This window comes from Paenibacillus sp. FSL H8-0282 (assembly GCF_037963825.1).
GTDB lineage: Bacteria > Bacillota > Bacilli > Paenibacillales > Paenibacillaceae > Paenibacillus_AQ > Paenibacillus_AQ odorifer.
In genome coordinates this window covers 4,440,698-4,498,368 of record NZ_CP150146.1, presented here as the reverse complement: position 1 = coordinate 4,498,368, position 57,671 = coordinate 4,440,698, and the positions used below count along the sequence as shown (strand labels likewise).

Here is a 57,671-nt window from a genome sequence, read left to right as displayed (position 1 = left end):
AGTGTAGGAGAAAGTGTGGATTCGGCACAAGCAAGTGCTGTTCCACAAGCTCCAGCAGCAACTAGTCTGACGTTGCAGTATCGGGCGGGAGATACTAATGCGACAGACAATCAGATCAAACCTTATTTTAATATTAAAAATAACGGCACAACCGCAGTGAACTTAAGCGAACTTAAAATCCGTTATTATTTCACTAAAGATAGTAATCAGACGTTAAATGGCACAATTGATTGGGCACAGATCGGCAATAATAATGTTCAAGTCGCCTTTGCAGACAACACAGGCACGAATGCAGACACTTACGTTGAACTTTCGTTTACTTCTTCGGCTGGTTCCATTCCAGCTGGAGGCCAGTCCGGAGATATTCAACTCAGAATATATAAATCAGATTGGACTAATTTTAACGAAGCCAATGACTACTCCTTTGATGCTACTAAAACTGCTTATACTAACTGGGATAAAGTGACGCTTTATCAAAGTGATGCTCTCGTATGGGGGATTGCTCCGTAACGGAAAGCAGGGGATAATTAAAAGAGCCGCTGGAGTGATCCAGGCGGCTTTTTCTGTATTATTTAATTCGTTTACCGAGTAGCACAAGCAGCCAGATGATTCCAGCCCCAACAATGGCGTGACCAAGTCCCGCAATATGGGGCAGGAAGCTAATATCACTGCCGTTAATTTGCAGCATTCCACGTGTAGCCATTGCACCAATCGTGATTAGAAGACCAATGTTATAGACAATGTACCATGCACCAAAAGATTTAGCCTCATGGATATTAAATAACTTGTCTAAGATCATAGCAATAATAAAGAAAAAGAATCCTAAGACTAGAATGTGAGTGTGAAGCGCAACTAATATAGTATCTCCTGTGAAATCATTCATTTTAGTAATTTCGCGATAGGCCACTCCGGCTATCAAACCAAGAATTGCATAGAAAAAAGACGTGTAATACAATTTTTTCATAAGAATATCTCCTTTGTAGTTATCGTTATGATTGAAGTGTATCAAGCAATTAAGAACGCAATATGAACAAATGATTACAAGGTGAAAAAAATCACTAGTTTATAAAATACATTATATCCTAAAGGAAGTTTCACTTTCCACGACGAACTGTACTACTAGAGAAATGAGAGGAGACTTAAGGAAAATATGAACGATAACGTTGAAGGATTTCCTGTGCTCGAAACAAACCGCTTTATTTTGAGAAGAATTACACTGGATGATGCTAAAGAAATATATAATTATTTTTCAAAAGATGAAGTGACCCAGTATTATGATCTGGATAGCTTTACCGATATACAGCAAGCGATCAACCTTATCGAAAGATGGGATGAACGTTTCAAAGACAAACAAAGTATTCGCTGGGGAATAGCCAGGCGTGAGGATAATATAATGATGGGTTCATGCGGATATCATAACTGGGCGCACAGAAATTTCAAAGCAGAGATTGGGTATGAATTATCTCCACTTTATTGGCGGCAGGGTGTGATGACGGAAGTCCTGACAGCTATTATTGCGTATGGCTTTGAGCATATGAAGCTCCATCGAATTGAGGCGTTTTATGATCCGGCTAATATTGCCTCCAAGAAGTCTCTTTTGAAAGCGGGCTTTAAGTATGAGGGATTGTTGCGCGAATCTTTTTTTGAAAAAGGTAGATTTGTAGATGCGGAGATTTGCTCTTTGTTAGCTTCCGATACGAACTAAGAAGTATAAAATTATAAAAAAGCGAGTTAACCATAATGCGAGAGGACGTATTATGGTTTTTTGTTTGTGATACAATAAATAGATTATCGACTTTATCCTACGTGGTACTAATCCAACATACATATCATGATGAAAGAAGGTGAAGGTATGGAGTTTGAGTATTTGCTTCGTGTAATTGGTGCGGGAATTTGTGGCGTATTAGTTGGATATGAACGCAAAAGCCGGATGAAAGAAGCTGGAGTTAGAACACATTTTGTTGTGGCCTTAGGTGCTGCACTCATGATGGTCATCTCCAAATATGGGTTTCAGGATCAAGCGGATTGGCCTAATCTTTCTCTTGATCCCGCTCGGATAGCTGCTCAGGTAGTAAGCGGAGTAGGTTTTTTGGGCGCAGGAATGATTTTTATGCAAAGACACACAGTCAAAGGGCTCACTACTGCTGCAGGGATTTGGGCAACAGCCGGAGTGGGCATGGCTATAGGGTCTGGTCTTTATATTCTTGGCGTAGGAGCAACGATAATCATTTTACTTGGGCAAAAGATCTTACACAGTCGTAATAGCTGGCTGGCCGCACCAAAAACCCAACAGCTCGTTATAAGTCTAGCTAACACAGAAGGCGCTATGGGCCGAATTCAAGAGTTGCTTAAAGAACACAAAATCGCTGTTCTAAGTTTTCATGCTGAAAATAACAGTGTAGAATCCGAATTAAACGTAGAAATCGTTGTAAGATTGCCTGAATCATTTAATCCAGTACAATTGTTATCGATGATCCAAGAGGACGCAGCGGTTAAGACCGTTGAGTTTCAATGATTTTTTAGCACCTTCGATGTAACTAACTCACTTCGCATCAAAAGCTACCTCCTTTTTGAGAGTTTCCTTTTGATGCGAGTGTTACCTTCAATTTACCATCGATTCACACACCCTCACATTAATCCAAGCAAAATACCACTTTCAGTCTTTCTATTCCAATTAATAGGTTCAAGATTCAAATTAAATGCTAATTCATGGGCTTGTATGTTATGTCTGTGTTATATATTGAGTGGTTTTTGTGTTGGTTATCTTTCGTTAACCGCTTACATTTATTTTTAAATAAAAAATATGTCATTTATATTGACACATAAACCATGACCCTTTATTATTAATCCCATCACTGGAGAAACTAAATTAAAATTTAAATCAAAGAATACATTATCAGCGCTTTATTTGCAAATAATTTCTTGTTTTTGTGGTTTATTAATCCAATTAATGCACTGGAGAAAATAATTAGGAGAATGCCCGTGAAAAAGCACGATCAGGATTTTATGAAGCGACAAAATCGTTTAACGGTTTTCGAAATTATAAAAAATCAACAACCGATTTCTCGCGCTTCTATTGCTAAACAGACTGGTATGAGTCCTACGACTGTAAGTCGAATTGTCGGAGAGTTGACGGAGGAAGGATATTTACTCGATTCAGAGCAGGTATCATCAGGATTAGGTCGGAAATCAACGTTAATAGGTATGATGGACGCTTCTGTATTATCGGTTGGCGTTGAACTGGATCGCAGTCTTATGTCTATTGGAATTGTGGACTTACAAGGACAGCTTATCTGCAGTAGTCAATTTCCCCGTACACCAGACGAAAGCCCGGATCGAACGCTGGAACGGATTCATGAAGCCATTGAGCAATTGTTCCAGCAGCATGTGATTGACAGAACACGTATCGTGGGTATTGGCGTTGGACTTCCCGGCATTGTGAATAACGAAGAAGGAATTGTTGTCTTCTCTGTTCAGCTAGGATGGAAAAATGTGCCGTTAGCCAAACGCTTGAAAGAGCTGACAGGTTTTGAAATCGCTGTGGACAATGAGCTGAAAGTAAGGGCTCTTGCTGAACATCTTAAAGGAGCTGCAGTCGGCTCCAGCCGTACGGCATTATTGGGTTTCGGTCAAGGCGTGGGCTCTGCGATGATTCTCGAGGGAGAGATCTATCGAGGTGTGATGAACAGTGCGGGTGAAATTGGGCATACGACAGTGGATCCTAACGGAATGATGTGTGAGTGCGGCAAAGCGGGCTGTTTACAGACCTATATAAATATCAGTTCTTTATTATCTGAAGCTAATCGGATTCGCCCGATCCGTACGATTGAGGAGTTATTCGCAGCAAAACATGCAGGAGAACAATGGGCGATTCACTTGATCGACCGTGCACTCATGTATATGGCCATCACCATTAATAATGTCGTATGCATGTATAACCCCGACAGCGTGATTTTAAGTGGAGAACTCGTGGACAAATTCCCGGATATATACGAAGAAGTTGAGCAGCTGTACCTCTCGCGCTTTACCTGGGAGCCGCTTCGTGGTTCCTTTACGATTCATCGCTCGTTGCTGAATGAGAAGGGTGTAATTATAGGATCGGGACTTTTATCGCAGAATCGATTTTTTGCCTTAGATTAAATTAACTACTGCTGGGGAGGTTGTACAGATGGGATTTACAACATTGGTAGAAGAATATCGTGGTGGCCTGCTGGAGAATGTGCATTATGGTGCAGTTAGTGTAGTTGATGAGAAGGGCAACATTTTGTACAAAGCAGGCGATCCGGAGCATATGACTTATCTTCGCTCTGCTGCTAAGCCATTCCAAGCTTTGCCGGTAATGAAACGCCGGATCGATGAAGTATATGGTTTGACAAGTAAAGAAGCTTCGCTGTTTACCGCTTCACACCGGGGAGAAGCCTTCCATATTGAAGCGCTTGAAGCTCTTTTTCAGAATATGGGATTAAAAGAAGAGTCACTTCATTGCTGCTCTACATACCCGCTGAATGAAGAAGCCAAAGCAGAACGTCACCGGGCAAATGAGCCTACTCGTAAAATCTTTCATAACTGCTCAGGCAAACATGCAGGCTTAATGGGCCTTAGCAAATATATGGGTTGGGATATAAACACTTATTACGATCCTAACCATCCTGTACAACAGGAGATTCTTGAGATGATGGCTTATATCGCTGAAGTTCCCAAAGCGTCCATTCCGCAAGGTATTGATGGCTGTGGACTTCCTATCTTCGCACTTCCGCTTCATAAAATCGCTTATTCCTATCTAAAGCTAGCGTGTCCCGATTTGATTGAGGATACGGATATACGTAACGCAGCCGCTGTCATTGCAAAACTTATGAACGATAACCCGGTTATGATTGCTGACACGAAATTTGTATGCTCAGAGCTCCTGAAGGATGACAATCTGACGGCTAAAGGTGGAGCGAAAGGGGTATACGGTATCGGACTCCGTAAGGAACGAGTGGGTATATCACTGAAAGTATCCGACGGATCAGAACAAGTCTGGCCATGTATTATCGCATCGATTCTAGAACGTATTGGTTACAGCAATCAAGACACAATTGATCGCCTATATGCACTCGTGCCTAACACGATTGTTAATGATGGCGGTACTGTAGTCGGCGAACGCCGTGCTGTATTTCAATGGGAGATCTAGAGCATAAGGTCAAGAATAATCTTCAAGTTTGGTGATTAATCGGACTAGAAGCTTTTCTAATACATCGTTTGAATAGGGGAGTGTAAAAAATGAAAGCAAAAGGAAAAGTATGGTCAATGTTCATGCTGCTGCTTATTACAGTAGTAGTGACTGCAGGGTGCGGCAACAAAGCGAGCAACGAGGGACAAAACGGCAATACTGCTGGTGGAACTGAAACTAGCACCCCAACTACAAAGAATGATAAAGACATTGTAATTGCCATCAATTCTAACTTTATTACGCTGGACCCTCATAACGCAAGCGATACGCATTCAATCAGCGCTGCCAGAACGATGTACGAAGGTCTGATGGGTTTTGACGAGAATATGAACGTGGTTCCTGTTCTTGCCGCAAGCCATTCCATAAGTGAAGACGGGTTGGTCTACACGTTCACGCTGCAAGAGAATGTTAAATTCCAAGACGGTACTGACTTTAATGCTGAAGCGGTTAAAGTAAACATCGCCCGTATTCAAGATGAGAAGAACAATCTGAGACTGCGCAAAAGCTTCGCAAAGGTAGCGAAAGTGGAGACTCCTGATGCTAAAACCGTGGTTATTACACTCAGTGAGCCGTACAACGCATTTTTAAATAAAGTAGCTATGGCACCTATTATTAGTCCGAAAGCTTTAGAAGAAAATGGCACCGATATTTCGAAAAATCCTGTAGGGACGGGACCATTTAAGTTCAAAGAATGGGTGCAAGGCGACCGCTTGGTTGTCGTTAAGAACCCTGATTACTGGCAAGCGGGCTTGCCAAAAGTGGATAGTGTGACCTTTAGACCTGTACCAGAGAATGGATCACGGATAGCCATGCTAAAAACCGGCGAGGCGGATTTCATTTATCCAATGCCAACGGAGCAAGTATCTGAGGTTGAAGGTCTTGAAGGAATTACTGTAGATACCATCGATTCGACAATCGTCCGTTATGTAACGTTGAATACGATGAAAAAACCTTTCGATGATGTGAAAGTTCGTCAAGCCATTAACTATGCTATCAATAAAGAAGCTTATATCAAAGTTGTGAAATCAGGTCTTGGTGCTAAGCTTGATTCCACGATGTCTTCCAAAACACAATATTATTCCCCGCAAACAGGTTATGACTATGACATTGAAAAAGCTAAACAATTGCTTGCTGAAGCAGGATATCCTGATGGATTCGAAACCGAAATTTGGGGTGAAAATGAATCCGAAACTATGAAGGGTATGCAATTTATTCAGCAACAGCTAGCACTTGTAGGGATTAAGGTAGACGTGAAATCCATGGAAGGCGGCACATTGTCCGACCAAATTAACTCTGCTAAGACACCAGAAGAAGCAAAAATTCAAATGTGGTATGTCAGCTGGTCTCCGTCTTCAGGTGATGCAGATGGTGCAACCAGAGGGTTGTTCAGTAGTGAAATGTTCCCGCCTGCTGGCTCAAATACAGCCTATTACAAAAATGAAAATGTAGACAAATGGATCGCTGAGGCGAATAAATCTGTTGATCCAGAAGCGGCTAAATCCATCTATGGCAATATTCAAAAAACAATTTGGGAAGATGCTCCATGGGCATTCATGGGCGTCGACCAAATCATCTCAGGCAAAAGATCGTATCTGGAAGGAGTTAAGGTCTTCCCGGATGGTTCCATTAATGTCCTGAATGCAGAAGTGAAATAATGCTAAACAAACGTTAGGTTTAATATCCCAAGAAATGAACGAGGCCGCTTCTGTAGTATGGTGGGAAGCGGCCTCACTAAATCATTTGTCGATACTGAAGGGGGCTTATGAGTTGGGTAGATATGCTTTACAAAGACTCCTCGGGGTTATTCCGCTGTTGTTCATTGTATCGGTGCTTGTCTTTTTGTTTATTCACTTAATCCCAGGCGATCCAGCCCGACTTATTGCCGGTAAAGATGCCACGCTTGAAGAGATTCGTGGAATTCAGGAGCAGCTGGGTCTCAATCTGCCTTTGTGGAAGCAATACATAAACTACATGGGTGATCTGCTAAGTGGGAATCTGGGCAATTCGATCCGTTCAGGGATCCCGGTTACTGACATGCTGGAAAGCAGAGTAATGCCTACGTTGTGGCTGACTTTTCTTAGTATGGCCTGGGCTCTAATTATTGGTCTTCTAATTGGCGTGGTTTCAGCCGTTTATCGCAATCGGTGGCCGGATCATTTAGGGACGTTGACAGCCATTTCAGGGATGTCTATTCCTGGATTTTGGTTAGGCTTGGTACTCATTCAAATTTTCTCGGTAGAGCTTGGTTGGTTTCCAACGGGTGGTGTTGATTCCTGGAAGTCCTATATTCTTCCTTCCATTACACTCGGGATGGGAATTATGTCTATGTTGGCCCGTTATTCTAGGTCATCTATGCTGGAGACCCTTCGGGAGGATTATATCCGTACAGGACGTGCAAAAGGCTTACGCGAGTATATTGTTATCGGCAGGCATGCGCTGCGCAACTCTTTGATTCAGGTGGTTACCGTAGCTGGACTTCAGTTTGGGTTCCTGCTTGGCGGCTCTGTAATGGTTGAGACGGTATTCAGTATTCCGGGTCTTGGCAGGCTGCTAGTAGACTCCATTTTGTTCCGGGATTATACAGTCATTCAAGCCTTACTGCTTCTGTTTGCTACACAATTTATTCTTATCAATCTATTAGTAGATTTATTGTATGGCGTACTTAATCCGAAAATAAGGTTTTCTCAGTAGCTAATGCGACTAAGAAGCAGAATTTCAATAGATTTATAGGGTGAATTTAGGATCAGGAGGGATATCATGAGTGACAATTCGGCGGTGATGGGAGCAAAATCTCCATTACCCGGAGAGGTACTGGCCCCGGAGAAAACAAAAGGCCGTATGGGTGTTTTTTTACGTAAGTTCAGTAAACAAAAGATGCCCCTTGTGGCCGCATTTTTTATTATATTGCTATTCTTAATTGCAATTTTCGGGCCATTTCTGACCCCGTATAATCCTGATGAACCAAACTACGATGCTCTTATGGCAGGTCCTTCTGCTGCACATTGGGCCGGGACAGACGAATATGGCCGTGATATTCTAAGCCGTTTGATTGATGGTACTCGCTTAACCTTAGCGGTCAGTCTCAGTTCCGTCTTAATCGCAGGTGTACTTGGAACTATCCTAGGTCTGTTAAGCGGATATTATGGCGGTTGGCTAGATCGGATTATTATGCGTGGCAGTGATGTACTATTTTCTTTTCCTGACTTGCTGCTTGCCATTGGGATCGTCGCCATTCTCGGTCCGGGTCTATCCAACGTTGTTATCGCAGTTGCAGTTTTTGGTACTCCATCGTTCGCCCGAATTATTCGGAGCGTAACGCTGTCTGCGAAAGAAACATTGTTTGTGGAAGCGGCTCGTTCCATGGGAGCGAAGCATCGCCGGATTATTTGGCGTCATATTTTTCCTGAGACCGTGCCCAGCATTATTGTTAATCTATCCATGAAGATTGGCGGAGCGATCTTGGCCGCTGCATCATTGAGCTTTCTCGGAATGGGTGCAAAAACAACGGAGCCCGATTGGGGCGCCATGTTAAGTATGGGACGTGATTATTTAAGTATTGCTCCACATATCGTTTATTTTCCGGGGATAGCCATCTTTTTAACAGTACTTGCATTTAACCTGGTCGGGGACGGACTGCGTGATGCTCTTGATCCCAAAATGAAAAACTAAGGAGGGACAAGACATGACTCAACATTTGTTGGATGTACAAGGGCTGAAAACGGAGTTCAAACGCGGCGATGGAAGTATAACTGCGGTTGCGGGGGTAGACTTTGCTATTAAAAAAGGTGAAGTGCTAGGCCTGGTTGGTGAATCTGGTTGTGGCAAAAGTGTAACCTCATTATCGATCATGCGGTTGCTTAAAGATACGCCGGGCAGAATTTCTGAAGGTTCTGTGCGTTTTGAAGGAAAGGATTTGACGAAGATTTCTGAGAAGGAGATGCGCCAAATCCGGGGAAATGATCTGGCAATGATTTTTCAGGAGCCGATGACCTCTCTTAATCCAGTGCTGCGGATTGGGCTGCAATTAACAGAGCCGATTAGGCTGCATTTGGGTTATGGACGCAAGAAGGCTCGTGAGCATGCGATTCATATGTTGCGGCTTGTAGGTATCCCTCGCGCAGAGGAATTAATCGATGAATATCCGCATCAACTATCCGGCGGGATGAGACAGCGGGTTATGATTGCAATGGCCATGTCTTGTCATCCAAAGCTGTTGATTGCCGATGAACCCACGACCGCACTCGATGTAACGATTCAAGCGCAAATTCTTGATCTGATGAAGCAGTTGAAAGATGAACAGGATATGGGAATGCTGCTCATTACCCATGATCTTGGAGTAGTTGCCGAATTATGTGACCGGGTAGTTGTTATGTATGCAGGTCGTGTGGTGGAAGAAGCCTCTGTTCAGGAGCTGTTCGCCAGACCGCAACATCCGTATACCAAGGGATTGATTCAATCGGTACCTAAGCTGCGCCAGAATGTACATCGCTTGGAGTCTATAAAAGGGAATGTGCCAGACCTTTCACAAATGCCTGCCGGCTGTAAGTTTGCGCCACGCTGCGAATTTGCCATGGAGCGTTGTCTGTCGCAAGAACCTGAGCTACTTCCGATTGAGGGGCTAGAGCGCAAAAGCCGTTGTTGGCTTACACAGCAGGAGGACACGGAAGGAGCGGGATGTTTATGAAAGAGACTCCATTAATTGAGGTTAAGGGTTTGAAGAAGTTGTTTTCTGTGAAGAAGGGCTTCTTCGGAACGACTAAATATTTACACGCCGTTGATGGGATTTCATTCGCCATTCGTAAGGGAGAAACGTTCAGCCTTGTAGGTGAAAGTGGCTGTGGGAAATCGACTACGGGCAGGCTGGTGACCCGCTTACTGGAACCCAATCATGGAGAAGTATGGTTTAAGGGACAAAATATTAGCCATATCTCAGACAACCAGATGCGGCCTCTGCGCAAAGATATGCAGATGGTGTTTCAAGACCCTTATGCTTCACTTAATCCCCGCATGAAGGTGAAGGATCTTGTCGCCGAACCCCTGCTTATTCATACAAAGCTGTCCTCTAAAGAACGGGATAAACTAGCTTGCGAACTGCTAGAGACCGTTGGATTGAACAGTTTCCACGCCGAGCGATTCGCGTTTGAGTTCAGCGGTGGACAGCGGCAACGGATTGGGATTGCCCGGGCTCTGTCCGTTCGCCCAAGTCTAATTGTGGCGGATGAACCCGTGTCAGCGCTGGATGTATCGATTCAGTCCCAAGTGTTGAATCTGTTACAGGACTTGCAGGAGGAATATGGCCTGACGTATTTATTCATCTCTCATGATCTCAGTGTGGTCGAGCATATTAGTGATCGAATTGGGGTCATGTATCTGGGTTCCCTTGTGGAGACGGCTGATAAGGATACATTGTATGACCGTCCCTTGCATCCTTACACCCAAGCGCTGCTATCTTCAGTTCCCGTGCCCGATCCAAGCTTGAAGAAGGAACGCATTATTCTAAAAGGGGATCTTCCAAGTCCCGTTGATCCGCCGTCGGGCTGTCGTTTTCATACAAGATGCCCTTCCTGTATGGAAATTTGTAAGCAACATGTGCCTGTATTCCGGGAAGTTGAACCAGGTCATGAGCTCGCTTGTCATCTGTTTGATGAAGAAATGTTGAAACTAGAACGATAATTTAAAATGTGAGTACACTTTACGGAAAAGAAGGGACAGCTATGAATATCTTGTTCGATTCCGCTAATGGGGCGGATACGCTTATCTACTTAGCCTATGAAGAGGAGCCATTTCCTCTTCGGCTGGGAGAAGCTCACAAACAGAGTGGCAGTGTGACATGGTTATATGCTCGCTCTGAGGAAGAGTCCGATGTGATAGCTATTGGAATGGGAAAACGCCGGGCTCTTACGCTTGAGAAAGTTCGCCGAGCAGCGGGATCTGCCGCCCGTACAGCCCTAAGAGAAGGACGAAATTCAGCTTCATTTGTTCGTAGGACAGCAGAAAGTGATATTTCCGCTGCGGATGAGCTGCAAGCATGGATTGAAGGCTGGCTTCTTGGATTATATCGTTTTCAAACCTATCGTGGCGTTACTAAAATAGACATTTCAGTTGATTTGCTGCTCCAGACAGCCGATTGGCCTGAACTGACTAAACCTGAACTGGAAGTTGTACTAAGTACTGGCCGCATGCGCGCTGAAGGAGCAGTGGTTGCTCGCGATCTGGTGAATGAGGTGCCCGGGACTCTAAATCCGGATCGGTTCGCAGAATGGATGGTCGAATATTTCGAGCGTGATAACGCAGTAGTGAAAGTTCATGTCTACCGGGGGCAGGAGCTGGTTGACCTACAGATGAATGGGTTGCTGGCGGTTGGAGCAGGCAGTAAACACTCCCCAGCCCTCGTTGAAATTCGCTATGAGAGTAACCATGAATTGCCAATGCTGGCATTGGTGGGTAAAGGTGTTACCTTCGATTTGGGTGGGATGAATGTTAAGACCGCAAGTGATATTAGCGATGCACGTATGGATATGGGTGGCGCAGCAGCTGTTATTGGCGCGCTGGATATTTTAGTACGGAATCAAGCTCATGTAAATGTGACCGCATTGATCCCAGTTGTTGATAACGTACCTGATGCTGAAGCAATGCTGCCATCGTCTGTTATACGCTATCCTAATGGGCTGACGGTTCAGGTTGCAAATACGGATGGCGAGGGGCGGCTTATTATCGCGGATGCTCTTATTCATGCAGCAAATATCGGGGCAACTAAGGTCATTGATATTGCAACACTTACTGGAAATGTTGGCGCAGCGTTAGGATTAGGTATCGCCGGCATATGGGGTGATGGAGAGATGACGCAGAGCCTCGTCGAAATCGGTGAGCGCAATGGAGAACGACTGTGGCCCATGCCGCTTATGGATGAATACGAAGTCGATCTTCGAAGCAATTACGCTGATCTGCGCAACGTTAGTACTTCACCTTTTGCAGGTGCGATTACAGCAGCGCTTTTTATACGGCGCTTTGTAGCGGAATCGCTGAGCTGGGTCCATATTGATATGGCTGGGACGGTTCAGTACAAACAGGATGTGGGGTATTCAGAAGCTGGAGCAACGGGCTATGGTGCTCGACTGCTCGCTGATTATGTTATGAAACAGGCACAACAATAACAACCGGAAGAGTGGAGGAAAGTTATGAGATTGGAAGTCATCGCTACCTGTATGGACGATGCCCTTACAGCAGAAGCGAACGGGGCTGACCGCCTGGAGCTCATTACTGCGATTACGGAAGGCGGATTAACACCAGGGATAGGATTGGTGCAACAAGTTGCCAAATCGGTTAACATTCCTGCGTTTGTTATGGTTCGCCCGCACAGCCGTTCTTTTTGCTATTCAAAGTATGACATTTTGACCATGGCAGCAGAGATAAAGCAAATTGCAGCCAGCGGTGCGGCGGGGATTGTGCTTGGTGCGTTAACCCCGGAAGGGACTATCGACGAGCGAGCGCTTGAAACATTATTGCCGTTGACCGAGGGATTGCAAGTTACCTTCCACCGTGCTTTTGATGAGTTGAAGGATCAAATAGAAGGTTATCGAACGCTTTGTAAGTATCCGCAAATTACGCGTGTACTCACTTCTGCCGGGCCAGGTCCGGCTCCTGAAGCTATTCCTGCTATGCGGAAGCTAGTCGAGGAATCAAGAGGTAAATCGGTAAGTATACTGGCTGGAAGCGGTCTGAAGCCGGAAGGTATTACTTCATTTATACGTCAGACTGGAGTAACAGAAGTGCATTTTGGGTCGGCTGTTCGTTATGATCAAGACGCTTTGTCGCCAATCGATCCAGCAGCCTTACGGGCGTTAGCGGAGAGTATTCATTCTAACGGCTAATAATAGATAGTGAAAAGGTGAATGGGTTATGCAGAAGGTTGAGAGCTACGTAGTTGGAATCGATTTAGGAGGCACAAAAATTGCCGCAGCATTGTTCGATTCAAAGGGGACCGTGTTGAAACGGGAATTGATGGAAACGGCTGGGGCACGTACCGCTAAAGAAGTGGTGCAGCGAATGATCGATATGATCCGCTCCGTATCCGAAGGGCGACCACTCAGAGGAGTGGGTCTGGCTTCTCCCGGAGCTGTAAATAGCCAGGACGGGATCGTTATTCACGGCACCAATCTTCCGGAGTGGGATAATGTTCCACTGAAGCACTGGATGGAGTTGGAGCTAGGCGTTGAAGTAAAGGTAGTGAATGATGCGAACGCTGCGGCTTGGGGCGAGTATGTCCGAGGTGCTGGCAAAGGTGCAGACAACATGGTTTATGTTACCTTTAGCACAGGGATTGGAGCAGGTATCGTCATTGACGGCAAGCTGCTTCTTGGCAAAAATTCATTTGCTGGTGAACTAGGTCATAATATTATTGACCCGAACGGAACGGAATGCAGCTGTGGAAGATTCGGCTGCTGGGAAGTTTTCGCTTCGGGCACAGCGATTCGGGATATGGCGCTGCGAAGTATGGAGAGCAGCCCGTCGATGATTACGGAACTGGCTAATATAAATGGAGAAAAAATCACTTCGCGGCACGTATTTGAAGCCATGGCACTTAACGATCCCGTGGCCGTCGAGGTTATTGACCGGAGTATTCATTATATGGCACTAGGTCTAGCCAATGCAGTACATACGTTCAATCCTGATCGGATCGTGATCGGTGGAGGCGTGAGTAAGGCTGGAGATTTGTTATTCCCTGCACTGGTGGAGAAGACGGAGCTATTTGTCATGGATCCTTATAAAGGTACTTTTACAATTGAACCTGCCGCGCTCAAAGACGATGTAGGCCTAATTGGAGCAGCTGCATTATTTCATACCGCTTAGGTGGAGTGAATGATTGATCACAGCTTTCATTAACGGAGGAGTTGGAGAGATGGGTACAAGAGAAGAAAGAACGAAATGGTTCTTACAGGATAGGTTCGGGATGTTTATCCATTGGGGATTATATTCAATTCCTGCTAGAGGGGAATGGATACGCGGCAACGAGCGGATGAGTAGAGAGCATTACATGAGGTATTTCGATGAATTTGACGCCTCTCGATATGACCCGAAGAAATGGGCAAGTGCAGCCAAAGCTGCGGGTCAGAAATATGCTGTGCTTACGACCAAACATCATGACGGGTTCTGTCTGTTCGATAGTAAGCTGACTGATTTCAAAGCGACTAATACGCCCGCTGGGCGTGATCTAGTGCGGGAATATGTAGACGCTTTCCGTGCTGAAGGTATTGCAGTTGGTCTATATTACTCTATCATAGACTGGCACCATGAGGATTATCCCGGTTATGGAGATAAGGCACATCCTGATCGGGATAACGAAGCGGTCAAAGATAAGCCGATTGATTTCGATAGATACTTGGAGTATATGCATGGGCAAGTAAAGGAACTGCTCACCAATTACGGTAAAATCGACATTATGTGGTTTGACTTCTCCTACGATAATATGACAGGGGAGAAGTGGAAGGCTACGGAGCTTATCCGGATGATTCGTTCCATACAACCTGATATTATTATCGACAATCGATTAGGTGGCAATATTCGTGCGGCAGAACCTGAGGAGTATGCTGGAGATTTCTTCTCCCCCGAGCAGATCATTCCGCCTGGCGGCATTGTTGACGTAAACGGCCAATCCATCCCTTGGGAAGCCTGCATTACCCTGAATGACAACTGGGGTTATCATTCCGAGGATAAGAATTATAAATCGACCAAGCAAGTCATCCGTACGATGGTCGAATGTATCAGTAAGAATGGTAACCTGCTCCTCAATGTTGGACCAGATGCCAAAGGTGAAATGACGCGGGAATCACTGGTTATCCTTGACGAAGTTGGGGAGTGGATGCGCCTTAATGGAGATAGTATTTATGGATGCGGGAAGTCTTTGCTACCTAAGCCAGAGTGGGGACGTTATACGCAAAAGGGCAATAAATTGTATGCGCATGTCTACGACCGTGGAATTGGCCCGATCTATTTCCAAGGTCTGAAAGGGAAGATTAAAAAGGCAAGATTACTACGTGATGGTACCGAGCTAAAGGTGGAGGTGCCGTGGATGGCTGAGGAATATTCGGATGTTGACGGTGGAGCTTTTATTACATTAAAAGGCGCGATGTTACCTGATGAGATGGATACGGTTATCGAGCTTGAACTATTTAATTAAATCAGAAGGAGTTGTCCCATATGCCCTGAATGGCTGCTGAGACAACTCCTTTTTTTTACATATACTTTGCTAACATTTGCACATACGAAACACCTATCGGACACAGATGACTCTAAACCCAGAAATATCGCACTTTTGGGATGCCAACGGACTGCATAGCCGCTATTGCCTTGAAACACCCCCGATATGGAGCTGATTCTAGGGAATAGCGTCATTGGAGTCCGAAGCCCTGTTCCAAAGGCAGAAAATGTGCAAATAACGTCATCTGGGTCCGCAACTCTCAGAGGGGGGTGACAATGTTGAAGTTGTTGAAGCATTTGAAGCAGGCATTCAACGAATCAGAATACAAAGCGGCGATTCTCCAAATAACAGGAGAATCGCCGTTCTGTGAATACTAAAGGCGAGCCTTGCGGAAGCCCTCATATATATTGAGGACCGCGACTAAAATCAAGATTGCTATTCCTCCACCTACTAGTCCCGTTTCAAATTGGTTAGCTGTAGTGTTTAATAAATTAGACATGTAATTAATAAATTCTTGGTTGAATACACTCGGATTTATAAGGATAACAGCGAATACAATAAGTACAATGAGCTCAAGGACCGTATTACATAATGCTAATTCTCTAGTCCATTGTCTCTTGATTAATTTATATATAGTTAACGCGACTTCTAATCCGATCACAATAAGAATAATTGGCCAATAATCAAGTAATACATGCTGATTAAAAGCTGGGGCTACGAAGTTAAGTGCGCCTTCACCGCCTCTATAGACTCTGATCAGGTGTTCAGCATTAAAATAAACAGTAGCCCAAATGGCAGTCCACAGTAAACTTCCGAACACTTCGAAGCTTGTAATTGCTTTTTTCTTATGGACAAGCGCGATATCCTTCAAATCATCAGGAGTCCATTTCCTTAATTTTGTAGTAAGAGGATGACCTTCCTTTCCTTTATCCGCCCGTTCGATAATAGCGAACACAACAGTTATCCAGAAAAAGACTTGGATGCCTACTTCAAGAAAGGTTCCAATTCCTGTACTTATAACTGCAGTAACAATATCCGCAACTGTTTTATCGCCGCTGTAGCCAATCAAGTAATCAGCAACCAGAGCGATTAAAGAAACAACTACAGCGATGGGTATAATCATTTTTAATAACGTAACATATAAATCAAAATAGCGTGGGCCGATGAGATACATGGGCTGATCGCGGTACTCACTAGCTAAAATAGCTGGATTGCCCAATTTTGCAAGGACGGCTTTTACCTCTTTTTCGTCATAATCATCCGGTAACATATCCTCGATGGTTGATCGTAATTCTAATGCGATGTCTTCCCGATTTTGTTCTGGTAACCTCCGAGTAACTTCATGAATGTAAATCTCAATCAGCTTCATGGTCATCCTCCCCTTGTAATAGGCCGTAGAGTTCTTTCGAATTCTTAAGCCATTCTTCCTTTAGCTGTAAAAAAATCTCTACGCCATAGTCACTTAGAACATAATACTTACGGGGTCTGCTCTCGGATGTGTCCCAGCTGCTCGTCACTAATTCCTGTTTCTCTAATCGGCGAAGTAATGGATATAGGGTGCTTTGATCGATGATGATGCTGGATTCCTCCAACAATTGAACGAGCGAATATCCATACTGGGGCGTTCGTAATTGACTTAAAACGGCTAGCGTTAACGTACCTCTTCTAAGCTCTGTGATTAAAGTATTTAATAAAGTACTCATTCACCCACCTCATTATTTAAAATATAAGAATTTATAATCTCTTATAAATTGTTCTTATATTTTTTGTTTAAACGCTTGCTGTCCTTAAGAGGACGTCGAAGTCGTTTATACTTACTATGTGTCATACAGTATTCGATCTATACTATGCATCATACACTATTGTTGTTCCAACATCAATTGAATAAAATAATCTTCTGAGAAATAAATAAGAAAATTTTTCTATTTTGTGAAGCAGTTTGATTAAAAGGAGGTCGTGAAATGATTCCATTTTTTAGTGACATCCCGAATGCTTCTACATGGGAGGGAGTTGAACCGGTTCATAAGGGCTGGTCAAAGGACAAGAAATATTACATTAGGACCTGCGACGGCAGAGAGTTATTGTTGAGAACGGCGGAATTCCCATTATGATCAGAAAAAACGGGAGTATGATCATTACGAAGTCGAGGAACTTGGAATTATTGATTTTAATAGATTTGATTATGGTGATCCATGGGTATTTTAATCATGATGTTCCAGATGTATTCTTTAGGCTTTATATACCGAAGTGGTATTGGCAAGTTATACTGAGTGAAAAGACTCAGCTATTTGAGAATAGTTAGGGGAATTAAGCGATGAATATACTGATTGCTGAAGATGAAACTGATATAAGAAAACTAGTGAAAATACATTTAGAAGATCGATCCTATCGAGTATTCGAAGCCAAGGATGGCATTGAGGCTTTAGAGGTTGTTAATCAACATGAAATAAATCTTGCCATTCTGGATATTGTAATGCCCAGGCTTGATGGGCTTAATCTGCTGCGACGGATAAGAGAGAAAAGCCATATTCCAGTTATCTTGTTAACTGCCCGCGGTGAAGAAATTGATAAGATAGTGGGCTTAGGCCTTGGAGCAGACGATTATATGGTGAAGCCATTTAGTGCTTCAGAGCTTGTGGCTAGGGTTGAGGCGCAGCTGAGACGAAGAAATGTATACGATCTTAGCCAATCGATAACTGAAGAAACAATCCAACATAGAGAATTGAAGCTGAATTTAAAGGAATGTATGTTGTACATAAATGAAAGTCCAGTTCTTCTAAATGCCAAGGAATATAAGGTGTTACAATGTCTGATGCAGAGTCCTAATCAAATTTTTACGCCCAAAAAGTTATATGCAGCGGCGTGGGAAGAAGATTTCTATAGTGATAATAATACGATTATGGTTACCATCAGCCGTCTAAGGAATAAGATCGAACGGGACCCACACCATCCCGAATATATCGTTACCGTGCGTGGACTAGGTTACAAATTCTACAACCCAGGTAAATAAGATGAGAAAACAAAATATATCCTATCAATTGTTAAAAAACTATATCGCGATCTTTCTTATAACAACGGTTATAACGATATTGGTGATTGTTGCTTTGTTTTGCATGAACAGGCTGGGATCTAAGGACATTATTTATAATCAGTTAACGGCTGCTAAGCTTATGCAAAATGACTATCAAAGAATTGACACTAGTGTTGTTAATGATGTCGGGGGCAGTTTACAGGTTGTGAATTCCAATTACGAAGTCATACACTCCATTGGCAACAATCCATTTACGTCCAAGCAGATTAGTGTCAAAGAATTTACGGATTTTCTAATGAATACTGGCGCTAACAAAGATATGATCACTGTTGAATATAATGAGCAGGAACAATTTTGGCTGATCGTCTCTTTACCTATACAAGTGAAAATGACAGGCAGTTTCCATTGGAATTCAGATTCACCTATGCAGGATCATACCCTTCAAATGCTTGGATTTATTGGGTTAGGTTATTTGTTGATTCTGATTCTAAGCACGATGATTTATGCGAGAATTACGGCGGTTAGTTTCATTAAACCCTTAGACCAGTTGTCCGCTGCTGTTGAAAAAATTAAGAATGGGGATTATTCAGCAAGAGTGCAGGTAGGCGGGAATCGGGAGTTTAGTCAACTGGAGCAGGCTTTTAATCATATGGCAGAAGTGATTCAGATCCAGACCTCGTTAAAAGAACAGAGTGAAAACAATCGAAAAAATCTAATATTGGATATATCCCATGATTTAAAAAATCCATTAACAAGTATTATGGGTTACGCAGAGCTTGAACTAAAAGAACAGGTGAGCGGTCGGATAGAACATTTGGAATTTGCCAAAATAATATACGAAAATAGTATCCGTGCCAATGTATTGATTCAGGATTTGTTTGAATTATCGAGAATGGAAAGTCCCGAATTCCGCTTGGATGTTACAACAGATGATTTCTCAGAATATTTGAGAGAAGAAATGATACATATGTTGCCCGAGCTTGAGGCTGCGGGTATGATCCCTGATTTTGTAATCGAGCCAGAAGAAATAATTCTACAGTTTGATAAAAAAAGAATGAATCGAGTATTCTCAAACCTGCTTTATAATGCCATCGCTTATCAGGAGCAAGGTTCTACGTTTCAAGCTGTGCTGGAAAAGGTGAATGATGGAGCCAAGCTTACTTTTATTAATTACGGCCAACCATCAGCCTTGAACCCGGCAGGTTCTGGATTAGGGTTACTCATTGTTCAAAAAATAATAGCTGCTCATGGAGGGACTGTTCAGCTGAATACGCAAGATAACCAGTTTGAAATTATAATTGAGCTGAACCGGCAAATTTAAGGTCTATGTAAGATTACATTAAGTCATATGAAATTTCCCAATGCTAAAATGGTTGATATTCAGTCTATTAACAATTTTACTTGGGGGAATAGATTATAATGATTGATGAAAAATTAAGTAAAAGGCAATTGATCTTAGGCGTTATATTAGCAGTAATGTACTTTTTAGGGTTGTTCTCTATTCTCTTGATCAGGCCGGTTATGGGGATTCTCAACCATGTTTTTATTTGGCAGCCAGAACAACAAAATCGAATGGCCTTAATGTTGAATAGTCTGATCTACATAGGAGTGATTATAGGTTTTAGGGGATTCTATAAACAAGCTATTCATGATTTCAGACAATACTGGGTCCGTAATATGTTATGGATGGTTTGGGGACTTTGTTTGATTATTATCATCGGAAGTATGTTGATCCCCACACTAATTTCCATTTTTCATCCTATTACAAAGTCTGTTAATGAGGTGGATTTACGGGCAATGTTGTCCTCGTATCCATTTATTTTTACAGTGAACGTGGTATGGATTGGCCCCTTGATTGAAGAATTAGTATATCGGGTTACCATTTATAGAACGATCCGCAGGAAGAGTCGTCTTCTGGCTTATCTGATATCCTCCTTTTTATTTGGCTTTCAACATGTCTATAGAGCCGTGGTGTTCCAGAGTAACTATAACGAAATGTGGAATATCTTCTCCTATATGGCTGCTGGATTAATCTTTGCCTACCTATATGAGAAAAGAAAAAATATATTAGTGCCTATAGGCGCGCACATGTTTAGTAATGGTTTATCTGTGCTTCTCTATTTCTTAAGTTAATACGAAACTTGACTTCATATCAGATTACTAGTAAACTGATAATCAAATAGATCCAATTCCAAAGTAATGGATGTGGCATAATGCGAGACAATGGATTCACTGAAGACAACAAACTAAGCTTATTGATCTGGCTGCGGCTGGTAAGAGTTTATGACAATAGTAACGATCTTTCCAATGAGTTCTTGAAGCAGTTTGATTTAACGGTCAGCCAGTTTGATGCGTTAGTACAAATACTATTACATCAGCCTGTGACACAAATGGATATTGCCGAGCATTTAACCATTACTAAAGGTGGAGTATCACATATGCTTGGCAGATTAGAAAAAGAAGGATGGATTGAACGCAAGCAGGATTGGAAGGTGAAGTATATTTCTTTAACTGAAAAGGGCCAGGCGCTTATCGAGAAGGTGCTTCCTTTGCAATCGGATTTCCAAGCTTCGTTATTCGATCCACTGACGGACGACGAGAAGAAAGTATTTTACAGCATGCTTAAGAAGATTCACCGCCATAGCCTGAATGAGAATCGGATTCCACGAGGAGTTCAGTAGTATTGTAAAAGCTTTATTCTGAATAAAGCTTCCTTTTTTCAGCATCAGTTTACTAGTAAACCATAATTATATTAGGAGGAAATTAAAATGAGCCAACCACAAATAACCGGACAACATCATGTATCAATGATTACTAAAGACGCTAAACAAAACCTATGGTTTTATACAGAAGTACTGGGACTAAGACTTGTCAAAAAAACCGTAAATCAGGACGATCCAACCATGTACCATTTATTCTATGGCAACTCTAATGGCGCTCCAGGCACCGAGGTATCCTTTTTTGAAATGCCAAATGCAGGCCAGACCCGGAAAGGAACGAACAGTATTTCTGCAATCTCTCTTCTCGTTCCTAGCGATGAGGCTTTAGTATATTGGGCTAGCAGATTAGATACATTTGAAGTCGCTCATGAAGCTATCGTAAGTATAGAGGAGCGCAATTCGCTTACTTTTCAGGATAGTGATGAATTAACGGTTCATCTGGTGTCCGCAGAAAAAGATAATGTGACTCAGCTGGTAGAACCTTGGATTACTGATGATATTCCACCACAATATGCCATTGTTGGATTGGGTCCCGTTGAATTGACTGTTCGTGAGGCTAGCCGTACAAAGGCTGTTTTGGAGGATATTTTAGGCTATACACAAGTTCGTAGAGTGCCATCCATGGGTGACCCGAAGGTAATGGTGGATATTTATGAAACAGCTAAAGGCGGCTTGTACACTGAACTTCAGCTCAAAGAAGTTAATGATCAAGACCGGGAAAGACCGGGAAGAGGGAGTATCCATCATGTGGCTATAAGAGTGAAGGATCTGGAAGAATTAACCGCATGGGCTGCTAAAATCACAGCTGCAGGGTTCAAGAACACAGGGGTCATTGATCGTTATTACTTCCATTCCTTGTATTTCCGTGATCCGAACCATATTCTTTTCGAGCTTGCTACAGATGGTCCAGGGTTTGAGATTGATGAATCTTTTGACACATTGGGCGAGAATTTGACCTTGCCTTCTTTTCTGGAAGAACGCCGGGAAGAGATTGCATCGAAGCTTCATCCTATCCAATAATACAGCGAAGAAAGTAGGACATCATCATGATGGAACAATATAGAATCGACGAGAATAAGGGTTTAGAAATAGGTTTATACACATTAGGTGATCATGTTGCAGATGCCTTAACAGGTAAATCAATCAGTGAACGACAACGGATTCAAGAGATCATTGCTGCCGCCAAATTAGCAGAGGATGCTGGATTAGATGTGTTTGGAGTGGGGGAGAGTCATCAGCCGAAATTTATTACTTCAGCAGCATCGGTCGTACTTGGAGCTATAGCAAACGCAACGGAACGAATCAAACTCATCAGTTCAGCGACTGTATTGAGCACAGCGGATCCTGTACGTGTACATGAAGAATTTTCGACATTGGATTTGTTATCCGGAGGCAGAGCAGAGATTGTTGCTGGACGTGGATCACGATTAGGAGCTTATGAACTGTTCGGATATGACGTGAGGGATTATGAAGAATTGTTCGAAGAGAAGATTGAATTGCTTATGAAAATAAATAACGAAAAAAGAATTACTTGGGAAGGGCAATTCCGTCCTGCTCTAAATGATATGGAGATTTTTCCGAAGCCACTGAGTGGTAAACTGCCCATCTGGAGAGCGGTTGGAGGACCTCCGGCAAGTGCAGTTAAGGCAGGAAGAATGGGCATCCCGATGATGCTGGCTGTTCTAGGTGGACCTGCTTCAGCGTTCAAGACCTCTGTGAATATGTATCGTCAAGTTGCCGCACAATCAGGTTTTAATCCGGCTGAGCTGCCGGTGGGTACAACCACCCTTTTATATATCGATAAAGATTCACAGCAAGCGTTCCGTAACTATTACCCTTATTTAAATCACATGATGAAAGAGCTTCGTGGATCAGCGTACCCTAAAGACCAATTTGCTGAAGCCATGAGTGTGAGAAATGCGCTGCTCGTAGGCAGCCCACAACAGGTTATTGAAAAAATCCTTTATCAACATGAGCTGTACGGACACAATCGTTTTCTGGCTCAGATTGATATTGGTGGTTTACCTTATGCTCAGGTTGAGCAAATCATTGATTTGTTGGGATCGGTAGTCGCACCAGCCGTAAGACGGGCCACAGCTAAGAAATAAGAAAAACTATGAGATTGGAAAAAATTATATTAAAATTATTCCAATAAGGTTAGACGATGGTTTGAGAAGGATCACTTAAGGAGGCGAAGTGTGACGAATAAAATGATAGCTGCGCAACGTCTATATAACCAGAAGATCGTTGATTACAAGCTAATCAAGCCTGAACAGGTCGTTAAAGAATTAGGGGCAGTACAGGCGCAGGATTACATGCAGGCGATGTGGGCGATCGGGTTACGTACTCCATCTTCGAATTTAGCTGATATAGAGCGTGCTATCGCTGATCGTAAGATGATTCTGAATTGGACGCTGCGAGGTACGCTTCATTTTGTCCCACCGGAAGATGTAAAGTGGATGCATCAGCTATCTGTGCCGCGTTTAGCGGGACAAACAAAGCGGCGGAATGCAGAGCTTGGGCTAGATGATCAGACACTAGAACGTTGTAGACATATTATAGTTAATGCTTTACAAGGTGGAAAGCAGCTAGATCGTGCACTTCTACTTCAGCTTATAGAAGAAGAAGGTATTCACACAGGGAACCAGCGTGGTTATCATATGTTGTGGAATGTTGCGTACCAAGGGTTGATTTGTTTCGGACCGATGAATGGTAAGCAGCAAACGATTGTTTTGTTAGAGGAATGGGTGCCACAGTTTCGAGAACTTTCTTACGATGAATCATTGTATGAACTCGCTCGGAGATATTTCACTGGACATGGTTTTGCAACTGTTCAGGATTTTGCTTGGTGGGCAGGCATAACCCTTACCGATGCTAGAAGAGGTCTGGAAGCGGCCAAAAGTCAACTGCAATCAGAGGTTATTGATGGCAGTGAGTATTGGATGTCTGCTCATCGGCTAGAGCCAGCTGCTGAGGACTCGGGCGTTCATCTGCTTCCGGGTTTTGATGAGTACATTCTGGGTTATAAAGACCGAAGTGCCGTTCTAGAGCCCGACGTTGCTCCTTTAATAGTTCCGGGGAATAATGGTGTTTTTCTTCCGATGATTGTTGTGGAGGGTCAGGTTGTGGGTACATGGAAAAGAACCCTAAAGACCAAGGGGATTGAGATTATGATCCATCCTTTTGTCGATCTGGGCGATACGGAAAAGTTGGTACTTAAAGAAGCTGAGCGATATGCCGCATTTATTGGGCTGCCGATACTCAAAATGAATGTGAGTGGTTCATTGAGATGAGTATTTCACTATTCTCACCAATCTCATCATTCTCGACATTCTCACCATTTTCATCTTTCTTACCATACTTTTGTGCGCATCTCTCTCGCTAACGGACACCGTTGCACTTATTAGCACCTAAATCCTGATTTGCTGAGCTTTTCGGACTCCACTGCAGTTATTCCCGTCGCAGCACCTCTTTTGACCCCTATTTTTGCGGAATAGCGGCATCTGGGTCCGATAGATTCGTAAAAAGGCTATTTTTAGCTCAATAGCGTCTCCTGAGTCCGAACGGCATAATGGGTGAAGGGTGAAGGGTGAAGGGTGAAGGGTGAAGGGTGAAGGGTTGAATGGATACCGATTACCGAATAACATTTCACGAATGCACTCTGAGTAAAAAATAACCCGGCAGGGCGGACCTGCCGGGTTATTTTCATGAAGCATATAGTTAGCTTAATTAGATTCGTCTAGCTAATTCAGCGCCTTCCCAAATCGCATTCAGCGCTCTTCGCGCTTGCACCGCATCGCCAATTACATGAAAAGGGATGGAGCTTTCCTCCAAGAAGTCCTGAAGGGCTTGTTTGTTAAGGGCGCGTGAACCTACAGCAATTACTACATAATCAGCAGGTAGGCTGTGACGTTCGCCGTCTTTTTCAACAATTACGCTATCCCCTTGAATCGCCATACATTTGCTGTTGGTCATTAATTCAACGCCATGTCCATATAGACTTTCCATGACACAGATTTTACGCAGAAGCCCTAGATCATTAGCAACATCAGCTTGCATTTCAACTACAGTGATTTGATGTCCGCGCTCTACAAGCAGTTCTGCGACCTCAAGCCCCACTAAACCACCGCCGATAATAACGACTCTTCCTTCTGGATGAACCGTTCCCCATAACACATCATGTGAATTGACCACATGTGAACTGTCGATGCCTTCCACAGGCGGAATAATAGGAGAAGATCCGATTGCAAGAATGACCTCATCTGGAGCAATTTCTTGGATTAATTCAGGTGTAACCTCTGTATTCATTCGAATGTCTACACCTTCACGTTTAGCGGTTTCTCCCATATTGAGAGCGGCTGCAGCCATTTCCTCTTTACGTGGTGCGGCACCGGCAATATAAAGCTGTCCGCCCAGAATGTCATTTTTTTCGCATAATATTGGATGATGCCCACGTCGTTTCAGGGTGACAGCTGCTTCTAATCCGCCAGGGCCACCACCAGCAATAAGTACTTTTTTGGGGATACCCGTTTGCTGCAATTCATATTCACTTTCACGACCGGTTGCAGGATTAAACACACAGCTGATAAATGGAACATTAGGATTCACGAATCCATCGAAGCAGCCTTGGTCGCAACCCACACATTTAACGATCGTGTCTGCACGTCCGGCTAAAGCTTTATTGCAGAATTCCGGATCTGCCAGCTGCGCACGCCCAATGGCTACAAAATCAGCCAAACCCTCCGCAATAATCCGGTCTGCAATTGCTGGATCATTAATACGGCCTACGGCAATAACAGGGATGTTAACCACAGATTTAATTTGTGCTGCGTTATCTACATTGAAGCCTACAGGTAAATCGATCGGCGGAACTTCATATTTAATCGCAGCGCCAGCAGGGACCCCACGAGATACATTAATAGCATCAATTCCAGCTTCTTCAGCGAGCTTTGAGAAGAGCTTCATATCTTCCAGCGTAAGTCCGCCCGGTAGATCCTCAATCGCAGAGATTCTCATCAAGATAGGGAACCCAGGTCCAACCGCTTTCCGGATAGCCCGGATACAAGCCAGCGGGAAGCGGCAGCGATTCTCCCAAGAACCGCCGTACTCATCCTGACGAAAATTCATTGCAGGACTTAGAAATTGTTGGGGCAAATAACCATGGCCGGCATGGAATTCCACACTGTCAAATCCGGCTTTCTTCGCACGTAATGCTGTATCTGCGTAAGCTTGAACCATCTCACCGACTTCATGATGCGCTAGTTCACGTGGTATATGAGTCACGCCTTCAAACGGAACAGGTGAAGAGGAGACCTGAATTAGGTTGGGAGTTACTTTACCTCCATGCCATAACTGTAGACAGCTTTTGCCTCCTGCCTCTCGAATAGCTAATGCTAATTGAGCCATACCTGGAATGAATTTATCATCATAAAGGGCAGGAGCATCATCGGAGGCCGCCGTTGGGTGAATAGTTGTTACTTCTACAGTATTTAAGCCGTTGCCGCCTTTAGCTCGTGCTACATGGTAATCAATCAGACGATCACTGACGTATCCACCCGGCGCGTTCATTTTCGTGCCCATCGCTGGTAAAATGACCCGGTTCTTAAGCTCCATATTTCCGATTGTGCCCTTGCTAAATAGATGTGTGAATTCCATACGATAACTTCCTCTCTACATATAGGTTAAAAATAAATAGGTTATTTTAACCTATATTAGCGAAAGGATAGGGTGAAAGTATGTGCAAAAAATCACGAGTGATTTGGCAGGAATGTAGTAATTGAGGTAATATAAGAAAATGATGAACCGGATACGTATTCCGGAAGCCCGGAGGATGATTATGGATATTGAAGTTTTGATTCTGGCCCAATTAATGAAAGGGGCCAAACATGGTTATGAAATTAAAAAAAACATTATTTTTGTAATGGGCAATGATAAAATCGTAAACAATAACTCGCTTTATCCAAAGCTGAAATTATTTGAAAAGCGAAAATGGGTAATCAAAAAAACGGAAATTCAGGAACGCCGGCCTAAACGTTATGTATATTCTATAACTACTGAGGGTGAGGAGCGGTTTAACACCTGCTTAACAGAATTTACGCTGGAGACTATTCGAATTGATAATGAATGGTCTATTCGTCTTGCTTATTATGAGCTTTTGGATCAGGAGACACGTAGAAGATTGCTTGATTACAGAGAGACTTATATGAACGAAAAGCTGGACCATTTACAGCAGTTATCCAAAGTAGTTGGCAATAGTGAGGATATGGATTACTCTGAGGAGCTCTATTTTTACACCCGAAGTATGGTTTTACGAGAGATCGAGTTAATTAAGGAGCTGTCACGTAAATTAGAAGCATAAGGAAACCGTTGGATTAGCTATAAAAATAGAATTTTATAAACACACCTCGCTGTAATCGTTAATTAACGGTATATTTGTAAAATCGATTCATAGTTTAGCTTTAAGTTTTCCGCTTGTGATTGATATCATCATCTTTATTTTGGGTTTGATCATATTGGGAATCGAATATTTCACATCAGATTAGTTGAACCCCTCTCCAGAGAGGTGGGCATAGAACTGGATGATGAGAGTGCGCTTTTTCAAGCACTAATGAAGGATTCTGCGGCTTCTATTCCTTATGTAAAGCTTGGTGAAACCATCCACTAATTCGCAGATCGAAAAGCAACGTTTAAACTTGTGTCTAATCTGGCAGCCTTTTTGAGTTCAAATAGTAAAGATTATGAGCCTGGAGCAACGATCAGAGGATTTCATCTGACAGGTAAATGGGCGGATCAGACTAAGGATATCCTTTTTGTTGTGCGAACAGATGCTAAGTAAATACTGTATTTTAAAATAAAAAAGACTACCCAGAAAAAAATCTGGCTAGTCTTTTATTATTTGCTTTTATTATTTGCTTTTATTTTTTGGCTTTAAAACCTGATGCTTGCATAAGCTTGGTGAATACTTCGGTGTTTTCGTAGATTCCAGTAAATAATTGTGCATTTTTGCCCATAGCTGTGATTGGAATATCAACCGCAGTATGGCCTGAGGTCGTCCAGTCCACTACAAAATTGTGTTTGGAATTGGCGATGGCGAATGGACCGTCTTCTTTGGATATGCCGTCACCGGACTCATCATCTGCGTCAACTGCTTCAATAGAAAATCCGCCGGTCTCATGGTCGGCAAGCACTAGAACCAGTGTATCTGGATTCTTTTTGGCGAAGTCTTTGGCTACTTGCACGGATTTGTCCAGTTCTTGACCTGATTTAATCGTCATTTTAGCGTTGTTTTGATGTGCAAATTCGTCAGTGCCTTCTTCTTCCACCATAAGGAAAAATCCTTTTTTATTTGTTGCTAGCGTATCTATAGCTTTCTTAGTCATCTCGGGCAGCGATACCACCGGATTATAAATATCTCCTTCACCCTCAGGCTTTTGCTGGAACATTTCCTCGTTTGCGAATATTCCAAGCAGCTTGCCGTCTTTTGCTTTTTGCATATCCGCTTTGTTCGTTACATAGGTGTAGCCCAATTGTTTAGCTTTATCCACAAGGTTACCTTGCGTTCCTTTGCTTTTTTCTGAAGGATCTTCAGCGGGTTCATCTGGGAATTTGCCGGGATTGCCTGCCGGGTACCAGAAATCCTCACCCCCACCGAGCAGAACATCAACCTTGCTCTTTGTCAGAAGCTGAAGAGCGATATCACTTTGCTTTGAGCGGTCTTCAACGTGAGCACCAAATGCGGCGCCAGTCGCGTCTGTAATCTGACTAGTGGTAACGACACCTGTTGATTTCCCGGCATCTTTAGCATATTCCATAATGGTCTTAACACTTTTTTTATCGGCATCCATTCCGATAGCACCATTATAAGTCTTCACACCGCTCGCATAAGCAGAAGCAGAAGCAGCCGAATCTGTAACAGGGACAGTGGAGCTTGTATGAATTAATCCAACGTATGGCATGGAATCCATTGCTAGATTTCCTTTTTCACCTACGGTGGCAAGCCGGATGGCATCACGCTGAGCAGCACCCATTCCGTCTCCAATAAACAGAATTACATTTCTTGTGTTCGAAGATGCTGCGTCTGCTTGATTAGGTGCATTTGTAGTGACTATGCTGGATACAAAAAGAGCAGTTGCCGCTGTCGCTACAATTGCTGTTCTGACGCCATACTTTTTCGGTGATTTCATAATTTCCCTCCTAATGTATGTTTACAGTCTCATATTATAGTAGTTACATTAAGAGAATGTTTTCTGGACTTGTAAAAAATGTAAAATGGTATAGTGAATATAAATTATCGGAGCTTGATAAAAGATTTTAAAATAAAAAATATCTGGGTGTATTATTGGCATATTGGATATATTCGTCTCCGAATACGGACTTTAAATGTTGCTCTTCTTGAAGAATTAGTAAATGAATCGCGGCAATGTTAAGAATGAATATTAGGAGTGTTAACAGATTGGGGTACATCAGATACAATCCCAAAAACATGAGATCAAACCCGACAAATGCAGCGTTTCTACTATATTTATAAATACCGTGTGTGATGAGTTTGGTTACAGTAGTCTTATCAATCCCAACTCTCCATGAAGTGCGCATAGCAATCATAGCTTGAATGAAAATGGAACATCCGAGGGCAGCTACACCAACACCGCTAAAGTGAATTACAGGAATATCAAACGTTTTGCCTACAAGTGTAACCATAAAGGACTCTGCTACGGAAAAAACAAACCATGCTGCGCCCCATAAAAAAGTAGAGGTTTTTACCAATAGCTCGGTATAATGGATCTTAGATAGTTTAGCGCCTTTAGCCAGAACGTTTCCTTTAATGTGGTTTTTCTTGTAAAGTATAAGGAGCTTTAATAGATAAGAAATTAGGAAGATGCAGAAAAGAAGTAGAGATAGGATATTTTTAAAATCGCTCATTTTAATTTCCTCCTCACTAATACATATGAATGATTGCTCATATGTTTGTTTATATCTTATTTCCTAATATTGTACATGTCAACTAATTATTGATTTAGGGGGATATCGTGAAAATAAGAGTATACAAAAAACGGTGGCTATGGGTGTTGGTTATCGCGGTTATTGTACTTGCAGGTACTGTAATCGGTATGCTGGTTACGCAAACTGGGCTTGCAACCTTTACTTCCAATGCTTATGGAGTCTCTTTGAAGTATCCAACGGAATGGGTCTTAGATTCAGCAGATGATGAGAAGGGTCAGGGGAAGGATGGTTTTTTTCAATTATCAGCTATGTCTGGAGAGGGACAATCAATAGATGAAGTAGCTGAAATCATTACCTCCCATCAGCTGAAGCCTTATGGCTCCAATCCGCAAATTACTGAACTGACATTAGAGAGGTTGAAAGAGGAAGAGAAGGCAAAGTTGATTATGCCTTCTGCTGACCAAGGGGAGGAATGGAATCATCAAGCGGCGCTTATAATTAAATATCCCGAAGCGGTGAAAATAGGAGATGATGTATACTATTATTTTATTTTGCAGGGCGATAAGGAACATGTGGAGGAGATAGGTCAGACCGTAAGATTTACGGGTAAACCGTAAAGTGCTTGCGCACGAAGGTAGTCTACGGGTTTATTTGCAGGGATATCCAAGAAATATTCCGACTGCCATGTTTGCGTTTTTTGAGCTTGGCGACTCGTGGGAATGTCCCAAGGCGGGTAGACTCGAAAAGCTCTTTTTCCACCTTCACCTTTATCAGATAGAATATCTTGTTCTCTTAGGACAGCTTTTGGAAAAATAAATTGGCCAAAGTGATTCCCATTTCGTGTACTTATAACGAAGAGATCAGCAGGATCTGAGATGTCATAGGGTTGGATGGGATGATCTCCAATTCGCTCCCATAGTGTCACAAATTGCCCGACTTTAGTGGGTGTGATTTTAGCCACCCGGAATCTAATGGCCAGCGCATTTAAGGTAAAGATATATGCTCCGTATTCCGCATTTTGCGGTTCAAGAATTGGTTCGGAGCAATCAAACCTGCATGGATTATATACTTCTTCCATGGTAGCAAGTAAGTCACTATGTAGGGTATCTAAAAAGCTCAGCTTCTTATCATTCATCTGTTATTCTCCCATTTGAGTTCGTAATGTTTACTATCTTAATGCAAGTGAACCGAGTTCACAAGTGTAGGAATAATAGAGAAATTGAAGTTGGATTTATTTTATTGATATGGTTTTCCAAAGAAAAATAGTTTGTGATTTTTGGGGGAGTAGAAATTTTGGATATGATGAACATACTGGTTGAAGAACGCCATTGTCCTTTATGTAAAGAATTGAATCGTTGTGGCGCTGAAGGCGGTGACTGTTGGTGTTTCCATACAGAAATTCCACTCGAATTGCAAGAACAGATCCCGGAAGAACTGAGAGGGAAAGCTTGTATCTGCCAAAAATGCGTAGAAGTATTTAATAAACATTAACGGGGATTTTAATTAACTCTCGACGAAAACCGTAATTTCATTGTATATAATTAAAGTGTAATCTAAAAAAATAATGGAGGCGCAGATGAGGAAGCCAATAATTGCAGTAGATATGGATGATACAATTTGCCATCTAGTGAAGCGAGCCATATACCATAATAATAATGATTTTCCCACGCATCTGCTGCGGTATGAGGAAATGCTTGATTGGAATACGGATCATTTACGTCATCCGGATTGTACACAAGAGATTTTCTATGGGCGGCCCGGTCTGTATGAAGAGCTTGAACTGTTTGACGAACATGTCGTAGGAGAAATGGAGAAGCTGCATAACGCTTATGATGTAATTATAGTTACGGCAGCCCAACCCCAGTCGGTGGTGGAAAAATGGAACTGGCTGCAGAAGCATATGCCGTTTATTCCGATTGAAAATTTCTTTACCTGTAAGCGGAAAAATCTTATTAACTACGATCTATTGATCGATGACGGGGTGCATAACCTGGTTCCGGCATTGCAGGAGGGAAGAAAAGTGCTTTGTATTCCGCATCCATGGAATTTGCGGGCCCGTGAACAATATGCTTTTCCATTATTGACCTCATGGGAAGGTGCAAAAGAGAAGATAGATCAGCTGTTAGGACGTCCAGAGAACGAATGAGACTGTTTTTTTATAGATGATGTACAGAAAAATATCCTCCGCCAAAAAATGAAGGTATCCCATTAGCCATTGTGGCTTTTGAGATACCTTTTTTATGTCTATTGCAGAAGCACAATTTCATTATTATGCTCTGGATGTAAATATGTTGAATTAGTGACATTTCGATTCTTGGACTCTTTTCTTTGTATATTATTGTATATAAAAGGAGTGGAGATAGTAGTGAGAACAATCGGAATTGATTTAGGAACGACCTATAGTCTTGCTGCTTATTGGGACGGCAGTCAGGCTGTAATTATTCCCAATGTACTCGGGGAGCATGTAACACCCTCGATTGTTAGTGTAGATGCAGGGGGAGAAGTATTAGTTGGAAGAATCGCACAGGAAAGACTGATTACACATCCACAGTTAACCGCCTCGACTTTTAAGCGCTTTATGGGATCAGCAAAGAAATACACCCTAGGTACGATGACTTTTACTCCTGAAGAGTTATCTTCTTTTGTTCTGCGATCACTGAAAGAGGATGCGGAAAATCATCTAGGTGAGTCCGTAACGAAAGCTATAATCAGTGTTCCGGCTTATTTCAATGATGTTCAGCGGAAAGCAACTAAGAAAGCGGCTGAGATGGCTGGTTTACAAGTAGAGCGGCTTATTAGTGAACCTACGGCGGCAGCACTCGCTTATGGCCTGCATCAGAATCAGGAGACTTCATTTCTTGTTTTTGATTTGGGTGGAGGAACCTTTGATGTGTCAATCCTAGAGCTTTTCGAAGGGGTAATGGATGTTAAGTCGATAGCCGGAGATAACTATCTTGGCGGGGAAGATTTCACAGAGATACTAGTGGCCTATTTTATCCAAAAGAATAAGCTGGACGCTGAATCGTTAACACCAATAACGAGGTCGATGTTGTATAAGCAGGCTGAGCAGAGTAAACGAATTCTTGGTACAGAGTCTGCTGCGACTATGCGGATAGTTATTAAAGAGGAAGAATACGTGCTGACTATAGAACGCTCAGAGCTTGAGCAATTGGTACAACCATTACTAATACGTCTAAGACAGCCGATAGAAAGAGCATTGCGGGATGCTTCTCTGCAGCCTTCCGATCTGGATGGGATTGTGATGATTGGGGGTGCGACTAAAATGCCTCTGATTAAGCAAATTATCAGCCGTATGTTCGGGAAAATGCCTTATGCGAATATCAGCCCAGATGAGACCGTCGCACTGGGAGCTGCGGTTCAGGTGGCGCTGAAGCAGCGTGATCAAGCGCTGGATGAAATGATTTTGACGGACGTTTGCCCCTATACATTAGGAACCAGTGTTCTGCGAAGAGGTTCAAGCGGACAAACGTCATCTGGACATTACTTTCCGATCATTGAACGTAACACTCCGATTCCTGTTAGCCGGGTAGAACGTCTATATACAGCCGCAGATAATCAAAAGATCATAAGTGTGGATGTGTATCAGGGGGAGAGTCCTCGCGTTGAAAATAATCTTTTCCTGGGAGAAATGGAGTTTCAGATTCCGCAAGCACCTCGGGGAGAAGAAAGTATAGATGTCAGATATACATATGATGTGAATGGGATTCTTGAGGTGGAGGTTACAACCGTTTCAACAGGTCAGAAGCATCAGATGATCATTGAGCAAAATGCTGGTGCAATGACGAAAAAGCAAATTGAAGCTCGTTTACTGGAACTGCGGAGTATCAAAATTCATCCGCGTGAGCGTACCGAGAACAGGCTTCTGCTTGCTAGAGGTGAGCGTTTATATGAAGAGGTGCTTGGGGACCAACGGAAATTTATCGCACAGTGTCTGAAAGTATTCGAAGATGCTTTATATACTCAGAACGAAAAAGTGATTGAAAAAGCGGCACAAGCTTTCAATGAGCAATTGGCGGAAATTGAAGGGTGGTCATACTTCACATGACAATCTGGAGTATGTTGGAGATTGAACCCACAGATGAACTAGCTATCATCAAGAAGGCCTATGCCAAAAAGCTGAAATCGCATCACCCCGAAGATGACCCTGAAGGATACCAACAGCTTAGAGAAGCTTATGATACAGCCGTGAAATGGGCCCGCTCCGGGCAGCGTATAGCAAGCACTGTCCCTTCATTTATAGGTGAGGATAAGAAAGAAATAGCAGAAGCAATATCAAAAGAAATAGAAAAAATGGTGATACAAGCAGAAACAGTAATACGAGTAGATGAAGCTGAGGAGGAAGAAAGCGAGGAAGAAGAACAAGAAGTTGCGGAGGAAGACACCGAGGAAGAAGTAGAAGGGACCACTTCTATACCACATGAAAACGAGTGGACGCTGTTTCGCCCTCTTCCCGTTCAACTTGATGCTGATCATCAAGAACAGCCAGCAGATATTTTTGACAGACAAATTAGGGAACTGTATGCGGACTTCTCGCGCCGGATTCAACAAGCTTCGTGGCATTCACTTTTGAATGAAGATTTCATGTGGAGTATAGAGCATCGTGATCGGCTAAGGGATAAGCTTATGTTGTTCCTTGATCAGCATCGGAATTTGCCTCATGCCGTATGGGAGGCGTTGGATTCATTTTTTCATTTTCGTGAGGACAAGGAAATATTTCTTCAACGTTATGATAATAAGTTAGTCGAGTACATACTGGGGCAGGTCGACGGAAGCATGGAGATGCGTTATGAGTGTTTCCTTTTGCAGGAGTCTCTTGAGTTTGACATAGAACACTATCTAAATCTGAGGCAATCCGCTCAATTCATGCTGATGGAGGATAAACATACTGAAGCGGGTCAACTGCTCGACGAAGCAAATAAGCTGTTTCAGTATGATCCTGATCTGCAATTATTGCGAGCTAAGAATTGTCTGGATACTGCTGATTATATGGAAGCGCTGGTGTGCTTGGACCGAGTAACCACTATGTGGCCTAACGAAAGAGACGGTTACTTATTAAGAGGGCGGCTTCTCTACTATTTGCAGCGTTATGAGGAAGCGATGAAGGATTGTGAATATTTGTTGCAAGAGGATGCTGGAAATAGAGATGTGCAATGTTTAATTCTGGAATGTAAGATTGCATGTTCTCAAATTGAGGAAGCTCTTACACAAACGGAGACTAATGAGCCTAAAAAGGACGAGTTCATTCATTTTCGTTACCTTGCGAATAAGTTCATGTTGAAGAACAAAAAACTGTATCCACAACGTCTTCGTATCTCTTCGCTCGTAAGCATTGGAAAGAGCATTATAGGATCTATATTATTCTATCTATTGGTTTTCCTGAAATTAAGCTGGTTCTATATTTTGGTATATACCATATATTATTTTTCAGTTTCTGAGCTTCCCCCGCTTGTCAATGCGGTGTTCATTCTTATTTTTCTATGGAAAATCAGGAAGATTTGCAAAACAGCATACCTATTCACGAACTAATATCAGGAGGCTCTATATGCTGAAGGAATACAATGTTAAGCAAAGAAAACGATTGGAAATGTATTTCCGCTGTCTTTCCTCTACCTGCATACGTGGTCTCTTAGGGAGATACTATGTGGTTTATGAGTTTGATTTCAGTAATGTCTTCTTCAAAAGAGGATTAATCAAAAATGCTTGTGAAAGATGGAATATCGAGGATGCTAACTCCTTTCATCGCCAGATTCGCTGGCTTCTAGAAGATGGCAACCGTGCAGAATATAGATCTTTACATGCTCGATTAGCCACACTTTCCGAAACCTCACGCAGTAAATATCTTGAGGCACATAAGGATCATGAGGATTTTGTTAATCTGAAGGTTGTTGCACAAGGTATACATCAGTTGCCTTCTGGTGACATTTCTGCTTTTGGGTTAGCTTGGGTAATTTATCTGAGCCGGATTGGTTATGTTGAAGATTATTTGAAGAAGGAAGAAGCCTGGGAATACAAAATAGAAGCCGCAAGGCAGCTACAAGAACGTTATAGCAGTTGGGCGGATTATTATATAGCCTATTCCTTGGGCAGCAAATTTTCATTAGTACAATCCGGCGGATTAGATAATCTATTTGAGACGGGATTGCAGAAGCTCATGCGAAATAGCAGCATTCTATACAGGGAAGCCGTTTGGGGGCAAAATCTGCAGCCGGAAGCCACTTAGTCCGAACTTAGGTAATTAATACCTATTGATTATCTAATGAATCCCTATCCCGTGTTGCTTAAGGACCCAGAGGACGCTATTTGCAAATTTATAGCCCTTTGAGCCGATTTTCGGACTCCAGTGCAGCTATTCCTTGAGGAAGCGGTCTTTTGTGGTGTTTTTGATGCCAATAGGTGCTATGCGGTCCGTTAGGAATCCAAATGGGGGATAATGCAGCGTATAAGGTCAGCTGTGTCCGATATGCTGAGTCTTAAGTGTAAATGTGATCTAAGCACACGAAGTTTAGTGTTACAACGCGAGCAAAGGTTTCGTTCAACGGATCAGATCAAAGAGCAAGCTAAAAGTAAAACGCAGCAGTAAGACCAAACAGTAAACAATAAGACCAAACAGTAAAACCAAACAATAAACAATAAGACCAAACAGTAAACAGTAAGACTAAAACTCAACAGTTAAACCCAACAGTATATCCCAAAACGAGGGAGTTCCAGCTGCTATAACGTAGCTTTTGGAATTCTCTCTTTTTTGTGATGCCGGGTTAATCTTGACACGATTTAATATTTGTATATAATTGGAATAGACCGACGGTCGGTCGATGGAATGGAGGACGTTGCAGATGAGAATTTCCAAAGAAGCGGAAGAACGTAGAAATGAAATATTGGATACAGCAGAAATGCTGTTTTTTACGAAAGGGTATACCAAAACGACAGTGAATGATGTCTTGCAGGCTATAGGTATCGCGAAGGGAACCTTCTACTATTATTTTAAATCGAAGGAAGAGGTCATGGATGCTGTTGTGCTGCGATTTATTGATGCTGGTGTAGCAGCTGCTAAGCAAATTGCTGCAGATCCTAAGCTGACCGTTCATGAAAAGCTGCTGCAAATCATTATGGCGCAAAAGCCGGATACGGACAGAAAAAGCCAAATGATTGAGCAGTTCCATCAGGCTGATAATGCACAGCTGCACCAGAAAAGCTTGGTGGAAACCATTTTGCGGCTAACTCCTGTTTTGACGGAGGTCATTGAGCAGGGCATAGAGGAGGGACTGTTTCACAATCCGTATCCCCGGGAGACGATGGAATTTCTATTGATTACCTCTCAATTTCTTTTTGATGAAGGGATATTCAAGTGGCAGCCTGAGGAAATCATCCAGAAGATAAGAGCTTTTATCTATACGATGGAAATTACGCTAGGGGCGGAGAAGGGCAGCTTCGACTATGTGTTTCAAATGTTTGAGTAGGGGAGAGGGAATATGCTGAACAACAAATCCTTCGGAAATTTTATGATCATTTGGATGGGGGAGTGGATATCCAGTGTTGGCAGCGGGTTGACAGCTTTCACCTTAGGGGTTTATGTGTTCCAGATGACACAGACTGCCTCTAGCGTGGCACTTTTAACCTTATGTGCTTTTCTCCCTTCCATTGTGCTCAGTCCTTTTGGCGGCGTGTTAGCGGATCGGTTTGATCGGCGATTGATGATGATAGCAGGGGATTTGTTGTCTGCTTTTGGACTTGTATATGTTCTCATCATCATGCTGCTGGGTGAACCTCATTTATGGCAGATTTGTCTGGGCGTGACGTTTAGTTCGATTTTTGTATCCTTGCTTGAACCTGCCTACAAGGCTACCATTACAGATTTATTAACAGAGGAGCAATTTGCCAAGGCCAGTGGTTTAGTTCAGCTTGCTGCGTCCTCAAAATATCTTCTTTCTCCTATCCTTGCCGGGATTTTGCTTAGCTTTATGGATATAAAAACTATCCTGCTTATAGATATCTCAACCTTTCTAGTTACAGTTCTTGCAGTGATGGCTGTTCGCAGGAATCTACAGACTGAACACAGAGTTCCGACGAATCAGTCGTTTGTAAAAGATTTGAAGGAGGGCTGGGATGCTCTTATTTACACGAAAGGTGTACTGCAGCTTACGATCATTTTGTCTGTCGTTACTTTTTATGTGGGTTTTCTCCAAACCTTATATACGCCTATGCTTCTACCCTTTACGGATACGAAAACTCTAGGCACGGTATTGTCTGTAAGTGCTATAGGGATGTTGCTCGGCAGTCTGATTATTGGAGTTTTTAGCATCGATCGTAAATATATCAAAGTATTAGCGCTCGGCCTAGGATTCGCCGGACTGTTTTTTTCTTTGGTGGGTCTGACCACGAATGTTGCTTTTATTACAGCTGCTGGCTTTTTATTTTTTGCAACGTTGCCTTTTGTTAATACCAGTGCTGACGTTATGATTCGCAACCATATCCCAAATGACACACAGGGGCGGGCATGGGGGATCATTGGCATTTTATCACAACTTGGTTATGTGGCTGCGTATGCTTTTGCTGGCATATTGGCTGATCAAGTGTTTAATCCTCTTTTACGAGAGGGAGGTCTGATTGCTTCATCAGTAGGTAAGGTGATAGGCACAGGGGAAGGACGGGGAATCGGCTTATTATTTATCATCTCTGGTTTGCTCATCATTATTATGGCATTTGTGATCCCCAGAATGAAATCAATTCGCTGCCTTGAACGTGAATAATTGAATTCCGTATTAGAGAGGAGAAGGCCCGTCAATGCTGCTACGAATTGTAAAAAGAGACCTTCAACGCAATAAAATCATTACCTTCGGATTATTTGTGTTTATCATGTTATCGGCTTTGCTTGTTGCTTCAGCGTCGCAAGTGATTATAGAATTGTCGGGGTCCTTGAATCAGCTATTGATTAAATCTAAAGCCCCTCATTTCGTGCAGATGCACGCAGGACAAATCGACAGCTCAGCAATCGAGAGCTTTACAGCCGCTAATCCACTGGTGAAAGATCAACAAACCGTAGAGATGCTTAACTTGGATGGATCTAACGTTTATCTAGGCAGTAACCAAGGCTCGGAAGCAAACAGCGTGATGGATATCGGCTTTGTAGAGCAGAACCCTTCATTTGATTTGCTGTTGAATTTAGAGAACAAGGTGATTGAGGTATCGGCAGGAGAAATCGCTGTCCCCATTTATTATATGAAGCAAAAGAATCTGAAAATCGGCGACGTAGTTAGTGTTCTAGGTGAACAGTTCGATAAAAAGTTTGTGATTACTGATTTTGTAAGGGATGTCCAAATGAATCCAGCCATGGTCAGCTCCAAACGTTTTGTCGTAAATGCTGCTGACTTTACAGCGCTTAAACAACAGCTCGGCGAACCTGAATACCTGATTGAATTTCAGCTTACAGATCTATCTAAGCTCAATGATTTCCGCAATGAGTATCAATCCTCAAATCTGCCCAATAAAGGCCCCTCCATTGACTATCCTTTATTTAAAACGCTGAATGCACTGACGGACGGGATTATCGCAGTTGTTATTATTTTGGTAAGTGTTCTGCAGATGCTGATTGCTATTTTATGTCTCAGATTTACGATGATCGCTACCTTGGAAGAGGATTACAGAGAGATAGGTGTCATGAAAGCGATTGGGATCACGCAGCAAGATATTCGCAGCATTTATTTAGCAAAATATATCGTGATGGCAGCCGTCGCCTCTGTATGTGGATATTTACTGTCTTTAGGTGTGGTTCGTTTGTTTACAGCTAATATTACTTTGTATTTGGGCGTTGCTCCTGCCAGTATCCTTCAATATTTTGTTCCTGTCCTGGCGGTAGGTTTGATCTTTGGAGTTGTTGTATTCTTTTGCCGGATGATTCTTAGACGCTTTAATCGCATCACGGTTGTAGAAGCTTTACGGTCAGGTACGAGGGGTGAAGCAAGGATGAACACAAGCAGATTTTCACTTAGCAAGCGTAAATTTGTTAACGTGAATGCTTTTCTCGGGGTAAAAGATGTTTACGGGCGCTTCACCATGTACGGATTATTGTTCTTCGTATTTGTGATCAGTTTGTTTATCGTTCTAGTGCCAGTGAATATATTGAATACCCTTCAGTCTCCCCGGTTTGTTTCTTATATGGGCGTCGGTCAGAGCGATATTCGCATTGATTTGCAGCAATCGAACCAAATAGAGAAGCGTTTTAATGAGATGATAACCAAGCTTGAAAATGACCCGGACATCTCTAAATTTTCTCCACTGATTACTTCTAGATTTAAGGTATTAGGTAGTGATGGTGTATGGGAATCGCTAAATGTTGAAACCGGTGACTTTACTATTTTTCCGCTCTCGTATGTTCATGGAGGAACTCCTAGAAGTGCAAATGAGATCGCTCTTTCTGACCTGAACGCCAAGGAACTGAATAAAAAGGTGGGGGATATCGTTCATTTAGAGGTTGCTGGGGTGGCAAGAAAATTGACCGTTAGCGGGATCTATCAGGATATAACTAATGGTGGCCGAACCGCAAAAGCGCAATTGCCATATGATTCGAAGACGGTTCTCTGGTATGTAGTAGCTTTGGATGTGAATCCGGGAATTTCCGTCCAGGCAAAAATGGATCAGTACACCAAATTATTTTATCCAGCAAAAATCACTCATCTGCAAAGCTATTTAGCTCAGACATTAGGAAATACAATTCGCCAATTGAAGCTGGTTACAGGCTTATCCATCGTTATCGCATTTTCGATTTCGATATTGATTACCTCTTTATTTCTGAAAATGCTGCTTGCCAAGGATTCTTCGCAAAACGCTATTTTGAGAAGTGTTGGCTTTACGTTAGGAGATATTCGTAGGCAATACCTGGTAAGGATGCTGATAATATCAGGGTTGGGCGTCATTCTTGGTACTTTTGCGGCTAACACTCTCGGGCAAAAAATTGCTCAAATGCTAGGCTCTTTCATGGGGGCTTCTAAGATACAGTTTGTAGTCAATCCGGCGGTAGCCTATCTTATTCTTCCTCTACTTTTCATGCTTATTGTAGCGCTCACCACCGTAACAAGCACGATCTCAATCAGAAAATCCAGTATAGCCAAACTAATTGCCGAATGATAGGAGGTGGCAGAATGTTCATATTAGAGACGAAAGGGTTAAAAAAAAGTTATTCAACAGGGCAAGGAACTCCGCAGTCGATATTAAAGGATGTTCAGCTTCAGGTGTCTCAGGGGGAATTCATAGCTGTCATGGGACCTTCTGGTTCAGGAAAATCAACATTGCTGTATACGATCAGCGGGATGGATAAGTTGACAGAGGGAAGTGTTATTTTTAAAGGGCAGGAGATCAGCGGAGTTTCAGAGAACGAATTAGCCGGTCTGCGCTTAAAGCATATGGGCTTTATTTTTCAGCAAATGCATCTGTTAAAAAACTTGAATATCCGCGACAATATCATCCTGTCTGCTTATCGGGCGAGAACCAGCAGCCGTAGAACTATCAATAAAAGAGCAGCTGAGTTAATGAACAAAACAGGAATATCTGCGCTGGCTGAACGTGATATTACACAGGTGTCAGGAGGACAATTACAAAGAGCAGCAATCTGCAGAGCACTCATTAATCAGCCAGATATATTATTTGGCGATGAGCCAACCGGGGCGCTTAACTCAAAAGCAGCTAGTGAAATCATGGACATATTAGCAGATATTAATCAATCAGGAACAACGCTTATAATCGCCACACATGATGCTAAAGTCGCTGCTCAAGCTGAGCGTGTCTTGTATATGCTAGATGGCAGCATTGCAGCTGAGCAACGGCTTGGAAAATATAATCGCGTAGATGGGGAATTGAAAAGGCGGGAGGAGAAGCTTGCGGCTTGGCTATTAAAGCTGGGGTTCTAATTGGGGATCTAGCGCTGTACGAATGTCAAACAACGTTTTGCAGTTTAATATCTGCCCAGCACTAAAACCTATCCTATATGCAATAATAACCACTCAATGCGAAGGCATTAAACAATTAAAAAAACTATTAACGCACCTCGATCATTGCTGATGCTGGTATAAACCGAACAAAAAAGCAGTTGCCCCGGCACATCCGGATAACGGCAATTGCTTTTTTGTTCACTTACTGATTCTTTAGAAAGCTTACGGCACTACGTAGATATTGGGTTTAGACACAGTGGCCATACCGTTGCCTAGGAAAAATCCTGTGTGCGGAGGTTGATTGTAAGCTGTATTCTGCCAGGCAATGCTTAACCGATATACTGGATCATGCATTAAGGTATATATTTTATTAGTGGTGATGTTCGTAGTTGTATAGATTCGTAGAGCCGAGTTATCGGACTTTCTCCAGATAGCCTCTTCGCGCCAGTCTCCAAGCAGGTCGGCCTGTAGGCTTGGCGTTGCTTTGGTACTATTGTTGGATGCTACGCTCGCTCCGGTTAATAAATTGGTAACGGAGTTGCTTGCAGGGTTCCATTTATCAATCTTGACACCATCCAGCAGTTCGCGGGACAAGTCGCCATCCCACCAGATTCCAAAATTCACAGAAGGCATTGAGCTGCTTATTTTGGTGCCTGTAATGGAGTATAGGCCAACGCCGTGAGCCCATACCTCTTCCCCGGGATAATTGGGATCAATATCGGCAGCCATCCCCCGGCCGGTATCTTTTCCCGTGTATACACCCCATAAGACCGTCCCGTTTGCAGCATCCCATACCGCAGCGCCATAGGGAGAACTAGTATTTTCCATGACTTTAAAAACTTCGAGACCGGGGCGGTTCGGATTTAAATCACCTACATGCAGCGCGTCTCCATGACCCAGCCCTGTATTGTATAAGGTCTCACCGTTATTATCAATGGTTAAGGCACCATAAATGATCTCATCCTTACCATCGTTATCCACATCGGCTACACTTAAGCTATGATTACCTTGACCGGCGGTTCCAGCATTGGTGGAGCTATTGCTATCAAAGGTCCATTTACGGGTCAAAGCACTGCCATTCCAGTCAAAAGCTACAACGACTGTGCGTGTATAATAACCACGTGCCATAATGATGCTTGGATGTACTCCATCCAGATAGGCTACACCTGCTAAAAAGCGGTCTACTCGATTGCCATAATTGTCACCCCAACTGGATACGGTTCCTCTGGCAGGAACATAATCAATCGTGGTTAAGGCTTTGCCCGTTTGTCCGGAAAATACACTCAGATATTCAGGCCCGGTCAGGATATATCCACTGGAGTTGCGATAATCTGCACTTGTGTTTCCAAGGGTTACGCCAACTCCGTCAACTGTACCGTCTGCTGTTTTGCAGACTACTTCGGCTTTACCATCACCATTGAAATCATAGACTAGAAATTGAGTATAATGTGCGCCAGCCCGAATATTTTTACCCAGATCAATTCGCCATAGCCGAGTTCCATTCAGCTTATAGGCATCCAGATAGACGTTGCCTGTATAGCCACTTTGCGAGTTGTCTTTGGAATTGGAAGGATCCCACTTCAACACGATTTCATATTCCCCGTCACCGTCTAAGTCGCCCACGCTGGCATCATTGGCACTATAGGTATAACTTACGCCATCTGGCGTAGTGCCGCCAGCCGGAATTTGAATTGGAACGTCCAAATAGTTGTTGGCCCATACATTTGCTGCTGGGGAATCTGATTGCTCAATACCGCCGACGATTGCTCGAACTGTATAGCTAGACGAAGTTGTGCCGGCGTTATCCTGATAATTCGTGCTGTCCGTGATTGGGGTAACGTTTACTTTTGTACCATTGCGGTATAAATTAAAAGAAACCGACAGTTCTTCTGTTCCGAGTAGCCGCCAGCTCACAAATACACCGCTGGATACCTTCACTGCTACTAGTCCCCGATTTAGCTTTTCCGCTTGCCGGGCAGATGCTGCCGACACAGAGGAAAGAGAGCCAAAAGCTGCCGTCCCTAAGGTAAAGACTAAAAACCAAATGATTACAAGATACCCTGATTGATGTAACCGCTTACTCATTAACGAAGCCTCCTTTTCATTTTTGGTTCACGAGGGTTACACAGGATGTCATAGTGAACAGTACATAATATTTCATAAAGATAAAAATATGTTTTAAATTTACTTGAACCATTTTAAATGAGTACGACTTTACTCACACAGAAAGGAATACATAACATGGAAAATATAAGCTATACTTTAAAATTCGCTACACTTTGTGCCAAATATAATCTGGGTCTGTTGATGAATGAACCTGAACCGATAACAGGCGGACTCTTGCACAGAATGTATCGCCTGCAAACGGATAAAGCGCAATACGCAGTAAAGGCCTTAAATCCTCAAATTATGCAACGAGATACAGCAATGTCCAATTATATTTTTTCTGAAATGGTTGCGAATCTGGCTTATCAAAAGGGAATCCATGCTGTTCCGGCAATCGTATCTAATGGCAGTAGTATGCACGAGGTTGAAGGGCAATTTTATTTATTGTTTCCATGGGTTCAGGGGAAGGCATTACCTTTAGATGAAATAGATTTAGATTGTTGTAAAAAGATTGGGGCAATTCTTGCGCAGCTCCACATCATCGATTTCTCACAGGGAACGGATGATCATCACTTTGAAACGCTTAAAGCGTCTAAGGCTGCAGTTGCCAATTGGAAGGAGCTTGCTCTCAAAGGAGAGCAGCAGGGTGCAGAATGGTCAAGCTTGCTGGCAGATCACCTGCATAAGATAGAGAATTGGGAGTCATTGATTCATTCTTCAGCGAGTCTATTGACGAATCATTATGTTATCAGCCATCGGGATTTAGACCCCAAAAATGTCTTGTGGGATGAGCAGAAAGTTCCGATAATAATCGATTGGGAAGCAGCAGGACCTATTCATCCGACGTTAGAGCTGATAGATGTAGCTTTATATTGGTCAGGTTCTGAATCGGGAGATTTAAGCAAAAAGGCATTCTCAAATTTGATTAACAGCTATCTGGAGCATGGCGGAGAGATTTATGCGGATTGGCAGGTTGTGCTCAACTATGGCTTTTTGGGAAAATTAGAATGGTTAGCTTACAATATCAGACGTTCGCTAGGACTGGAGAGCTCAGATGATGCAGAACGGGAGCTGGGTACTCGTGAGGTAATCCGTACGATTAATGCATTACAGAACTACGCAGATTTTATTCCACAATGTTTATTATGGTTGGGAGATTTAGAGGAAGGTAGTGCCTAATCTATTAAAGGAGAACTTATTTATGAATGTTATTAACGCTACGATGGAAGATATAAATGGATGAGTGTGTTCCGATGGACCGGAAGGGGGTTCACGCCAAAAGTTTAAACTGACTGTACGTTAAAAAGGAGGACTTATGAAGAAGTTTATAGTTATATCTGGCGTCTCGCTATTTTTGTTGGCGATTTCTTTTAACCCATTGTTCAACTATATACGTGAGTACATAATCTCTGATCAAATTAATCAGCGTTATGAGATAAAGCATGCTGAAAAAGAATATAACCCAATAAACGTACAAGAGATAACGGTTGATGATAAGAATATTAAAATCAGGGAAGAAAAAACAGGCAGGAAAGCAGAGTTGACCCCATGGGATGAAGAGGAGAAGGTCCCGCCTGGTGATATTGTCAAAGTTCAGTTCTTATTAAATGATCAAAAAATCTCCACCCCTGATGAAATATGGCTATCCAATCGGGACAGAGGCAGCAGGTATTTTTCGTGGATAGATATTCTCACAGTAAAGGACCGAAAGACTGGTGAGAATCAAATAAATATAGTCCAAAGACTGACCGACGATAGTCAACCCATGGAAACAAGAAAATGGAAAATCATCACGATTGCACAAGACGGAGAAGTAGACGAAGAGGTTCTCAGCTATGCGCAAAGAAGCAACAATCATTTAGGCGTCAAGCTAATCGAGTTCTCCGGTACCTCCCTTATGGGTATGGGCTATTATTCAGATGTTACTAAGGCCTATCCTAGTATTTTCTTCCCACTCCTATTTCCGTTTCTAACTGGAATAGCGGGTCTCCTGTTATTGATTTTTCTGGTTGTTTTATTACTGTTTGAGCTTCATCTTAGACGCGTTATTAGAAAAAGAGGGCGATAAAGAACACAGGATACGTTCTGAAATTACTTGTAGTTTCGAATTACCTTTAATTTAGTGATAGTTGATAAGGCAAACAGCAGCAGTAAGACTCCGATTGAACCCATGACAGGACCAGGGCTGAAGAGATCAGACAAGAACGAGACAGCAGTAAGACCAATGGTTGGGGCTACACTCATGATAGAACCTAATACACCAAACACCCTACCCTGGATGTCTTCTGAAACTTCCAGCCTAAGGATTGTATTAATCAGCAAAGTGGAGAATGAGAACATGAAGCCAATCACAAGAATGATAGGAATGGCAATCGCAGCGGAAGTGACGAATGATAACAGGAGGTACAGGGGACCGAGACATAGCAGTCCAGTCATAATAAGGAAACCTCTGTTTTTCAATTTGGAGCCGAGCAGCAAGATCAGACCGGATCCGATCATATAACCAAGTGGAATACAGGCTTCAATAAGTCCAAACTGAAAGGGAGTGGAATCCCACACTTTAACGGCCATAACCTGGGTCAACATCAGAGAGGGGACAAAAAATAAGGTTAAGGTAGGAAGCATAATCATAACGGCGCGTGCAAAAGGGTACCTCCAAATATAGCGAATTCCATCGATCAAATCCTGTGTGAATTTCCGTTCTTTCTTGGGCACGTTATTTAATTGAGTTGGCAAAGGAAGGGAACGGACCGCTAACACGAGCAGAAAGGAGAGGAAGAATGTAGCTCCATCAAATAAAATAGCGTCGGCTGCTCCAAAACTCGCTACGAAAATCCCACCGGCGGAATAACCAATAGTCCGGCAGATGTTTTCAGACAAGTTCAACAGTCCTACCGCTTTTTGTAGATGTTCTTTACCAACAACAGTAGTGATAGAAGCTTGGTATGCCGGGGACTGGAATAAAGCTGAAATGGTCGTAAGACCCGTCAGTATGGCGACGATAATGAACGAAGTAGAGGGCAGGGAAATGGCTAAAGCTAGCGTCACTACGAGTCCGCAACTTATCAGATCTGTGATCAGCATGAGGGTTCGACGATTGACCCTATCCGCAAAAGTTCCCCCTATCGATCCGAGCAAAGAACTAAGCAATAAATTGATTATCGTGATGATGGCAATCATTTTGGCGCTGCCGGTCGTTTGCAGTACCCATAAACTTAAAGCAATACTATGAAAAGTGTTACCGAACAAGGAAATGGAGTACGAACTGAGTAGCAGCAGGAATCTCCGATTTCCCCAAAGTGAGGGATGAGCTTGAACAGCAGAGGGAACTTGTTTCACTAATACAGGACCAGGCATAAGTTATGCTCCTTTCAACTTAAACGCTTAAGTGAATAGCCAAAAAAATTATTCTACAAAATAACAATTATTTTCTTGTGCGGAGTAGTCAGAATGATGCAATAATTTGTCCATGAGTTCAAATGCAGTAGCCGCTTTATCCCCTGTGAAAATGAATTTATGAACGTCATCTCCTAATATTTCCGGACAATTGCAGGTGCAAAGAACAGAGAGTTGTTCGAACCTCCCGTTTTTTTCAACGTAACTTCCAATAAACTCATTAATGACAATGGCCTCTTTATAGCCCCCCTCCTGTAAGAATGTATTTAATTCCTCCAAATTGACAACGGTGAATATCGCTTCTTCAGGTAATGGAAGACTGTCCTGAATAAAGCGGGTGAGGAAAGAGTTATTGAAGCTCTCCATAATTAAACATACCTGTGAAAGGTCCTGTGGTTTTACCTTTTGCAGAGCTGCTCGATAGTTGAAAAAGACTTGCTTAAAGAGTTTATCTTCTATCATGCTGTCGATCAGAATCAAAGGAATTCCTTCTACAAAATGCTTGGAGATCGAATAAAAGGCTTCCTCGCGCACATCGATCAGAAATACAGCCTCCAGCTTTCTTTCTACGATAATATCCAAAGAAGGCTGGTCAACATCAAGTGAATATAGCAGCGTATGGTAACCAGCATTTGTTAACCGTTGTTCCAAGGCATGTATAAATGAGAACTGGGCATGGAGCTTCCAGTGTGGGGTATGGGCTGCTGTGTTAACAAGCACACCGACCAATCCTGTTTTCTGATTCGCAAGTGAACGTGCTGCCAGATTCGGTATGTAATGCAGTTCCTCGGCAAGCTGAAGAATCTGCTGGCGCGTTTTCTCAGGAATGGTTTGGTTGCCGACACGATTCAGAACATAGCTCACTGTTGCGACGGAGACATTGGCACGAAGTGCGATGTCCTTCATGGTTGTCTTTTTCACCAGTAAATAGCTCCCTTATCCTTGTGATATTTTCTAAAGATTAACATTCTGATTCTAAAGCGTCAATGGGGGGGAGTGAGCAGTCAGATGACCCTGTTAAGTTGCTAGAAATGGAAGAATGTAGCCCTTGAGATTCAACCCTGGGAAGATCTGCTTGATAATCGTCTTAAGCTAAATTATACGAAACAAGCTTTATGCAAAAGCTGAAAAAATGTTTATTGACCCAATGGTCATCCTTCCGCTGTATTATTTTTATGCTGGAGTTTTGCATAAACCTAACATTAAAAAAGTAAGCGTAGAGTATGATGGTTCCATATCTTTTTCAAGAGGATATCTAATCTAAAGATTTATAGTAATAAAGATTATGAGGATACTTCCGCAGTTATTGGGAGTGTCCTTTTTGTATGGAATTAAGCACCTTTGTGACCTTTCTTAAAATTTGGGTAAATAAGTATTAAGATCCATGAACCTAAAACGGGCAGCGAGATGAGGTGTTACTTATGGATACGATTCCGGATGGAGAGGAGTGATCTTTGTGAAACCGCTTCAGATAACGACACAATATTGTGAAAATTTTCACCTGTTTATTAAAATTTTTAATATATAATTAATTTATAATCAAAAACAAGGGGGATTTCAAATGAAGTTATTTAAAATGATGTTAGTAGCAGGCGTCTCGGTTGCAGTCTTGTCTGGTTGTGGTGCGAATAATAATAATGCGACTAATTCGGCGGCTACTACGGCTCCAACTACAGAGCAAACGGATGCAGTTACTACAGCTTCAATCGTAAATCAAGCAGATGCGTTTACCAAGGCTGTAAGTAAAGATGGAAATTGGATTATTGCCATTCTAAATGATGTGACGATTGCCCAAGATGTTGTTGTTGAAGGCGAATTCCATGATAAAGGGGCCGCAGACGGCGACATCTACCGTAAGATTGCTCTTTATGCCCAAGACGCTGATCACAAAGTTACTGCCAATTACACACTCACTGTACCTAAGTTAACTGTACAAAGTGAAAATTTACGAGTTCAAGGCGGAACCATTAAAGGTGATGTTTATGTAGAAACGAACGGATTTAATCTGCATGAAACCTCGACTATTGATGGAAATCTTTACTTCGCAAACGAAGATGTGAAAGCAACTGCAGGGATTGAAGGTAAAGTGACTGGGGCAACTGAAGTTAAATAAGTTAGTAATGATTTCGATTAGGTAGAAGTTGAAGGACTAACTATATAGATAGAATTATCCGGATAGGTTCAGGAAAAAGGAATCAGTATGAATGGGCAAACTCATAATGGACTACACCCCATCTAGTTACCATATGAGAGCCGACGGAAGCTTTGAAGTAACAAGTAATGGAGTATTGAAGTGTACAGTAGATGGGTTTAACTGTATTTTGTACAACTAAAATGCTCAAAACGCCCAGCCAATAAAAATAGCTGTATTTAGTACATCAATTTTTCTTGATTTAATACTCTACAGGCTACTTCTCTAGTTTTTAATTGTATAGAATACACTTAAAGTTAGAATTAGCCCTTGTGGATATGGAATAAGTGTACAGAATGCAGTTATCTTACAAATTTCACCAAGATAGTGCGTTACAACGGAGTGGGTATCCGAAAGCTACAAATGATTAAGCTTAGCTCGTAACCTACTCAAGCAAACCACCGCAGACCCAAAACACCAGGCAGTGAACCTCCAACGGAGAATCGCTGCCTGGTTGTTTTTTGTGGATGAATATATGAACTATTGTTGATTTTCTTCATATTGACTTATAATATTACTACCACTACTAGGAGGAACACATATGTCTAAGGAGTATTCGCGCACATATATTGAGAGCGTAAAGCTTGAAATGTTAAATAGGTTGGGATTAAAGCAGGTGTTCTTCAAGGAGCAAATAGGGGATAGCCTAATTTTTGAAGCTGTGGGCTTTGATAAAGGGGCAAAACATCGCTTTTGCGTTAGACCAAAGACGAAAACGATTGATGAATTCATTTCAGGCAAATGGATGAAGGTCCGCAGTTTTATAATCAAAAGTGTGGATATTTAATGTTGAACCCTATAAAGGTAGCCCCGTTAATCGGAGTTACCTTTTTATTTTTTGACCCATAGTCATTGATAATGTGAAGTATCTCCATACAGATCAATGGTTGTATTGTTATCAGTTAGGGTTACTTTACATAATGCTGTAGAGAGAATATCCGGTAACTCCCCAATTTCCTGCAATGATTTATTGAGAAAATAAGCCATAATGACTTTTAAAGTCATCCGATGCGTGACGATGAGCACTTCTAGCCCTACGTTATCGTTTATGATGCGCTCCATTGTCGGCACTACTCTTTGTTCAAGCTGCTTGTAAGTTTCACCTGAGGTTAGAGGAATATATAGATCGGGTCTGGTGAAAAAATGGGAATATTGTAAAGGGGATTCTAGTTGTATCTGATCCGTATTCATTCCTTCCCAGCTCCCCATGTTAATTTCCATTAAAGAAACTTGCTGATGAATAGGTAAACTCCGCTTTCCCCGTAAAATCTGCGCAGTATGCAATGCTCTTGGACTAGTACTAGAATAAATTGCGCCTAAGTTTTCTACTTCCAAACGATCTCTTAACCATTCCGCCTGCTGTTCGCCCAAGGCTGTAAGCGCAGAATTTTGATGCCCTTGCATTCGTTTTTGTAAATTCCATTCTGTTTGCCCGTGGCGGGTTAAGTAGAATACTGTCTTTGTCATTAACGTGACCTCCCTTATGAATAGTTGTAAGTATAAGATAAATAAATATAAATAAACAATATATAATAGTTAACATCCATAATGTATAGTTATAATAAAATGGCTGAGGATAAGCGGCGAATACAGATATTATTTTATAAAGTGAGGAAGAGTTGACGATGAACTATCATGTATTAAAATTGTTTTATTACGTTGCGATCACAGGTAGTGTGACCAAAGCCTCTGAACGTTTGCATATCAGTCAACCCGCTATATCAGCGCAAATCCGTAAGTTTGAACGGGAGAATCATATTTTATTATTTGAAATTAAAGGAAAGAGGATGGTGCTTACCCCTTTAGGAAAAAGGTTAATCGAACCTCTTGAGAAGTTTTTTGCCATGGGTGATCAAGTCCAGCAAATCATTGAAGACTATCACAAATTTCCTGAGGGGAATCTGCGGATTGCAGGTAATTATTTAGCGACAAGCATCCTCATTCCCCGGTGGGCGTCATTATTCAAACAATCTTTTCCGGAAGTTAACATTCAGATCACTACTACTAATTCTCATGGTGTCATGGAAAAATTAAATAATTTTGAAGCAGACGTGGCGATTTACAGTGATATGGAGTTTCCTTCGCATAATACAGGAGTGTTCGAACATCGGGAGTTATATAGGGACGAGTATGTATTCGTGGTTTCTTCCCATCACCCTATTGCCAATCAGCAGGCTAGCTTTGAAGAAGTAATGTCTGAAGCATTTATTATGAGGGAAGAGGGCAGTGCAGCCAGAGAGCGGCTTGTCCGGTTGTGTGAAGAAAGAAGTGTACAGCAGCCAACGATTGGGCTTCAATTTAATGGAGTGAATGAAGTTATTCAAGCTGTCATTGCCGGTTATGGAATTAGTTATGTATCCGCTTTGTTGGCGAAACCTTATCTTGATCAGGGAACATTAGCTAAAGTAGCAGTAGAAAATGTAGTCTCCAAGCATTCGATATGGATGGGCTACAGAAAGAAGAAACTTCAAGAAAGTTATATGCAGTTGTTTATTACGCTCGTTATGAAACAATTAAGTATAAAATAATATTAGGAAATTAAAGATAATCTTATGGTAAACTATGGATAAAAATTAGGAGGGGGCATAATGGATCAAATTGTATTCAAACAAATTAAGTTTGTGCGTAGTGTTACTGTGCGTGCTGTCGAGGGACTATCTGAGGGAACTTTGAATAGCATTCCAGAAGGGTTTAATAACAATATCCGATGGAATTTGGGACATATTTATTTGGTGCAAGAGAAGTTTGCCTTTCATTCTGCTCGGGAGCTTATGCAATTGCCGGCAAGCTTTGAACGCTTATTTGCGAAAGGGACTAAACCAGCCGAGTGGAATGAGGAACCGCCAACGCTTGAAGTTTTACTTGAGATGCTTACGGAGCAACCCAAACGGATCCAGGAAGCTTTTCACAATCGCTTAAGTGAGCAAGTAACCCCTCTTACAACAGGGAGTGGATTAACCCTAAATTCAATCGGTGAATTCATAAATTTCACACTTTACCATGAAGGTATGCATTTCAATACAATAAAATTATTAAATCGCTTTGCAGATAAATAAATTCAAATAACAAAAGATATCGATATATAGTTGGTATCTTTTGTTAGCTTTATGTTCGAAAAAAAGATTTGTAAATGAAAAGGTTATGTGATAATCTAATTTATGTAATACATGTAACCGGTTACACATTGGGGGATGAATGAAAGAATGATGACGATCAAAGATGTCGCAAAAATAGCTGGAGTTTCGGTAGCAACAGTCTCACGGGTTATAAATGAATCTGGATATGTGAATATCGATACTCGCAAAAAGGTTGAGGCAGCGATCAAAGAAATGAATTATACCCCTAATGAGGTTGCAAGATCATTATACAAGCGGAAATCTAAATTAATCGGGCTGCTCTTGCCTGATATTACTAACCCGTTCTTCCCGCAGTTAGCGCGGGGGATAGAGGATCGGATGCAGGAGCAAGGTTATCGGATCATCTTTGGCAATAGTGATGAGAACGAGGACAAAGAGATGGATTATATTCAAACCTTTATCCAAAACAATGTCATTGGCATGATATCGTCAACCAATTTCCCTGAGAGTGACGTTTATTCTAACTTGAAGATTCCGGTTGTATTTCTGGACCGTACTTCTAATGATAGCCCTTCCGTATACGCAGATGGCAAAAAGGGCGGACGTCTTGCAGCACAGGAGATTATCGCACGGGGAAGCAAAAAAATTACAGTGATACAAGGACCGGCGCATATCAAACCTGCACAAGATCGATTTCTTGGGGCGATTGAAGTCCTTAATGAAATGGGAATCAGCTATAATGTGATCGAAACTTCATCCTTCTCCCATACAGTAGCAGAACAATGGGCTGTGGAGTTATTTGATAAATATATAGATACGGATGGCGTAATTGCCAGTAATGATATTGTGGCGACGGCAGTCATTCATGAAGCACATCGTTTAGGTAAAAGAGTGCCGCAGGATCTGCAAATCATCGGATTTGATGATATCCCGCTCAGCAGCTTGTTGTCACCTGCTTTATCCACCATTCGCCAGCCGGCACATGATATGGGTAGAGAAGCAGCGGGTTTACTTATTAAGCTAATTGAGCAAGATAAGGTGGAAGAGAAGATTATTCAACTACCCGTTAGCTTTGTGGAGCGGGAAACTACAAGAAGTAAAGAATAGATGACAACATGAGAAAGGTTGATGAATATGGCTAAGATATGTGTAATTGGCAGCTGTTCAATGGATTTAGTAGTGACTTCGAATAAGCGGCCTCACGCGGGTGAGACTGTGCTTGGAGAACAATTCTCCACCGTTCCGGGCGGTAAGGGTGCGAACCAAGCCGTCGCTGCTGCCCGTCTAGGAGCAGAAGTTACGATGGTTGGTTGTGTAGGTGATGATTTCTATGGTACCGCTATCATGGATAATCTGAAAAAGAATCGCGTTTTTACCGCCAATGTGGAACCGGTTACACATGTCGAAAGTGGGACAGCTCACATCATTTTAGCGGAAGGCGATAACAGCATTATCGTTGTAAAAGGAGCCAATGATTTAGTTACTCCTGCATTGGTTGAACGGGCACTTGATAATATTAAAGGCTCTGACATGGTATTAATCCAACAAGAAATTCCGGAAGAAACGGTGTCTTATGTAAGTGAGATTTGCTATAAATTCAATGTGCCTATGTTGCTTAACCCAGCACCTGCTCGGCCTATCAGTGAAACGATTATAAACAATGCCACCTATTTAACTCCCAATGAACATGAATGTGCAATATTATTTCCTGAGATGAGTACTGCTGAAGCTTTACGCAAATATCCCAATAAGTTATTTATAACCGAGGGCAGCAATGGTGTACGTTATTACGATGGTAAACAGGAAGTTTTAGTTCCCACCTATAAAGTGAATGCTATAGATACCACTGGAGCAGGAGATACTTTTAATGCGGCATTTGCTGTTGCTCTAGCTGAAGGCAAGTCTATTCGTACTAGTGTAAAGTTTGCCAATCGCGCGGCTTCTTTATCCGTCACAAAATTTGGTGCTCAAGGTGGCATGCCAACAAGAGTAGAGGTGGAGGTGAGTCTTTAATTATGAAAAAACAAGGAATCTTAAACAGTCATATTTCCAAAGTGCTTACTGATTTAGGCCACACCGATACGATTGTCATTGCTGATATTGGATTACCCGTTCCATCTGGTGTTCCAAAGATTGATTTAGCGCTTAAATTGGGAGTTCCCAGCTTTCAAGAGATTGTCGAAATCATTTCAGAGGATATGGTCATAGAGAAAGTTATCGTGGCAGAGGAATTAGCAGCAAAAAATAAAGGCACTTCTGAATACTTGAATGACAAATTTAAGGAAATACCTATAGAGGCGATTTCACATGAACAATTTAAATTGTTAACCCAGCATGCGAAGGTCATCATTCGTACGGGGGAAGCTAAGCCGTATGCAAATTGTATTTTACAAGCCGGGGTCTATTTTTGATAAAAAGGGGGTTCAAAGCGTATGCACATTACGATGAAAGATATTTATAAATCTTTTGGGGCTAACCGTGTGTTGACGGGTGTGGATTTTGAGCTGAAGGATGGTGAAGTTCATGCCCTAATGGGAGAGAATGGTGCAGGAAAGTCTACTCTGATGAACATTTTGATTGGACTGCATCAGCGTGATCAAGGAACCATTAGTATAGATGGTCAGGAAACATACTTTAACAATCCCAAAGAGGCTGAACGTTATGGTATCGCTTTTATCCATCAGGAGTTGAATGTGTGGCCGGATATGACAGTTCTAGATAATCTGTTTATTGGTAAGGAACGAACCTCCAAACTAGGGATCTTAAATATGAAAGAAATGAAAGCGTTAGCAAATGAACAGTTTCGTAAGCTCTCCGTAACGATTCCCTTAAATCAAGAGGCGGGGGAATGTTCGGTAGGGGAGAAACAGATGATTGAGATTGCAAAAGCGCTTATGACTCATGCAAAAGTTATCGTCATGGACGAACCGACAGCGGCATTAACCGAACGGGAAATCCAGAAATTGTTCGAAGTCATAACTTCCCTTAAAAAGGAAGGCGTCTCCATCGTGTATATTTCGCACCGGATGGAAGAGATTTTTACGATATGTGACCGAATAACGGTCATGCGAGATGGGAAAACAGTAGACACGAAGCCCATTCCAGAGACTAACTTCGATGATGTAGTTCGGAAGATGGTAGGGCGTGAATTAACCGACCGGTTTCCTGAGCGTACCTCCAAACCCGGAGAGGTTGTTCTTGAAGTTAAAAATGCTACGAAAAAAGGGCAATTTAAAGATGTTAATTTCTCCGTTCGTTCGGGTGAGATCTTAGGTTTCTCAGGATTAATGGGATCTGGACGAACAGAAATGATGAGAACCTTATTCGGATTGGAATCGTTAGACCGTGGAGAAATTATGGTGCGGGGAGAAAAGGTCACGATTCGAAATCCCAATGATGCGATGAAGGCGGGGATAGGATTCGTTACGGAGGACCGTAAAGATGAAGGGTTAGTGCTTGATTTCTCTATTCGAGACAATATGGTGCTTACAAATTTATATAGCTTCGCTCCTAAGGGTGTAATCAATGATAAAAAAGAACAAGAATTTGTAGACATACTTATCAAGCGGCTGCACATCAAGACACAGTCTTCCTCCACTTTAGTCCGGAATTTATCTGGGGGGAATCAACAAAAGGTGGTCATCGCCAAATGGATTGGGATCGGCCTAAGTGTGCTTATCCTCGATGAACCTACGCGTGGAGTGGACGTAGGAGCTAAACGGGAGATCTATCAGCTCATGAACGAATTAACAGAGCGTGGAGTCGCCATTATCATGGTATCGTCAGAGCTTCCTGAAGTCTTAGGAATGAGCGACCGGATCGTAGTGGTTCATGAAGGGGAAATTAGTGGAGAGCTATCACAACAAGAAGCTACGCAAGAAAAAATCATGACGTTAGCTACAGGGGGGCAATAGTAATGACAACTATCAAAGGTGAGAGAGAAAATAAAGGTTTTCAAATCGGGCAAATTACACAGAAGCTAGGTCCATTACTAGGGCTGATTATTCTAATTGTTATCGTTACGGTGTTGAACCCAAGCTTTATGGAGCCCCTTAATATCCTGAACTTGCTTAGACAAGTTGCCATAAATGCGCTTATCGCTTTTGGGATGACCTTTGTTATTCTAACGGGTGGTATCGATTTATCGGTGGGTTCTATTCTAGCCCTATCCAGTGCCTTCACCGCTAACCTGATGTTGTCTGGTTGGGATCCTGTCTTAGCCATTATTGTAGGTTGTTTAGCGGGTGGCGTGATGGGGATGGTCAACGGACTGATGATTACAAAAGGTAAAATGGCGCCATTTATCGCTACGTTGGCGACCATGACGATTTTCCGGGGATTAACACTTGTATACACAGACGGAAATCCGATCACAGGTCTCGGAGACAGCATGACCTTCCAATTGTTTGGCCGTGGATATTTACTAGGAATACCTGTACCTGCTATAACAATGATCATCGTCTTCGCAGTCTTATGGGTTGTATTGCACAAAACTCCATTTGGCCGTAAAACCTATGCCATTGGTGGTAATGAAAAAGCATCTATTATTTCAGGGATTAAAGTCGACCGCATTAAAATAATGATCTATTCATTGACCGGTATGTTGTCCGCATTGGCAGGAGCGATCCTGACTTCCAGATTGAACTCAGCGCAACCCACAGCAGGCACATCTTATGAGTTGGATGCTATCGCAGCTGTAGTATTAGGCGGTACGAGCTTAACTGGTGGTCGTGGACGTATCGTGGGCACATTGATTGGTGCACTGATTATCGGGATTTTGAACAATGGATTGAACTTGCTCGGCGTATCTTCTTTTTACCAAATGGTGGTCAAAGGGATCGTTATTGCCATTGCCGTA

Annotated in this window: 55 protein-coding genes (2 of these 55 running past the window's edge); 44 read left to right on the top strand and 11 right to left on the bottom strand. The window is 42.4% G+C overall.

Features of this window, described 5'->3' with window-relative positions; genetic code table 11:
• On the top strand, positions 1–510 hold the 3' portion of the coding sequence (locus NST94_RS19500) for a cellulose binding domain-containing protein (protein ID WP_256720982.1). The gene continues 543 nt to the left of window position 1, outside the view; 510 of the gene's 1,053 nt are visible here — the last part of the coding sequence; the start codon falls outside the window, past its left edge; it ends in the stop codon at positions 508–510.
• 58 nt (positions 511–568) lie between these two features.
• On the opposite strand, the gene NST94_RS19495 is transcribed toward NST94_RS19500, so the two are convergent.
• Positions 569–964: a DUF2871 domain-containing protein gene (locus NST94_RS19495; RefSeq protein ID WP_076129897.1), complete on the bottom strand. Its 396-nt coding sequence runs from the start codon at positions 962–964 to the stop codon at positions 569–571.
• Between the two features lie 186 nt (positions 965–1,150).
• Between NST94_RS19495 and NST94_RS19490 the strand changes: the two genes are divergently transcribed.
• From NST94_RS19490 to NST94_RS19430, 13 genes are all read left to right on the top strand, one after another.
• Positions 1,151–1,705 (top strand): GNAT family protein, encoded by a 555-nt coding sequence (locus NST94_RS19490; protein WP_076301760.1) that lies wholly within the window; start codon positions 1,151–1,153, stop codon positions 1,703–1,705.
• Positions 1,706–1,831: 126 nt separating this feature from the next.
• Complete coding sequence (locus NST94_RS19485; protein WP_244886359.1) at positions 1,832–2,515, top strand: MgtC/SapB family protein; 684 nt, start codon at positions 1,832–1,834, stop codon at positions 2,513–2,515.
• A 467-nt stretch (positions 2,516–2,982) separates the two neighbouring features.
• Positions 2,983–4,140 carry an ROK family transcriptional regulator gene (locus NST94_RS19480; RefSeq protein ID WP_076218480.1) on the top strand — a complete coding sequence of 386 codons (1,158 nt, stop codon included), beginning with the start codon at positions 2,983–2,985 and terminating at the stop codon, positions 4,138–4,140.
• Between the two features lie 28 nt (positions 4,141–4,168).
• Positions 4,169–5,173: an asparaginase gene (locus NST94_RS19475; protein WP_339281188.1), complete on the top strand. Its 1,005-nt coding sequence runs from the start codon at positions 4,169–4,171 to the stop codon at positions 5,171–5,173.
• A gap of 89 nt (positions 5,174–5,262) precedes the next feature.
• Positions 5,263–6,867, top strand: coding sequence for a glutathione ABC transporter substrate-binding protein (locus tag NST94_RS19470; RefSeq protein ID WP_076141089.1), 1,605 nt, complete (start codon positions 5,263–5,265; stop codon positions 6,865–6,867).
• A gap of 112 nt (positions 6,868–6,979) precedes the next feature.
• Positions 6,980–7,903 (top strand): ABC transporter permease subunit, encoded by a 924-nt coding sequence (locus NST94_RS19465; protein WP_076301758.1) that lies wholly within the window; start codon positions 6,980–6,982, stop codon positions 7,901–7,903.
• Between the two features lie 66 nt (positions 7,904–7,969).
• A complete protein-coding gene (locus NST94_RS19460; protein ID WP_038572342.1) occupies positions 7,970–8,881 on the top strand; it encodes an ABC transporter permease subunit in 912 nt (303 codons plus the stop codon).
• Between the two features lie 13 nt (positions 8,882–8,894).
• Positions 8,895–9,896 (top strand): ABC transporter ATP-binding protein, encoded by a 1,002-nt coding sequence (locus tag NST94_RS19455; RefSeq protein ID WP_076129893.1) that lies wholly within the window; start codon positions 8,895–8,897, stop codon positions 9,894–9,896.
• A complete protein-coding gene (locus tag NST94_RS19450; RefSeq protein WP_143766409.1) occupies positions 9,893–10,885 on the top strand; it encodes a dipeptide ABC transporter ATP-binding protein in 993 nt (330 codons plus the stop codon). Before NST94_RS19455 ends, NST94_RS19450 begins: the two co-directional genes overlap by 4 nt.
• A gap of 41 nt (positions 10,886–10,926) precedes the next feature.
• Positions 10,927–12,366: a leucyl aminopeptidase family protein gene (locus tag NST94_RS19445; RefSeq protein WP_076183113.1), complete on the top strand. Its 1,440-nt coding sequence runs from the start codon at positions 10,927–10,929 to the stop codon at positions 12,364–12,366.
• Positions 12,367–12,390: 24 nt separating this feature from the next.
• On the top strand, positions 12,391–13,083 hold the full coding sequence (locus NST94_RS19440; RefSeq protein WP_339281187.1) for a copper homeostasis protein CutC: 693 nt from the start codon (positions 12,391–12,393) through the stop codon (positions 13,081–13,083).
• A gap of 28 nt (positions 13,084–13,111) precedes the next feature.
• Positions 13,112–14,062, top strand: coding sequence for an ROK family protein (locus NST94_RS19435; protein ID WP_076301755.1), 951 nt, complete (start codon positions 13,112–13,114; stop codon positions 14,060–14,062).
• Positions 14,063–14,111: 49 nt separating this feature from the next.
• Positions 14,112–15,389 carry an alpha-L-fucosidase gene (locus tag NST94_RS19430; RefSeq protein ID WP_076301800.1) on the top strand — a complete coding sequence of 426 codons (1,278 nt, stop codon included), beginning with the start codon at positions 14,112–14,114 and terminating at the stop codon, positions 15,387–15,389.
• 394 nt (positions 15,390–15,783) lie between these two features.
• Here the strand turns inward: NST94_RS19430 and NST94_RS19425 are convergent, their stop codons facing one another.
• Positions 15,784–16,779, bottom strand: coding sequence for a hypothetical protein (locus tag NST94_RS19425; RefSeq protein WP_076129887.1), 996 nt, complete (start codon positions 16,777–16,779; stop codon positions 15,784–15,786).
• Entirely contained in the window at positions 16,766–17,113 is a 348-nt protein-coding gene (locus NST94_RS19420) for a PadR family transcriptional regulator (RefSeq protein WP_076301754.1), read from the bottom strand. The genes NST94_RS19425 and NST94_RS19420 overlap by 14 nt, the downstream gene beginning before the upstream one ends.
• A 258-nt stretch (positions 17,114–17,371) precedes the next feature.
• Between NST94_RS19420 and NST94_RS19415 the strand changes: the two genes are divergently transcribed.
• The 8 genes from NST94_RS19415 to NST94_RS19380 all read left to right on the top strand — a co-directional run bounded on the left by NST94_RS19415 (position 17,372) and on the right by NST94_RS19380 (position 24,454).
• On the top strand, positions 17,372–17,521 hold the full coding sequence (locus tag NST94_RS19415) for a hypothetical protein (protein WP_179089375.1): 150 nt from the start codon (positions 17,372–17,374) through the stop codon (positions 17,519–17,521).
• A 203-nt stretch (positions 17,522–17,724) separates the two neighbouring features.
• The gene (locus NST94_RS19410) at positions 17,725–18,420 is read left to right on the top strand and encodes a response regulator transcription factor (RefSeq protein WP_076281473.1); all 696 of its coding nucleotides are present in this window, start codon (positions 17,725–17,727) and stop codon (positions 18,418–18,420) included.
• A 1-nt stretch (position 18,421) separates the two neighbouring features.
• The gene (locus tag NST94_RS19405) at positions 18,422–19,762 is read left to right on the top strand and encodes a HAMP domain-containing sensor histidine kinase (protein WP_076301753.1); all 1,341 of its coding nucleotides are present in this window, start codon (positions 18,422–18,424) and stop codon (positions 19,760–19,762) included.
• A gap of 98 nt (positions 19,763–19,860) precedes the next feature.
• Positions 19,861–20,574, top strand: coding sequence for a type II CAAX endopeptidase family protein (locus NST94_RS19400; protein ID WP_076179130.1), 714 nt, complete (start codon positions 19,861–19,863; stop codon positions 20,572–20,574).
• Positions 20,575–20,654: 80 nt separating this feature from the next.
• A complete protein-coding gene (locus NST94_RS19395) occupies positions 20,655–21,122 on the top strand; it encodes a MarR family transcriptional regulator (protein ID WP_076129882.1) in 468 nt (155 codons plus the stop codon).
• A gap of 87 nt (positions 21,123–21,209) precedes the next feature.
• Positions 21,210–22,181 carry a ring-cleaving dioxygenase gene (locus NST94_RS19390; protein WP_076190569.1) on the top strand — a complete coding sequence of 324 codons (972 nt, stop codon included), beginning with the start codon at positions 21,210–21,212 and terminating at the stop codon, positions 22,179–22,181.
• 26 nt (positions 22,182–22,207) lie between these two features.
• Positions 22,208–23,269: an LLM class flavin-dependent oxidoreductase gene (locus NST94_RS19385; protein ID WP_218640534.1), complete on the top strand. Its 1,062-nt coding sequence runs from the start codon at positions 22,208–22,210 to the stop codon at positions 23,267–23,269.
• A 90-nt stretch (positions 23,270–23,359) separates the two neighbouring features.
• Complete coding sequence (locus NST94_RS19380) at positions 23,360–24,454, top strand: winged helix DNA-binding domain-containing protein (protein WP_076301752.1); 1,095 nt, start codon at positions 23,360–23,362, stop codon at positions 24,452–24,454.
• Between the two features lie 436 nt (positions 24,455–24,890).
• Here NST94_RS19380 and NST94_RS19375 read toward each other — a convergent pair whose 3' ends face one another.
• A complete protein-coding gene (locus NST94_RS19375; protein ID WP_076301751.1) occupies positions 24,891–26,816 on the bottom strand; it encodes an FAD-dependent oxidoreductase in 1,926 nt (641 codons plus the stop codon).
• A gap of 181 nt (positions 26,817–26,997) precedes the next feature.
• Here NST94_RS19375 and NST94_RS19370 point away from each other — a divergent pair, with 181 nt between their 5' ends.
• A complete protein-coding gene (locus NST94_RS19370) occupies positions 26,998–27,519 on the top strand; it encodes a PadR family transcriptional regulator (protein ID WP_036688994.1) in 522 nt (173 codons plus the stop codon).
• A 556-nt stretch (positions 27,520–28,075) separates the two neighbouring features.
• On the opposite strand, the gene NST94_RS19365 is transcribed toward NST94_RS19370, so the two are convergent.
• Both NST94_RS19365 and NST94_RS19360 read right to left on the bottom strand, forming a co-directional pair.
• Positions 28,076–29,344 (bottom strand): alkaline phosphatase, encoded by a 1,269-nt coding sequence (locus tag NST94_RS19365; protein ID WP_076129878.1) that lies wholly within the window; start codon positions 29,342–29,344, stop codon positions 28,076–28,078.
• Between the two features lie 127 nt (positions 29,345–29,471).
• On the bottom strand, positions 29,472–30,080 hold the full coding sequence (locus NST94_RS19360; protein ID WP_076301749.1) for an isoprenylcysteine carboxylmethyltransferase family protein: 609 nt from the start codon (positions 30,078–30,080) through the stop codon (positions 29,472–29,474).
• A gap of 107 nt (positions 30,081–30,187) precedes the next feature.
• On the opposite strand from NST94_RS19360, the gene NST94_RS19355 reads away from it, so the two are divergent.
• A complete protein-coding gene (locus NST94_RS19355; protein ID WP_076301748.1) occupies positions 30,188–30,718 on the top strand; it encodes a hypothetical protein in 531 nt (176 codons plus the stop codon).
• Here NST94_RS19355 and NST94_RS19350 read toward each other — a convergent pair.
• Positions 30,688–31,236, bottom strand: a complete 549-nt coding sequence (locus NST94_RS19350; RefSeq protein ID WP_076301747.1) for a MepB family protein — start codon at positions 31,234–31,236, stop codon at positions 30,688–30,690. The genes NST94_RS19355 and NST94_RS19350 overlap by 31 nt on opposite strands.
• Positions 31,237–31,400: 164 nt before the next feature.
• On the opposite strand from NST94_RS19350, the gene NST94_RS19345 reads away from it, so the two are divergent.
• The 9 genes from NST94_RS19345 (at position 31,401) to NST94_RS19305 (ending at position 42,022) form a co-directional block, all read left to right on the top strand.
• Positions 31,401–31,592: a cysteine-rich CWC family protein gene (locus tag NST94_RS19345; protein WP_076301798.1), complete on the top strand. Its 192-nt coding sequence runs from the start codon at positions 31,401–31,403 to the stop codon at positions 31,590–31,592.
• An 85-nt stretch (positions 31,593–31,677) separates the two neighbouring features.
• On the top strand, positions 31,678–32,247 hold the full coding sequence (locus NST94_RS19340) for a hypothetical protein (RefSeq protein WP_076301746.1): 570 nt from the start codon (positions 31,678–31,680) through the stop codon (positions 32,245–32,247).
• A 219-nt stretch (positions 32,248–32,466) separates the two neighbouring features.
• Positions 32,467–34,167, top strand: coding sequence for a molecular chaperone HscC (locus NST94_RS19335; RefSeq protein WP_076301745.1), 1,701 nt, complete (start codon positions 32,467–32,469; stop codon positions 34,165–34,167).
• Positions 34,164–35,648 carry a J domain-containing protein gene (locus NST94_RS19330; RefSeq protein ID WP_076301744.1) on the top strand — a complete coding sequence of 495 codons (1,485 nt, stop codon included), beginning with the start codon at positions 34,164–34,166 and terminating at the stop codon, positions 35,646–35,648. The genes NST94_RS19335 and NST94_RS19330 overlap by 4 nt, the downstream gene beginning before the upstream one ends.
• 16 nt (positions 35,649–35,664) lie before the next feature.
• On the top strand, positions 35,665–36,342 hold the full coding sequence (locus tag NST94_RS19325) for a DUF1266 domain-containing protein (protein WP_051491590.1): 678 nt from the start codon (positions 35,665–35,667) through the stop codon (positions 36,340–36,342).
• A 613-nt stretch (positions 36,343–36,955) separates the two neighbouring features.
• The gene (locus tag NST94_RS19320) at positions 36,956–37,579 is read left to right on the top strand and encodes a TetR/AcrR family transcriptional regulator (RefSeq protein ID WP_076129871.1); all 624 of its coding nucleotides are present in this window, start codon (positions 36,956–36,958) and stop codon (positions 37,577–37,579) included.
• Positions 37,580–37,591: 12 nt separating this feature from the next.
• Complete coding sequence (locus NST94_RS19315; RefSeq protein WP_280753044.1) at positions 37,592–38,869, top strand: MFS transporter; 1,278 nt, start codon at positions 37,592–37,594, stop codon at positions 38,867–38,869.
• A gap of 34 nt (positions 38,870–38,903) precedes the next feature.
• Entirely contained in the window at positions 38,904–41,243 is a 2,340-nt protein-coding gene (locus tag NST94_RS19310; protein ID WP_280753045.1) for an ABC transporter permease, read from the top strand.
• A gap of 14 nt (positions 41,244–41,257) precedes the next feature.
• On the top strand, positions 41,258–42,022 hold the full coding sequence (locus tag NST94_RS19305) for an ABC transporter ATP-binding protein (RefSeq protein ID WP_076129868.1): 765 nt from the start codon (positions 41,258–41,260) through the stop codon (positions 42,020–42,022).
• A 243-nt stretch (positions 42,023–42,265) separates the two neighbouring features.
• Here NST94_RS19305 and NST94_RS19300 read toward each other — a convergent pair whose 3' ends face one another.
• Positions 42,266–44,128, bottom strand: a complete 1,863-nt coding sequence (locus tag NST94_RS19300) for a rhamnogalacturonan lyase (RefSeq protein ID WP_280753046.1) — start codon at positions 44,126–44,128, stop codon at positions 42,266–42,268.
• Between the two features lie 156 nt (positions 44,129–44,284).
• On the opposite strand from NST94_RS19300, the gene NST94_RS19295 reads away from it, so the two are divergent.
• A complete protein-coding gene (locus NST94_RS19295; RefSeq protein ID WP_280753047.1) occupies positions 44,285–45,328 on the top strand; it encodes a phosphotransferase in 1,044 nt (347 codons plus the stop codon).
• Between the two features lie 136 nt (positions 45,329–45,464).
• Complete coding sequence (locus NST94_RS19290) at positions 45,465–46,217, top strand: hypothetical protein (protein ID WP_280753048.1); 753 nt, start codon at positions 45,465–45,467, stop codon at positions 46,215–46,217.
• A 23-nt stretch (positions 46,218–46,240) separates the two neighbouring features.
• On the opposite strand, the gene NST94_RS19285 is transcribed toward NST94_RS19290, so the two are convergent.
• Both NST94_RS19285 and NST94_RS19280 read right to left on the bottom strand, forming a co-directional pair.
• Entirely contained in the window at positions 46,241–47,506 is a 1,266-nt protein-coding gene (locus tag NST94_RS19285; RefSeq protein ID WP_280753049.1) for an MFS transporter, read from the bottom strand.
• A gap of 48 nt (positions 47,507–47,554) precedes the next feature.
• Positions 47,555–48,466 (bottom strand): LacI family DNA-binding transcriptional regulator, encoded by a 912-nt coding sequence (locus tag NST94_RS19280; RefSeq protein ID WP_076129864.1) that lies wholly within the window; start codon positions 48,464–48,466, stop codon positions 47,555–47,557.
• Positions 48,467–49,106: 640 nt separating this feature from the next.
• On the opposite strand from NST94_RS19280, the gene NST94_RS19275 reads away from it, so the two are divergent.
• Entirely contained in the window at positions 49,107–49,658 is a 552-nt protein-coding gene (locus NST94_RS19275; RefSeq protein ID WP_076301739.1) for a polymer-forming cytoskeletal protein, read from the top strand.
• Between the two features lie 619 nt (positions 49,659–50,277).
• Entirely contained in the window at positions 50,278–50,523 is a 246-nt protein-coding gene (locus NST94_RS19270; protein WP_036688955.1) for a hypothetical protein, read from the top strand.
• 62 nt (positions 50,524–50,585) lie between these two features.
• On the opposite strand, the gene NST94_RS19265 is transcribed toward NST94_RS19270, so the two are convergent.
• On the bottom strand, positions 50,586–51,203 hold the full coding sequence (locus NST94_RS19265; protein WP_076301738.1) for a histidine phosphatase family protein: 618 nt from the start codon (positions 51,201–51,203) through the stop codon (positions 50,586–50,588).
• Between the two features lie 158 nt (positions 51,204–51,361).
• Between NST94_RS19265 and NST94_RS19260 the strand changes: the two genes are divergently transcribed.
• The 7 genes from NST94_RS19260 to rbsC form a co-directional block, all read left to right on the top strand.
• Positions 51,362–52,264, top strand: coding sequence for a LysR family transcriptional regulator (locus NST94_RS19260; RefSeq protein ID WP_076301737.1), 903 nt, complete (start codon positions 51,362–51,364; stop codon positions 52,262–52,264).
• 60 nt (positions 52,265–52,324) lie between these two features.
• Entirely contained in the window at positions 52,325–52,792 is a 468-nt protein-coding gene (locus NST94_RS19255; protein ID WP_076127369.1) for a DinB family protein, read from the top strand.
• Between the two features lie 147 nt (positions 52,793–52,939).
• Positions 52,940–53,920, top strand: a complete 981-nt coding sequence (locus NST94_RS19250) for a LacI family DNA-binding transcriptional regulator (protein ID WP_076127368.1) — start codon at positions 52,940–52,942, stop codon at positions 53,918–53,920.
• A 27-nt stretch (positions 53,921–53,947) separates the two neighbouring features.
• Positions 53,948–54,826, top strand: a complete 879-nt coding sequence (gene rbsK / locus NST94_RS19245; RefSeq protein WP_076127398.1) for a ribokinase — start codon at positions 53,948–53,950, stop codon at positions 54,824–54,826.
• Between the two features lie 2 nt (positions 54,827–54,828).
• On the top strand, positions 54,829–55,224 hold the full coding sequence (gene rbsD, locus NST94_RS19240; protein ID WP_076127366.1) for a D-ribose pyranase: 396 nt from the start codon (positions 54,829–54,831) through the stop codon (positions 55,222–55,224).
• Between the two features lie 21 nt (positions 55,225–55,245).
• Entirely contained in the window at positions 55,246–56,727 is a 1,482-nt protein-coding gene (locus NST94_RS19235) for a sugar ABC transporter ATP-binding protein (protein WP_076190602.1), read from the top strand.
• A gap of 2 nt (positions 56,728–56,729) precedes the next feature.
• Positions 56,730–57,671, top strand: partial view of a ribose ABC transporter permease gene (gene rbsC, locus NST94_RS19230; protein ID WP_076127362.1) — the 5' portion only. It continues 27 nt past the right edge of the window; 942 of the gene's 969 nt are visible here — the first part of the coding sequence; the start codon lies at positions 56,730–56,732; the stop codon falls past the right edge of the window.

Excerpts from the sequence above, each read along its gene's own strand:
- NST94_RS19495 (WP_076129897.1), bottom strand. The coding sequence starts at position 964 with ATGAAAAAATTGTATTACACGTCTTTTTTCTATGCAATTCTTGGTTTG.
- NST94_RS19490 (WP_076301760.1), top strand. The coding sequence starts at position 1,151 with ATGAACGATAACGTTGAAGGATTTCCTGTGCTCGAAACAAACCGCTTT.
- NST94_RS19485 (WP_244886359.1), top strand. The coding sequence starts at position 1,832 with ATGATGAAAGAAGGTGAAGGTATGGAGTTTGAGTATTTGCTTCGTGTA.
- NST94_RS19475 (WP_339281188.1), top strand. The coding sequence starts at position 4,169 with ATGGGATTTACAACATTGGTAGAAGAATATCGTGGTGGCCTGCTGGAG.
- NST94_RS19470 (WP_076141089.1), top strand. The coding sequence starts at position 5,263 with ATGAAAGCAAAAGGAAAAGTATGGTCAATGTTCATGCTGCTGCTTATT.
- NST94_RS19460 (WP_038572342.1), top strand. The coding sequence starts at position 7,970 with ATGAGTGACAATTCGGCGGTGATGGGAGCAAAATCTCCATTACCCGGA.
- NST94_RS19455 (WP_076129893.1), top strand. The coding sequence starts at position 8,895 with ATGACTCAACATTTGTTGGATGTACAAGGGCTGAAAACGGAGTTCAAA.
- NST94_RS19450 (WP_143766409.1), top strand. The coding sequence starts at position 9,893 with ATGAAAGAGACTCCATTAATTGAGGTTAAGGGTTTGAAGAAGTTGTTT.
- NST94_RS19445 (WP_076183113.1), top strand. The coding sequence starts at position 10,927 with ATGAATATCTTGTTCGATTCCGCTAATGGGGCGGATACGCTTATCTAC.
- NST94_RS19440 (WP_339281187.1), top strand. The coding sequence starts at position 12,391 with ATGAGATTGGAAGTCATCGCTACCTGTATGGACGATGCCCTTACAGCA.
- NST94_RS19435 (WP_076301755.1), top strand. The coding sequence starts at position 13,112 with ATGCAGAAGGTTGAGAGCTACGTAGTTGGAATCGATTTAGGAGGCACA.
- NST94_RS19430 (WP_076301800.1), top strand. The coding sequence starts at position 14,112 with ATGGGTACAAGAGAAGAAAGAACGAAATGGTTCTTACAGGATAGGTTC.
- NST94_RS19425 (WP_076129887.1), bottom strand. The coding sequence starts at position 16,779 with ATGAAGCTGATTGAGATTTACATTCATGAAGTTACTCGGAGGTTACCA.
- NST94_RS19420 (WP_076301754.1), bottom strand. The coding sequence starts at position 17,113 with ATGAGTACTTTATTAAATACTTTAATCACAGAGCTTAGAAGAGGTACG.
- NST94_RS19415 (WP_179089375.1), top strand. The coding sequence starts at position 17,372 with ATGATTCCATTTTTTAGTGACATCCCGAATGCTTCTACATGGGAGGGA.
- NST94_RS19410 (WP_076281473.1), top strand. The coding sequence starts at position 17,725 with ATGAATATACTGATTGCTGAAGATGAAACTGATATAAGAAAACTAGTG.
- NST94_RS19405 (WP_076301753.1), top strand. The coding sequence starts at position 18,422 with ATGAGAAAACAAAATATATCCTATCAATTGTTAAAAAACTATATCGCG.
- NST94_RS19400 (WP_076179130.1), top strand. The coding sequence starts at position 19,861 with ATGATTGATGAAAAATTAAGTAAAAGGCAATTGATCTTAGGCGTTATA.
- NST94_RS19395 (WP_076129882.1), top strand. The coding sequence starts at position 20,655 with ATGCGAGACAATGGATTCACTGAAGACAACAAACTAAGCTTATTGATC.
- NST94_RS19390 (WP_076190569.1), top strand. The coding sequence starts at position 21,210 with ATGAGCCAACCACAAATAACCGGACAACATCATGTATCAATGATTACT.
- NST94_RS19385 (WP_218640534.1), top strand. The coding sequence starts at position 22,208 with ATGATGGAACAATATAGAATCGACGAGAATAAGGGTTTAGAAATAGGT.
- NST94_RS19375 (WP_076301751.1), bottom strand. The coding sequence starts at position 26,816 with ATGGAATTCACACATCTATTTAGCAAGGGCACAATCGGAAATATGGAG.
- NST94_RS19370 (WP_036688994.1), top strand. The coding sequence starts at position 26,998 with ATGGATATTGAAGTTTTGATTCTGGCCCAATTAATGAAAGGGGCCAAA.
- NST94_RS19365 (WP_076129878.1), bottom strand. The coding sequence starts at position 29,344 with ATGAAATCACCGAAAAAGTATGGCGTCAGAACAGCAATTGTAGCGACA.
- NST94_RS19360 (WP_076301749.1), bottom strand. The coding sequence starts at position 30,080 with ATGAGCGATTTTAAAAATATCCTATCTCTACTTCTTTTCTGCATCTTC.
- NST94_RS19350 (WP_076301747.1), bottom strand. The coding sequence starts at position 31,236 with ATGAATGATAAGAAGCTGAGCTTTTTAGATACCCTACATAGTGACTTA.
- NST94_RS19345 (WP_076301798.1), top strand. The coding sequence starts at position 31,401 with ATGATGAACATACTGGTTGAAGAACGCCATTGTCCTTTATGTAAAGAA.
- NST94_RS19340 (WP_076301746.1), top strand. The coding sequence starts at position 31,678 with ATGAGGAAGCCAATAATTGCAGTAGATATGGATGATACAATTTGCCAT.
- NST94_RS19330 (WP_076301744.1), top strand. The coding sequence starts at position 34,164 with ATGACAATCTGGAGTATGTTGGAGATTGAACCCACAGATGAACTAGCT.
- NST94_RS19325 (WP_051491590.1), top strand. The coding sequence starts at position 35,665 with ATGCTGAAGGAATACAATGTTAAGCAAAGAAAACGATTGGAAATGTAT.
- NST94_RS19320 (WP_076129871.1), top strand. The coding sequence starts at position 36,956 with ATGAGAATTTCCAAAGAAGCGGAAGAACGTAGAAATGAAATATTGGAT.
- NST94_RS19315 (WP_280753044.1), top strand. The coding sequence starts at position 37,592 with ATGCTGAACAACAAATCCTTCGGAAATTTTATGATCATTTGGATGGGG.
- NST94_RS19310 (WP_280753045.1), top strand. The coding sequence starts at position 38,904 with ATGCTGCTACGAATTGTAAAAAGAGACCTTCAACGCAATAAAATCATT.
- NST94_RS19305 (WP_076129868.1), top strand. The coding sequence starts at position 41,258 with ATGTTCATATTAGAGACGAAAGGGTTAAAAAAAAGTTATTCAACAGGG.
- NST94_RS19300 (WP_280753046.1), bottom strand. The coding sequence starts at position 44,128 with ATGAGTAAGCGGTTACATCAATCAGGGTATCTTGTAATCATTTGGTTT.
- NST94_RS19295 (WP_280753047.1), top strand. The coding sequence starts at position 44,285 with ATGGAAAATATAAGCTATACTTTAAAATTCGCTACACTTTGTGCCAAA.
- NST94_RS19290 (WP_280753048.1), top strand. The coding sequence starts at position 45,465 with ATGAAGAAGTTTATAGTTATATCTGGCGTCTCGCTATTTTTGTTGGCG.
- NST94_RS19285 (WP_280753049.1), bottom strand. The coding sequence starts at position 47,506 with ATGCCTGGTCCTGTATTAGTGAAACAAGTTCCCTCTGCTGTTCAAGCT.
- NST94_RS19275 (WP_076301739.1), top strand. The coding sequence starts at position 49,107 with ATGAAGTTATTTAAAATGATGTTAGTAGCAGGCGTCTCGGTTGCAGTC.
- NST94_RS19270 (WP_036688955.1), top strand. The coding sequence starts at position 50,278 with ATGTCTAAGGAGTATTCGCGCACATATATTGAGAGCGTAAAGCTTGAA.
- NST94_RS19265 (WP_076301738.1), bottom strand. The coding sequence starts at position 51,203 with ATGACAAAGACAGTATTCTACTTAACCCGCCACGGGCAAACAGAATGG.
- NST94_RS19260 (WP_076301737.1), top strand. The coding sequence starts at position 51,362 with ATGAACTATCATGTATTAAAATTGTTTTATTACGTTGCGATCACAGGT.
- NST94_RS19255 (WP_076127369.1), top strand. The coding sequence starts at position 52,325 with ATGGATCAAATTGTATTCAAACAAATTAAGTTTGTGCGTAGTGTTACT.
- NST94_RS19250 (WP_076127368.1), top strand. The coding sequence starts at position 52,940 with ATGATGACGATCAAAGATGTCGCAAAAATAGCTGGAGTTTCGGTAGCA.
- rbsK (WP_076127398.1), top strand. The coding sequence starts at position 53,948 with ATGGCTAAGATATGTGTAATTGGCAGCTGTTCAATGGATTTAGTAGTG.
- rbsD (WP_076127366.1), top strand. The coding sequence starts at position 54,829 with ATGAAAAAACAAGGAATCTTAAACAGTCATATTTCCAAAGTGCTTACT.
- NST94_RS19235 (WP_076190602.1), top strand. The coding sequence starts at position 55,246 with ATGCACATTACGATGAAAGATATTTATAAATCTTTTGGGGCTAACCGT.